At 73.2% G+C, this 57,671-nt stretch carries 47 protein-coding genes and 3 pseudogenes; 18 read left to right on the top strand and 32 right to left on the bottom strand.

What is annotated here, in order from left to right; genetic code table 11:
• Window positions 1-101: 101 nt before the first annotated feature.
• From MN205_RS21530 to MN205_RS04630, 3 genes and pseudogenes are all read left to right on the top strand, one after another.
• Window positions 102-496 (top strand): annotated as a pseudogene (locus tag MN205_RS21530) (MFS transporter); the annotation flags it as partial.
• Window positions 497-503: 7 nt separating this feature from the next.
• A complete protein-coding gene (locus tag MN205_RS04635) occupies window positions 504-707 on the top strand; it encodes a transposase (protein WP_242124755.1) in 204 nt (67 codons plus the stop codon).
• Between the two features lie 114 nt (window positions 708-821).
• Window positions 822-1,223: a hypothetical protein gene (locus MN205_RS04630; protein WP_242124753.1), complete on the top strand. Its 402-nt coding sequence runs from the start codon at window positions 822-824 to the stop codon at window positions 1,221-1,223.
• Here MN205_RS04630 and MN205_RS04625 read toward each other — a convergent pair.
• From MN205_RS04625 to MN205_RS04600, 7 genes and pseudogenes are all read right to left on the bottom strand, one after another.
• Window positions 1,176-2,084 (bottom strand): alpha/beta hydrolase, encoded by a 909-nt coding sequence (locus tag MN205_RS04625; protein ID WP_242124751.1) that lies wholly within the window; start codon window positions 2,082-2,084, stop codon window positions 1,176-1,178. The genes MN205_RS04630 and MN205_RS04625 overlap by 48 nt on opposite strands.
• A gap of 178 nt (window positions 2,085-2,262) precedes the next feature.
• A pseudogene (locus MN205_RS22265) lies at window positions 2,263-2,331 on the bottom strand (PT domain-containing protein); the annotation flags it as partial.
• Between the two features lie 677 nt (window positions 2,332-3,008).
• On the bottom strand, window positions 3,009-3,308 hold the full coding sequence (locus MN205_RS04620) for a hypothetical protein (protein WP_242124749.1): 300 nt from the start codon (window positions 3,306-3,308) through the stop codon (window positions 3,009-3,011).
• A gap of 135 nt (window positions 3,309-3,443) precedes the next feature.
• Window positions 3,444-3,872 carry a hypothetical protein gene (locus MN205_RS04615; protein WP_242124747.1) on the bottom strand — a complete coding sequence of 143 codons (429 nt, stop codon included), beginning with the start codon at window positions 3,870-3,872 and terminating at the stop codon, window positions 3,444-3,446.
• A 53-nt stretch (window positions 3,873-3,925) separates the two neighbouring features.
• Window positions 3,926-5,941: an alpha-amylase family protein gene (locus MN205_RS04610; protein ID WP_242124745.1), complete on the bottom strand. Its 2,016-nt coding sequence runs from the start codon at window positions 5,939-5,941 to the stop codon at window positions 3,926-3,928.
• Window positions 5,938-6,837, bottom strand: a pseudogene (locus tag MN205_RS22260) (NAD(P)-dependent oxidoreductase); the annotation flags it as partial. The gene MN205_RS04610 and the pseudogene MN205_RS22260, both read right to left, overlap by 4 nt.
• Window positions 6,838-6,947: 110 nt before the next feature.
• The gene (locus tag MN205_RS04600; RefSeq protein ID WP_242124741.1) at window positions 6,948-7,691 is read right to left on the bottom strand and encodes a GntR family transcriptional regulator; all 744 of its coding nucleotides are present in this window, start codon (window positions 7,689-7,691) and stop codon (window positions 6,948-6,950) included.
• Window positions 7,692-7,846: 155 nt separating this feature from the next.
• On the opposite strand from MN205_RS04600, the gene MN205_RS04595 reads away from it, so the two are divergent.
• The 7 genes from MN205_RS04595 to MN205_RS04565 all read left to right on the top strand — a co-directional run bounded on the left by MN205_RS04595 (window position 7,847) and on the right by MN205_RS04565 (window position 16,007).
• The gene (locus tag MN205_RS04595) at window positions 7,847-9,145 is read left to right on the top strand and encodes an ABC transporter substrate-binding protein (protein ID WP_242124739.1); all 1,299 of its coding nucleotides are present in this window, start codon (window positions 7,847-7,849) and stop codon (window positions 9,143-9,145) included.
• Complete coding sequence (locus tag MN205_RS04590) at window positions 9,142-10,107, top strand: carbohydrate ABC transporter permease (RefSeq protein ID WP_242124738.1); 966 nt, start codon at window positions 9,142-9,144, stop codon at window positions 10,105-10,107. Before MN205_RS04595 ends, MN205_RS04590 begins: the two co-directional genes overlap by 4 nt.
• Before the next feature lie 10 nt (window positions 10,108-10,117).
• Window positions 10,118-11,005 carry a carbohydrate ABC transporter permease gene (locus MN205_RS04585; RefSeq protein WP_242124736.1) on the top strand — a complete coding sequence of 296 codons (888 nt, stop codon included), beginning with the start codon at window positions 10,118-10,120 and terminating at the stop codon, window positions 11,003-11,005.
• An 8-nt stretch (window positions 11,006-11,013) separates the two neighbouring features.
• On the top strand, window positions 11,014-13,167 hold the full coding sequence (locus MN205_RS04580) for a beta-galactosidase trimerization domain-containing protein (RefSeq protein WP_242124734.1): 2,154 nt from the start codon (window positions 11,014-11,016) through the stop codon (window positions 13,165-13,167).
• Between the two features lie 20 nt (window positions 13,168-13,187).
• Window positions 13,188-13,949 carry a TIM barrel protein gene (locus tag MN205_RS04575; RefSeq protein WP_255817997.1) on the top strand — a complete coding sequence of 254 codons (762 nt, stop codon included), beginning with the start codon at window positions 13,188-13,190 and terminating at the stop codon, window positions 13,947-13,949.
• Complete coding sequence (locus MN205_RS04570) at window positions 13,946-14,884, top strand: NAD(P)-dependent oxidoreductase (protein ID WP_242124729.1); 939 nt, start codon at window positions 13,946-13,948, stop codon at window positions 14,882-14,884. Before MN205_RS04575 ends, MN205_RS04570 begins: the two co-directional genes overlap by 4 nt.
• 556 nt (window positions 14,885-15,440) lie before the next feature.
• Window positions 15,441-16,007 carry a GrpB family protein gene (locus MN205_RS04565; protein ID WP_242124727.1) on the top strand — a complete coding sequence of 189 codons (567 nt, stop codon included), beginning with the start codon at window positions 15,441-15,443 and terminating at the stop codon, window positions 16,005-16,007.
• 168 nt (window positions 16,008-16,175) lie between these two features.
• On the opposite strand, the gene MN205_RS04560 is transcribed toward MN205_RS04565, so the two are convergent.
• From MN205_RS04560 to MN205_RS04530, 7 genes are all read right to left on the bottom strand, one after another.
• A complete protein-coding gene (locus MN205_RS04560; protein ID WP_242124725.1) occupies window positions 16,176-17,120 on the bottom strand; it encodes a nucleoside hydrolase in 945 nt (314 codons plus the stop codon).
• Window positions 17,117-19,282 carry a beta-galactosidase gene (locus MN205_RS21515; protein WP_242124723.1) on the bottom strand — a complete coding sequence of 722 codons (2,166 nt, stop codon included), beginning with the start codon at window positions 19,280-19,282 and terminating at the stop codon, window positions 17,117-17,119. The genes MN205_RS04560 and MN205_RS21515 overlap by 4 nt, the downstream gene beginning before the upstream one ends.
• The gene (locus tag MN205_RS04550; protein WP_242124720.1) at window positions 19,279-20,832 is read right to left on the bottom strand and encodes a glycoside hydrolase family 43 protein; all 1,554 of its coding nucleotides are present in this window, start codon (window positions 20,830-20,832) and stop codon (window positions 19,279-19,281) included. Before MN205_RS04550 ends, MN205_RS21515 begins: the two co-directional genes overlap by 4 nt.
• An 80-nt stretch (window positions 20,833-20,912) precedes the next feature.
• On the bottom strand, window positions 20,913-21,812 hold the full coding sequence (locus tag MN205_RS04545) for an ATP-binding cassette domain-containing protein (RefSeq protein ID WP_242124718.1): 900 nt from the start codon (window positions 21,810-21,812) through the stop codon (window positions 20,913-20,915).
• Window positions 21,809-23,689, bottom strand: coding sequence for a dipeptide/oligopeptide/nickel ABC transporter permease/ATP-binding protein (locus tag MN205_RS04540; protein ID WP_242124716.1), 1,881 nt, complete (start codon window positions 23,687-23,689; stop codon window positions 21,809-21,811). Before MN205_RS04540 ends, MN205_RS04545 begins: the two co-directional genes overlap by 4 nt.
• A complete protein-coding gene (locus MN205_RS04535) occupies window positions 23,689-24,627 on the bottom strand; it encodes an ABC transporter permease (RefSeq protein WP_242124714.1) in 939 nt (312 codons plus the stop codon). The genes MN205_RS04540 and MN205_RS04535 overlap by 1 nt, the downstream gene beginning before the upstream one ends.
• Window positions 24,628-24,655: 28 nt before the next feature.
• The gene (locus MN205_RS04530) at window positions 24,656-26,194 is read right to left on the bottom strand and encodes an ABC transporter substrate-binding protein (RefSeq protein WP_242124712.1); all 1,539 of its coding nucleotides are present in this window, start codon (window positions 26,192-26,194) and stop codon (window positions 24,656-24,658) included.
• A 228-nt stretch (window positions 26,195-26,422) separates the two neighbouring features.
• Between MN205_RS04530 and MN205_RS04525 the strand changes: the two genes are divergently transcribed.
• Both MN205_RS04525 and MN205_RS04520 read left to right on the top strand, forming a co-directional pair.
• A complete protein-coding gene (locus tag MN205_RS04525) occupies window positions 26,423-27,454 on the top strand; it encodes a LacI family DNA-binding transcriptional regulator (protein ID WP_242124710.1) in 1,032 nt (343 codons plus the stop codon).
• A 489-nt stretch (window positions 27,455-27,943) separates the two neighbouring features.
• The gene (locus tag MN205_RS04520; RefSeq protein WP_242124708.1) at window positions 27,944-29,065 is read left to right on the top strand and encodes an SDR family oxidoreductase; all 1,122 of its coding nucleotides are present in this window, start codon (window positions 27,944-27,946) and stop codon (window positions 29,063-29,065) included.
• A gap of 67 nt (window positions 29,066-29,132) precedes the next feature.
• Here the strand turns inward: MN205_RS04520 and MN205_RS04515 are convergent, their stop codons facing one another.
• The 4 genes from MN205_RS04515 to MN205_RS04500 form a co-directional block, all read right to left on the bottom strand.
• Window positions 29,133-29,354 (bottom strand): hypothetical protein, encoded by a 222-nt coding sequence (locus tag MN205_RS04515; RefSeq protein WP_242124706.1) that lies wholly within the window; start codon window positions 29,352-29,354, stop codon window positions 29,133-29,135.
• A 613-nt stretch (window positions 29,355-29,967) separates the two neighbouring features.
• Window positions 29,968-30,894 carry a carbohydrate ABC transporter permease gene (locus MN205_RS04510; RefSeq protein ID WP_242124704.1) on the bottom strand — a complete coding sequence of 309 codons (927 nt, stop codon included), beginning with the start codon at window positions 30,892-30,894 and terminating at the stop codon, window positions 29,968-29,970.
• Entirely contained in the window at window positions 30,894-31,880 is a 987-nt protein-coding gene (locus MN205_RS04505; RefSeq protein ID WP_242124702.1) for a carbohydrate ABC transporter permease, read from the bottom strand. Before MN205_RS04505 ends, MN205_RS04510 begins: the two co-directional genes overlap by 1 nt.
• Window positions 31,881-32,038: 158 nt before the next feature.
• Window positions 32,039-33,430: an ABC transporter substrate-binding protein gene (locus MN205_RS04500; RefSeq protein ID WP_242124700.1), complete on the bottom strand. Its 1,392-nt coding sequence runs from the start codon at window positions 33,428-33,430 to the stop codon at window positions 32,039-32,041.
• A 266-nt stretch (window positions 33,431-33,696) separates the two neighbouring features.
• Here MN205_RS04500 and MN205_RS04495 point away from each other — a divergent pair, with 266 nt between their 5' ends.
• Window positions 33,697-35,595, top strand: a complete 1,899-nt coding sequence (locus tag MN205_RS04495; RefSeq protein WP_242124698.1) for a glycoside hydrolase family 43 protein — start codon at window positions 33,697-33,699, stop codon at window positions 35,593-35,595.
• Window positions 35,596-35,640: 45 nt separating this feature from the next.
• Here the strand turns inward: MN205_RS04495 and MN205_RS04490 are convergent, their stop codons facing one another.
• From MN205_RS04490 to MN205_RS04450, 9 genes are all read right to left on the bottom strand, one after another.
• Window positions 35,641-36,693, bottom strand: coding sequence for a LacI family DNA-binding transcriptional regulator (locus MN205_RS04490; RefSeq protein WP_242124696.1), 1,053 nt, complete (start codon window positions 36,691-36,693; stop codon window positions 35,641-35,643).
• A 604-nt stretch (window positions 36,694-37,297) separates the two neighbouring features.
• Window positions 37,298-37,558: an alpha/beta fold hydrolase gene (locus MN205_RS04485; RefSeq protein ID WP_242124694.1), complete on the bottom strand. Its 261-nt coding sequence runs from the start codon at window positions 37,556-37,558 to the stop codon at window positions 37,298-37,300.
• Window positions 37,559-37,622: 64 nt separating this feature from the next.
• A complete protein-coding gene (locus MN205_RS04480) occupies window positions 37,623-39,038 on the bottom strand; it encodes a hypothetical protein (protein WP_242124692.1) in 1,416 nt (471 codons plus the stop codon).
• An 87-nt stretch (window positions 39,039-39,125) separates the two neighbouring features.
• On the bottom strand, window positions 39,126-39,776 hold the full coding sequence (locus MN205_RS04475) for a peptidase E (protein ID WP_242124690.1): 651 nt from the start codon (window positions 39,774-39,776) through the stop codon (window positions 39,126-39,128).
• Between the two features lie 310 nt (window positions 39,777-40,086).
• Window positions 40,087-40,614, bottom strand: a complete 528-nt coding sequence (locus MN205_RS04470) for a D-alanyl-D-alanine carboxypeptidase family protein (protein ID WP_242124688.1) — start codon at window positions 40,612-40,614, stop codon at window positions 40,087-40,089.
• A 274-nt stretch (window positions 40,615-40,888) separates the two neighbouring features.
• Window positions 40,889-42,448 carry a hypothetical protein gene (locus MN205_RS04465; protein ID WP_242124686.1) on the bottom strand — a complete coding sequence of 520 codons (1,560 nt, stop codon included), beginning with the start codon at window positions 42,446-42,448 and terminating at the stop codon, window positions 40,889-40,891.
• Window positions 42,448-43,314 (bottom strand): polyphosphate kinase 2, encoded by an 867-nt coding sequence (gene ppk2 / locus MN205_RS04460; RefSeq protein ID WP_255817986.1) that lies wholly within the window; start codon window positions 43,312-43,314, stop codon window positions 42,448-42,450. The genes MN205_RS04465 and ppk2 overlap by 1 nt, the downstream gene beginning before the upstream one ends.
• A 179-nt stretch (window positions 43,315-43,493) precedes the next feature.
• On the bottom strand, window positions 43,494-44,312 hold the full coding sequence (locus MN205_RS04455) for a nitroreductase family protein (protein ID WP_242124682.1): 819 nt from the start codon (window positions 44,310-44,312) through the stop codon (window positions 43,494-43,496).
• A 3-nt stretch (window positions 44,313-44,315) separates the two neighbouring features.
• Window positions 44,316-44,639, bottom strand: coding sequence for a hypothetical protein (locus tag MN205_RS04450; protein ID WP_242124680.1), 324 nt, complete (start codon window positions 44,637-44,639; stop codon window positions 44,316-44,318).
• A gap of 141 nt (window positions 44,640-44,780) precedes the next feature.
• On the opposite strand from MN205_RS04450, the gene MN205_RS04445 reads away from it, so the two are divergent.
• Window positions 44,781-45,821: a tyrosine-type recombinase/integrase gene (locus MN205_RS04445; RefSeq protein WP_242124678.1), complete on the top strand. Its 1,041-nt coding sequence runs from the start codon at window positions 44,781-44,783 to the stop codon at window positions 45,819-45,821.
• Between the two features lie 67 nt (window positions 45,822-45,888).
• Here the strand turns inward: MN205_RS04445 and MN205_RS04440 are convergent, their stop codons facing one another.
• Together MN205_RS04440 and MN205_RS21510 are read right to left on the bottom strand one after the other, a co-directional pair.
• Window positions 45,889-46,941 (bottom strand): TerC family protein, encoded by a 1,053-nt coding sequence (locus MN205_RS04440; protein WP_374115842.1) that lies wholly within the window; start codon window positions 46,939-46,941, stop codon window positions 45,889-45,891.
• 248 nt (window positions 46,942-47,189) lie between these two features.
• Window positions 47,190-48,416, bottom strand: a complete 1,227-nt coding sequence (locus MN205_RS21510; RefSeq protein ID WP_242124674.1) for a CdaR family transcriptional regulator — start codon at window positions 48,414-48,416, stop codon at window positions 47,190-47,192.
• Window positions 48,417-48,683: 267 nt separating this feature from the next.
• Here MN205_RS21510 and MN205_RS04430 point away from each other — a divergent pair, with 267 nt between their 5' ends.
• The 4 genes from MN205_RS04430 to MN205_RS04415 all read left to right on the top strand — a co-directional run bounded on the left by MN205_RS04430 (window position 48,684) and on the right by MN205_RS04415 (window position 52,865).
• Window positions 48,684-50,036, top strand: a complete 1,353-nt coding sequence (locus tag MN205_RS04430; protein WP_242124672.1) for a M15 family metallopeptidase — start codon at window positions 48,684-48,686, stop codon at window positions 50,034-50,036.
• On the top strand, window positions 50,036-50,890 hold the full coding sequence (locus tag MN205_RS04425) for a glycerophosphodiester phosphodiesterase family protein (RefSeq protein ID WP_374115834.1): 855 nt from the start codon (window positions 50,036-50,038) through the stop codon (window positions 50,888-50,890). Before MN205_RS04430 ends, MN205_RS04425 begins: the two co-directional genes overlap by 1 nt.
• Before the next feature lie 41 nt (window positions 50,891-50,931).
• Window positions 50,932-52,323, top strand: a complete 1,392-nt coding sequence (locus MN205_RS04420) for an MFS transporter (protein WP_242124668.1) — start codon at window positions 50,932-50,934, stop codon at window positions 52,321-52,323.
• A 194-nt stretch (window positions 52,324-52,517) separates the two neighbouring features.
• Window positions 52,518-52,865 (top strand): RNA polymerase-binding protein RbpA, encoded by a 348-nt coding sequence (locus MN205_RS04415; protein ID WP_242124666.1) that lies wholly within the window; start codon window positions 52,518-52,520, stop codon window positions 52,863-52,865.
• Between the two features lie 81 nt (window positions 52,866-52,946).
• On the opposite strand, the gene MN205_RS04410 is transcribed toward MN205_RS04415, so the two are convergent.
• The 3 genes from MN205_RS04410 to MN205_RS04400 form a co-directional block, all read right to left on the bottom strand.
• A complete protein-coding gene (locus MN205_RS04410; protein WP_308220234.1) occupies window positions 52,947-53,642 on the bottom strand; it encodes an FxsA family protein in 696 nt (231 codons plus the stop codon).
• The gene (gene lnt / locus MN205_RS04405; RefSeq protein ID WP_242124663.1) at window positions 53,639-55,333 is read right to left on the bottom strand and encodes an apolipoprotein N-acyltransferase; all 1,695 of its coding nucleotides are present in this window, start codon (window positions 55,331-55,333) and stop codon (window positions 53,639-53,641) included. Before lnt ends, MN205_RS04410 begins: the two co-directional genes overlap by 4 nt.
• A 499-nt stretch (window positions 55,334-55,832) precedes the next feature.
• Window positions 55,833-57,428, bottom strand: coding sequence for an amidohydrolase (locus tag MN205_RS04400; RefSeq protein WP_374115841.1), 1,596 nt, complete (start codon window positions 57,426-57,428; stop codon window positions 55,833-55,835).
• Window positions 57,429-57,671 lie beyond the last annotated feature (243 nt).

Genomic DNA, 57,671 nt, shown 5'->3' with positions numbered 1-57,671 from the left:
TCTGCAACTTCAACAAGCGCGACTCCACTGTCGTGAGGGGGAGTTTCAGTCAGGGAAGTGGTTCCTGTCGCAGGTGCAGGTGCAGGTGCTGCTGGGGGGGCGACTTCGTCGGCCGCAAACGCGCCTTCCTCATCGCCCTGATCGGATTCGCCCTCGTCTCGGCGATCGGCGGCGCGGCCACCACCGACGTCATGCTCTTCTGCGCCCGCGCGCTGCAGGGGTCTTCGCCGCAGTCCTGGCCCCGGCCGCCCTGTCGCTGATCACCACCACCTTCACCGACCCGCGCGAGATGGCCCGCGCGTTCGGCGTCTACGACGCGGTCCAAGGGGCCGGTGGCGCCATCGGGCTCGTCCTCGGCGGGCTGCTGACCGAGTACGTCAGTTGGCGCTGGTGCTTGCTCATCAACGTGCCCATCGCCGTCGCGACCCTGCTGGTTGCCCTCCCCACCCTGCGTGAGAGCCGCGCCGAAGGCGCCCGTCGCTACGACGTGGCGGGCGGAGGTGATGGACTACTTCGACACCGGCGGGATCAGCAACGGCGGCACCGAGGCCATCGTCCTCATCATCGAGAAGGCACGCCGCCTGGCGCACGGGTTCCGAAACTTCGGTAACTACCGCATCCACATCCTGCTCGCCGCCGATGGCACCCGGCCCTGGCGACGGCGACGGTGCCGGCGCCGGCGCCGGCGCCGGCGCCGGTCAGGGTGAGCTACCCACCCGCAGATCCGAAGACCCGCCATGCCTGTGCCGGTGCCGGACAGGGCCAGTGAAGATCACCCGCGAGGGCGTCGGCTGGCGTGCACCGCGACCATGCTCGGTGTCGTGGATCTCCTGCTGCTGCTCACCCTGGCCTCCCTGCCGGCAGGGGGCGTCGTCGTCCTCGTCGCCTTCGTGTCAGCGGTGTCGACAGCACCTCGCCACCGGACAGCGACCCTCCTCGCCTCGGCTGGTGCCGGACTGGCAGCCGTCTGGGTCGTGGTGACCTACCGAGGTGGGATCCGCGCGGACGAGACCGGAACCAGCTACAACATGTTCTCCGACGCCGGGTGGCTGCTCGCAGCCGCCGTCCTCAGCGTCGTGTCCCTGGTCCTCAACGCCCGGCGCCACCGCCGCACCGCACGCACGCTGTCGAGCACCTGCGCCACCCGAACGGAGAAGCAGGACGTGCTCGAGGCGTCACCCGGTGCGGGCCGCACCGTCCACCGGTTCAGCCGTCACCAGTGATCGTGACCACCGTGCGATGACCTCGACGCCGGTGGTGAAGTCGCGCTCCTGCGGGCGACCCAGGAAGCCGTGCACGGCCTCGGGCAGCACCTGGTGCTCCAGGGGCACCCCGGCTGCCGCCAGGTCGGCGGCGAACAGGCTGCTGGAGGCCCGCATGCCGTCGCGGTCGGCGTCCAGCAGCAGCGTCGGCGGGAAGTGGGCCGGCCGGTGCCCGCCGGGGAAGGCCGACGGGTCGCGCAGCAGCGCGCGGGAGCCGGTGTGGTTGAGGTTCATCGCCAGCATCGGCCACCGGGTGTGGGTGAAGCGGCGACGGCCCCGCAACGTGGCCCGCAGCGCACGTGGTCGCGGGGGCAGGCGGGCGTGGAAGAACCCGTAGGCCAGGACGACGCCGTCGATGCGCGGCTCTTCGTCCTGCGTCGCGCTGGTCGCTGTGCTCGCAGCCACCGCGGTGCCGGCAGCCAGGCAGGCACCAGCGCTGGCGCCGCCCAGCAGCACCGGGCCGGCGCAGGTGGCCCGCACGTGGGCGAGCACCGCGGCCACGTCGTGGACTTGCGCGGGGAAGCGCTCCCGCAGCACTCCACTCGCTGAGCGGTCCGGGCACGGCCACCGCCTCGACAGCAGCGGAGCCAACGGGTAGTCCACGGTCACCACCCGCACACCGGTTCCCGCGAGGGCCCGGGCGAGGGCGTCGGACTCGGGCTTGTCGAGGCTCCCGGCGAAGTAGGCGCCCCCGTGCAGCCACACCAGCGTCGGTGTGAGCGTGCTGGAGGCGGCCCCCGGTGGTTCGTAGCAGCGCACGGGGACCGGCCCCCGCGGACCCGTCACGTCGGCGTCGACGACACGGGAAGCGAGCGGAGGCACCCAGGAACGCTACCGGCGCGGTCACCACGTCGAGGCGGTGGTCGAACCGCACGCTCACTGCGCAGACCGGGACACCGCCCCGAGCAGCGCCACGGCAGCACCGCCCCGAGCAGCGCCACGGCAGCACCGCCCCGCCAGTGGAGGAGGGGGCCACGGCGCGACGACGAGCGGTGGGACGAGCGGTGGGACGAGCGGTGGGACGAGCGGTGGGACGAGCGGTGGGACGAGCGGTGGGACGAGCGGTGGGACGAGCGGTGGGACGAGGTGCTCACTCGCCGACGGTGTCACCCCTGCGGCATCTGGTCCTACGAATCATCGGAGAAGCTGACAGAGACCGCGCGCACGGTGGTCGGGCCGGACGATCCTCCTCAGGGACGCACCCACGAGGAGGAGGCGCTGCACTGGACCCACCTGGCGGGCATCGCCCGGGCGCAGGGGTGCCCATCGAGGCGGGCGAGATCGCGGCGCTGCCGCACGACGTGGACGTCAGCCCCGAGATCCGAGCACGGCTGACCCGCTGAGCCGTGTGGGCGAAGACCTGGCGCTCAGGCGCGTGCTCGCCGTCGAAGGACAGGTACGCCGCATCGACGCCCTCGCTGGCGTCCCAGGTGCCGTTCACCCCGAAACCCCGCCCGCCCGCCGCCCCACCTGCTCGGCGGCTCCACGCCGCTGCGGTGCCGCCGCCAGTCCACCTGGCGCGGTGGCGTACTCCCCCAGCTCACTCCCGGGGCGTGTTCACTGCCGGTCGCGGTCGAAGAGCTCGCGGTACCGGTGCAGCACCGCCGCCCAGAAGAGCAGCGCCGATGGGAAGGCGACGGCCGGGGTGGCGACGACCTCCAGGAGTGAGCTGTTCACGATCTCGCCCGCCTGCACCCGGAGCACCACCACGGTGGTGCCGATCGCGTACCCGACGGCCCTGGCGCGTCAGCGCTGGCCAGTGGCGAAACGCTGGTTGTGCCGCACCAGCAGCACGGTGGGCGCCACCAGCACCGCGACGCCGAGCAGGAGGGCGTACCCCCAGGCGAGACCGCTGCGCGCTGCCGCAGAGGCGGCGCACTGGAAGCAGAAGGGCCAGGCGAACGTGCAGCACCACCACGCCCGCCCCCGCGGGGGCTGACGCCCGATCCACAGCGGGATGCGCTGCTCACCGGCCCGCCTGATCAGGGCGACGGCGCCGCAGGAGGCGAAGAACGCCGCCGCCAGCGACCACACCGCCACGGCCACGTCCCCACCCCCAGCACACCCATCACGACCCCACCCGGGCTGCACGACGCCGCCTCGCGGAGGCAGCGCGTCAAGACAGCGCACCACGACAGCGCCCGCCGCTGCCGCGGTGCCGGTAGACGGGTGAACGCCGCCTCAACAGCCCCCGCCCCCGTCGCCGCCACCACCACAGCCACCATCGCCGAAGCCGCCGCTGAAGCCGTCGGAGCTACCGCTGACGCCTGCAGCGCCGGCGAAGGGCAGGGTCTCACCGCCGGCTCGGCGCCTGGCCTGCCGCAGGCGCAGCTCGCGGCGCTCCTCCCGCACGGATGCCAGGACCACCACGGCGACCGCACCGATGATGGCGATCACGATCAGCACCTCGTTCACCACGACCACCCCTGCCTGCTCCTGTGCCGGCGGCACCTGCTGCAACAGCTGCTGATCGCAGCCTGACAGAGCCTCACGGGCCGCGGAAGGTCTACGCCCCTGTTGCTCGCAGCGGGGGTGAGGGCTCGGCAGCAGGTGCTCGTGGAGGAGCAGGCGGGGCACCCGCCCGAGGCGCCGCGCGAGCATGCCGCTCACCCTCCCCGAGGGTTGACCTCCTGCGCCGAACCTCGCGGCCACCCCTCGCCGGTTCAGGCTCCGGTGAGCACCTCGAACAGGTTCACGTCGGGCAGGCGGACCTGGGCACCCCCGCCCGGTGCCGGCTCGGCGATGAGCTCGGTACCGGCGACCAGGGCCTGCACGCGTCGGCCCACGTGCCATCCCGCGTACGCGATGGTGCGGTCCGTGACCGGTAGCGGCGCGTGGAAGGACTGGTGGGTGGCACCCGTCAGGTTGCGCAGGTGGACGACGCTGCCGGCCCGTGAGGACCCGACGACGACCTCGACCTGCTCGGGGAGGTCCGTGGTGACCTCGACGTCTGCGCCCAGCAGACGCAAGGCCTCGTCGGCCACGAGGTCCCGCAGCGTCGACAGGCCGCTCGTGCGGTACGCCCGCCCCGGTGTCATCGGCAACGTCGTCACCGCGTCCGAGCGGATGGTGGCGGGCATGTCGAGGTCCAGGTGCCCGTAGCACTTCTCGGGCGGGCCGTACGGAGCGCGGGAGAGCACACGGTGGGTCGTCGAGGCGTGTGCGGCCGCTTCGAGGACGTGGAACGCCCCCAGGACCGGAACGGGTGCACCGCCGTCGGGCACGACGACGGACGACCAGGTCGCCTCAGCGCCGGCCAGCACCGCCGTGCGGCGAACGACACCGGCTGCGGTCAGCTGCGAGGTGTCCGCTGCGAAGGCTGTCGACCCCGTCAGGAGCAGGCGGCCCCCGGAGCTCGTGAAGTGCTCCAACACGCCCACCGCGTCCGTCGAGAGCGCTCCGAGGTCACCCAGGACGAGCAGCGCGTACCGCTGCAGGGACGAGCCGAGATCGCCGAGGTGCTGGGCGGGGAGCACGTCGAAGGGGATGTGCCGCTGCAGGAGCGAGTCGTACAGACCGCGGAACTCCTCGACGGGATCGGTGCCGTCCTCGGGCACCGCCAACGGGTCGGGCCGCACGATGGCCGTGCGCGCCGAGGGCACCAGTCGGTCGTAGACGTGGGCGTGGTCGCGGTGGAAGCGCACGATCCGCGAGGCCGCGGGCACGCTGGCGTAGTCCAGCCGCCCTGGACAGCCCATGACGTACGTGGACGGGTTCGCGCCGCGTGCGATGGCCTGCAGCTGGTACTGGGCCAGGACGTGTGGTTCTTCGGCGACCAGCCGGTAGGGCATGTCGTAGAAGGCGACCGAGTTCACCAGGACCGGCACGTGCGGTCGGTAGGCCTTCGCGGCGGAGACGCTCTCGGAGGTCTGGTGGTGCCACATGGGTCTGCCGACGGCGTTGTTGGCCTCGTGGAAGACGATGTCGGCGGTGTTGCCCATGACCAGCGGCGCTTCCGGTCGGTGAGCTGCGATGACGGCACGGGCCCGGGCCAGCAGGTCGTCGATGACGGCGGCGGACCAGCGGCGCCACGCCGGGTACGACGCCGATTCCCGGTCAACGGGCAAGGACAGGTCCGGGTGGGCGAGGGTGAAACCGCGCCGGCAGGCCATGCACTGGCACACCCCCCGGTACTGCTTGGCGTAGTCGACCTCACCGAAGCTCATCCAGTTGATGAAGAACCCGTCGACCGGCGCGTGCGCGAGCACCTCCTCGAGGACCTCGGTGAGGTGCTGTTGGTAGTAGGCGCCGCTCGGGCAGACGCTCGTCAACCCGTGGACCTCCTGGCGTCGCCCGTCCGGGCCCACGTAGAGCCAGTCCGGGTGCGCCTCGGCGATCGGCCGGGCGACCTTGGAGAAGTCCATCCGGGCCATGACGCGCACACCACGGGCGTGCGCTGCGGTGACGGCATCGCCCAGCAGGTCACCGGAGGGGCGGGCAGCGAGCACGGGGTTGGGCGTCTGGAACGGCAGGCGCGTCGGGTAGTTCGAGATGATGCCGCCGACGTTGAGCAGCCACGCGTTCGCACCGAAGTCGACGATGTGCTCGAGCACGGCGTCGACGTCGAGGTCGACGTCGATCTCACGCAGGTTCGTCTGGTACATCCGGAACGGCGAACGCCACCACAGCTCGTCCTCGGCGACCACCGAGGACGAGGTGGTCTCCTCGACGGTGGTCACCGGGCCCTCCCCGGGTCGCCGTTGAGCTCGGCCGCGAGCTGGGCGAGCGCCGAGTGGTCCAGGTCCGCGCCGCCGCGGGCCTTGAGGGCGGCGAGCATCGAGCTGACGACCGCGGTGGCGGGGAGCGCGAGGCCGGCCTGCCGGGCGGCGGTGGTGATGATCCCCATGTCCTTGTCGTGCAGGGCGACGCGGAAGCCGGCTGGGTGCTCGCGGGTCAGCAGTGCCTGGCGTTTGCGGTTCAGCGCGGTGCTGCCGGCCAGTCCGGCGCCGATCACGTCGAGCGCGGCGGGCAGGTCGTCGTCGGCGAGGTGCGCGCGCAGGAAGACCATCGCCTCGGCCAGGACCTGCAGGTTGCCGGCGACGACGAGCTGGTTGGCGGCCTTGACGACCTGGCCGGCGCCCGGCCCGCCGACGTGGACCACGGTGGTGGCGACTGCGTCGAGGACGGGGCGGACGTCGTCGAGCACGTCGGTGTCGCCTCCCACCATGACGGCCAGGGTTCCTTCGACGGCGCCCGCCTCGCCGCCGCTGACCGGGGCGTCGAGACAGCGGATGCCGGCCGCCTGGGCGGCCTCGTGCACCGCTCGGGCCTCGTCCGGGCTGATCGTCGACTGCTCCAGCAGGATCGAGCCGGTCGCCATGGCCTGCAGGGCTCCGTCCTCGCCGGTGACGACGTCGAGGACGTCAGGGCCGGCGGGCAGCATCGTCACGACCACCTCGGCGTCCTTGCACGCGGCCGCCACACTGGCGGTGACCTCAGCACCGGTGCTGCGGGCCCGCTCGCGGGAGGCGTCCGAGCGGGCGTAGCAGCGGACCTCGTGCCCCTTCGCGACGAGGTTGTCGATCATCGGCCTGCCCATGATCCCTGCTCCGATGAAGCCTACGCGCATGTCCTTGCTCCTTCGTGCTCGCTCGGGAGTGCTCGGGTGGTGCGTGTGGGCTCACTGCGGTGGACCGCGGCGCGCCCGTGCGTGCGGTGCTGGTGCTGGGCTCAGGCGTGCCGCGGTCAGTTCGCGGCGCCCGGGTCTGCTTGCTGCTGTGCCTCCTGCTGCGCGTCCTGTTGCGCTGCCGCGCGGGCGAGCCTGGCCTGCACGCGGGATTGCGCGTGGGCCAGGTGCGTCTCGAGCGCCGCGACGGCGCCTGCGGCGTCCCCGGCGAGCACCGCGGCCAGGATCGCGTCGTGCTCGTCACCCACTGCGCTGCGCCCGGGGACGAGGTGCGCACGCGACTGTCCCATCGTGAGGTGGACCTCCCCCATGATCAAGCCGTGCATGCGGGAGAGTCGCTCACTGCCGGCACCGTTGACGAGGGCGGCGTGGAAGGCCATGTCCGCCTCCGCCTGCCTGCGGAAGTCGTGGGCATCGACCGCTGAGACGACCTGCGCCTGTGCCGCCGTGGCCGTCGCCGGCAGGTCCCGGCGCTCGGCCAGGCGCCGCACTGCGGCGCCTTCCACCGCGAGTCGGGCGAAGTACAGGTCGCTGACCTCCGCCGCTCCCAGTTCGGTCACCACGGCCGTGCGGTGGGCCGTCCTTCGCAGCAACCCCGCTGTCGTGAGGCGCTCCAGGCACGCCTTGGCGGTGGTGCGCGCCACGCCGTACTCACCGGTCAGGCGGGCTTCGGTGAGCTTCTCCCCGCCGACGAGCTCACCGTTGACGATGCGGTGCCGCACCGCGTCGTAGAGCGCGTCCACCACCGAGGACGGCGCCAGCACGAACCGCGGTGCTTGGGAGCCCACAGGCGCAACAGTCATGGCGCGATGCTAGCGCAGCAAATTGTCTAACAATCAGTCTTGACCGACAAGATGCGGCGTCCTACGGTCGAGTCACTCAAGCCCCCTCCGCTCGAGCACCCGGCACCACATGGACACCCGGCACCACATCGACGGCGATGTACAGGGAGACCCCGATGGACCGACGGACCTTCACCCGCTTGATCGGCGCCGGCGCCGTGACCGCGGCCGCCGCCCCCCTGGCCGCCTGCGGCCGCAGCGCGAGCGGCTCCACCGAGGGCGCGGTGCGCTACGCCTGGTGGGGCGACGCCGTGCGCAAGCAGAACTACGAAGCCGCACTGGCGATCTTCTCCGAGGAGAACCCCGACGTCACCGTGCGTCCCGAGTTCGCGGACTACGGCGCGTTCCAGGAACGCATCACCGTGCAGATGGCCGGCCGCAACGTCCCGGAGCTCTTCTGGATCCCCTCACCCCAGGTGCTCACGTACCAGGCGGCGAACCTGTACCGCCCGCTCGACGACCTCGACGGCTTCGACCTGTCCGACTACCCCGACGACCTGCTCGAGACCTTCAAGCTCAACGGTGAGCTCAACACGATGCCGCGCTCGATCTTCACGCCCTGCGTGCGCTGGAACCAGACCTTCCTCGAGGAGGCCGGCGCCGAGCTCCCGGCCTACGACGAGGCCAACTGGACCTGGGACTCCCTGGCGGAGTTCCTCATCGACTACTCGGCCGACAACCCGCAAGGCCGCAAGGGCGCTGCGTACTGCGCCAACAGCGACATGGTCTTCGAGTCCTGGCTGCGCCAGCACGGCAGCGACCTGTGGACCGAGGACGGCACGCTGGGCGCGGACCCGGCCGCCCTCGAGGGCTGGTTCGAGTGGTGGGAGCGACTGCGTACCGCCGGCGCCGCCCTGGAGCTCTCGGAACAGGAAGGCGCCGACCCGGAGTGGCCGGTCGTCGGCGAGAAGGTCCTCATGACCCTGCAGAACTCCAACCACATCGTCGACGAGGCCCAGCAGTTCCCCGACTACGACTTCCAGCAGCGCATGACCCCCGCGAACCCCGACGCCACACCCGGCTTCCGGTTCGGCTACCTCAGCCGCATCGCGATGTACCGGGAAACCCCCGACGGCAGTCTGGAGGGCGCCGCCAAGCTGCTCGACTTCAACCTCAACGACGCGCGCATGGTCGCCCAGACAGGGCTCACCGTGGGTGCTCCCGCCAACCCCCGCGTCCTCGAGGAGATCCGCCCCGACGCCACGGCGGACGAGCTGAAGCTGCTCGACCTGGTCGATGAGGAGATGCAGCACGAGCAGCGCCCCCGCTACGAGGCCCCGCCCGGATCCGGCACGTGGCGCGATGTCATGGCCCGCACCATCGAAGCGCTGGCGCTGGGCAACGTCGACATCCCCACGGCGGCGACGCAGTTCACCGCCGAGGTGACCCGCGAGATCGAAGCGGCGCGACGGTGAGCGCCCCCACCGCACCACCGAGCCCTGCTCTGTCGGGCAGCTCGCCCCCCGAGCCGGCCAACCGCACCACCCGCCGCACCCCGAAGTGGCGGCGCCAGGGACGCGCGGCGCACGTCTTCCTCATCCCGTGGTTGCTCGGCCTCGTGCTCATCACGGCCGTCCCGCTGCTCGCCTCGCTCTACCTGGCCTTCACCGACTACAACCTGCTGGACCCCCCGACCTGGACCGGCCTGGAGAACTTCCGCCGCATGGGCGAGGACCCCCGCTTCTGGGCCTCCGCCTGGGTCACCCTGAAGTACGTCCTCGTCTCGGTCCCGCTGCAGCTGGCCTTCGCCCTGGGACTGGCCATCGTGCTGGACCGGGGCATCAAGGGACTCGCTCTGTACCGCAGCGTCTACTACCTCCCCTCGCTGCTCGGCGCCTCCGTCGCGATCGCCATCCTGTGGCGCCAGCTCTTCGGTCACGACGGCCTGATCAACTCCGGGCTGGCACTGCTGGGCATCGAGGGCGAGAGCTGGCTGCAGAACCCCTCCACAGCCTTGTCGACGCTCGTCGTGCTCAACGTCTGGACGTTCGGCTCACCGATGATCATCTTCCTGGCCGGATTGCGCCAGATCCCCGAAGAGCTCTACGAAGCCGCGCGCGTCGACGGCGCCGGCCGGTGGAGGCAGTTCCTGTCGATCACCGTGCCGATGCTGACGCCGATCATCTTCTTCAACCTCGTCCTGCAGACGATCGGCGCCTTCCAGAGCTTCACCCAGGCCCACATCATCTCCGGTGGCCGCGGCGGGCCGCTCGACTCGACACTGTTCTACACGCTGTACCTGTACCAGCAAGGATTCGTCAGCTTCAACATGGGCTACGCATCGGCGATGGCGTGGGCACTGCTCGTCGTGATCGGCATCGTGACGGCCATCCACTTCCTGCTGTCGAAGTACTGGGTCTTCTACGGCGACAACTGAGGAGGGACACGTGGCCACGACAACGACGACGGCACCGACCACCGAGACGACGAGCATCCGCGCACCCCGCGCGTCCCGCCCCGGGAACCTGCGCAAGCACATCGCCCTGATCGCCTTCGCCGTCCTGATGGTCTACCCACTGGTGTGGATGGTCGTCAGCTCCTTCAAGCCCGGCAACCTGGTGCTCTCCCAGCCCGGACTGATCCCCAGCGAGGTGACGCTCGAGAACTACCGCAACGGCTGGGGCGCTCTCGGCGAGCCGTTCTCGCTCTTCTTCGCCAACTCCCTGTTCCTCACCGTCGGCTCCATCGTCGGCAACCTCTTCTCCTGCTCGCTGGCCGCCTACGCGCTGGCCCGGCTGGACTTCCGCGGCCGACGCATCTACTTCGGGATCACCCTCGCATCGGTGATGCTGCCCATGCACGTCCTCGTCGTCCCGCAGTACATCTTCTTCTCGCAGCTGGACCTGCTCAACACGTACTTCCCGCTGCTCATCCCCAAGTTCCTGGCAACGGATGCGTTCTTCATCTTCTTGATGGTCCAGTTCATCCGCACCATCCCCCGCGAGCTCGACCAAGCCGCCGCCATCGACGGCGCCGGCCCCTTCCGCACCTTCTGGTTCGTGATCCTGCCGCTCATGAAGCCGGCCCTGGTGACCACGACGATCTTCACCTTCATCTGGACCTGGAACGACTTCTTCACACCGCTCATCTACCTGACGTCCGTCGAGGTCTACACCGTCCCCGTCGCGCTGAACACCATGGTCAACGCGGAGACGCAAAGCGGGGTCGGCGCGCTGTTCGCGATGTCCCTGCTCTCCCTGGCTCCCATCCTCGTGTTCTTCGCCGTCGCACAGAAGTACCTCATCCGGGGCATCGCGACCACCGGCCTGAAGTGAGGACGCACATGACCACTCTCGATCCGGCACCCGAGCGCAGCACGGCAGCACCCGCCGACCGCGACTGGCCCTCGTGGGCCAACCGCTGGACGCAGCTGACCTTCACCGAGGACGACCCCCTGCACTTCGACCCCGACTTCTGGCTCGACGTCATGCGCCGCAGCCACTCGAACGCGACGTGCCTGTCCGCAGGCGGCTACATGGCCTTCTACCCCACGCGCATCCCCTTCCACTACCGCAGCAAGCACCTCGGCGACGGGGACCTGTTCGGCACGCTGGTGCACGGGGCGAAGAAGATGGGCATGGCCGTCATGGCCCGCATCGACCCGCACGCCATCCACGCCGACGCGCTCGCGGCGCACCCCGAATGGGCGGCCCTTGACGAGGACGGCGCACCGGTCGAGCACTGGGCCTTTCCCGGAACCTACGTCACCTGCCCCTTCGGCACCTACAACAGCGAGTTCCTCACCGACGTGGCCCGTGAGATCACCCGCGAGTACGAGATCGACGCCGTCTTCGCCAACCGCTGGCAAGGCCACGGCATCTCCTACTCGCGAGCCGCCGCCCGCGCCTTCCGCGACGACACCGGCATGGACCTGCCCCGCGGCGCGTTCGACCCCGACGACCCCGCATGGCGTGCGTGGCCCGCGTGGCGACGCCAACGACTCAGCACCCTCGTGGGACTGTGGGACGACGCCGTGCGCGCGGTCAAGCCGCACGTGCGGTTCATCCCCAACCTCGGCTCTGTCGCCGCCCACGACCTCGACCGCCGACTGGTGGAGAAGCACTACCCGCTGCTCTTCATCGACAAGCAGGGCCGCTCGGGCACCGAAGCGCCGTGGGCAGCGGGCCGCAACGGCAAGCGCAGCCGCAGCGTCTTCCGGGACCGCCCGGTCGGGCTGATCACGAGCATCGGCCCCGAGCACCCCGCCCACCGCTGGAAGGACTCGGTCACCAGCGGGCCCGAGTTCGCCACCTGGATCGTCGACGGCTTCGCCCAAGGAGCCTTCCCCTGGTTCACCAAGTTCAAAGCAGAGGTCCTCGACACCCGCTGGGTCGAGCCCCTCATCGACGCCTTCACGCTGCACGCGCGCCTCGAACCGCTCCTGTCGCGGCTCGAGATCACCGCCGAGGTCGCCCTGCTGGACGCCACCCGGGCATCGCCGCTGCCCACGCACGGCAAGGAGCAAGAGGACGGGCAGGGCGCCTACCAGGCGCTCGTCGAGGCCGGCATCCCCTTCGAGTTCGTCTGTGACGGTCTCATCACCGCCGAGCAGCTGGACCGCTTCCACGTCCTGGTCGCCCCGAACGTGCAACGACTCAGCGAGCAGGAGTGCCGCACCATCACCGAGTGGGTGGCACGCGGAGGCGCCCTGGTCGCCGCTTGCGAGACGTCACTGCTCACCGAGGACGGCGCTCGCAGAGACGACCTGGGCCTGGCCGACCTGCTGGGCGTGCACCTCACCGGGCAGGTGCGCGATCGGGTGCGCAACAACTACGCCGCACTCGTCGGCCAGCACCCCCTGCACGCCGGCTTCGCCGGTGCCCAGCGCATCATCGGCGGCACCCAGGTCGTCCCCGTCCGGGCCGAGGAGGGCACCACCGTGCCGTTCCGCTTCGTCCCCGACTACCCCGACCTGCCCATGGAGGAGGTCTACGCCCGCGAGGCGCCGCGCGACCCCGCGGTCGTCCTGCGCGAGCACGAAGGCGGTGGCCGCAGCGCGTACGTGGCCTTCAACCTCGGCTCGGTCTTCTGGGAGGCTCTGCAACCCGACCACGGCCGGCTGCTCGCGGACACCGTCCGGTGGGCACTGGGCGAGCACACCGGTGTGCACGTGGACACACCCGGCATCGTCGACGTCTCCGTCTACCGGACGCCGCGCGGCGGCACGCCCAGCGAGGTCGCGGTGTGCCTGGTGAACCTCACCAACCCCATGACCATGCGAGGCGCCATTCGACGGACCCTGCCGAGCGGGCCGGTGTCGGTGTCCGTCCCCGTCCCGGCCGGCGCAGACGTCACCTCCGCGCTCCTCGCCCTGGACGGCAGCGAAGTCGCCGTCAACGTGACCGGCGGCACCGCGGAGGTCATCGTGCCCTCCATCGACCTGCTCGAGGTCCTCCACCTGACCTTCGCGCCCTCCAGCACCCGGGAGGAGTCGTGAAGTTCAGCGCCAACCTGTCCATGCTCTACCAGGACCTCCCCCTCATCGAACGCATCGCCGCCGCGTCAGCTGACGGGTTCTCCGGCGTCGAGTTCCTGGGAGCCTACGATCAAGACGTCCACGAGGTGCGAGCGGCAACTGTTTCCGCCGGGCTGCAGCAGGTGCTGTTCAACGTCCCGTCCGGGAACTGGGCCGCCGGGGAACGGGGGATCGCCTGCCTGCCGGACAGGGTCGAGGAGTTCCGCGAAGGGGTCGCGGACGCGGTCGAGCACGCCCGGATCCTGCAGTGTCCGCTGGTGAACGTCCTGGCGGGCAAGGTACCGGACGACCTCGACGTGGACAGAGCACTGGACACCCTGGTGGGCAACGTGGATTTCGCCGCACGAGCACTGTCCCCCCTCGGCGTCACCGTACTGGTGGAAGCGGTCAACACCCGTGACGTGCCAGGATTCGCCCTGCCGACGACCGCGGACGCTGCGGCGTTGCTCGCGCGCGTGGCAGCACCCAACACGGGGCTCCAGTTCGACGTGTACCACGCCCAGGTGATGCACGGGGACCTGCTCACCACCTTCAACCGGTACCGGACAGGCATCCGCCACGTGCAGGTCGCCGACAACCCGGGCCGTCACGAGCCCGGCACCGGTGAGGTGAACTACACCTTCCTGCTGCCGGCGCTGAAAGCCGCCGGGTACGACGGGTTCTTCGGTGCCGAGTACGTGCCGACCGGCGCGGGCACCTCGTGGCTGCGGCAGTACACCGCCGTCCCGGAGCCCGCGCATTGAGCGCCCCGCTCGTCCTGGTCACCGGAGCCGTCACCCACGAGGAACGGGCGCAGCTCATCGACGCAGCACCAGGCGTCCGGCTCGAGTTCACCGAGCGTGCCGGAACAGACCCGGACCTGCTGGCGGTGGCCGAAGGACTCGTCGGCTCCCCAGACGCGGTCGAGCTCGCGAGAGCTCCCCGGTTGCGTTGGGTGCACAGCTGGGCCGCAGGCGTCGACGGCATCGCGGCCGACGGAGTGCTCCCGGAGCCGATCGCCTCCGGACGCGTTCTGCTCACGGCAGCCAAGGGCAGCGGTGCAGCACCCCTGGCCGAACACGTGCTGCTGCTGCTGCTCATGCTCACGCGCGACGTTCCCCGGTGGCAGCGGGCACAAGGAGAACGCCACTGGGACCGCTACCAGCACGGCGAGCTGCTCGGAGCCCGGCTGGGCATCATCGGGGCTGGCCGAGCCGGCCACGAACTGACCACCCGGGCCGCGGCGTTCGGGATGGACGTCCTCCAGGTCCGGCGCGGACACGACCGCGCCGAGCTCGAGGCCCTGCTCACCACCAGCGACGCGATCGCCGTCACGGCCCCTGCGACCAGTGAGACCATCGGCATGCTCGGCGACGCCGAGTTCGCGCTGTGCGAGCGGCACCCGTACTACGTGTGCGTCTCACGCGGCGGCATCGCCGACGACCGCGCCCTGCTGCGGGCCCTGCGGTCGGGACAGCTGGCCGGCGCCGGCCTCGACGCCCACAGCACCGAGCCGCTGCCCCAGGACTCCCCCTTCTGGCACGAACCACACGTGGTCGTCACACCGCACAACGCAGCGACGACACGCGCGACCCGTCGACGAGGACTGGACGTGCTCACCCACAACCTCGCGGTGTTCGCGGCCGGCGGCATCACCGGCCGCTTCGACGGCGTCGTCGACCCCAGCGCCGGCTACTGACACGGGCATCAGCCGGCGACCGGGCGCCCGATCACCGGGTATCGCGCCGGCGACCCGCCCGGCGCCGCCGCGGACGGACGTGCACCGACACCGAGCACGACGACGCGGCGACACGCCTGGCCCTCGTGACCACGTGGCTGTCCTCACCGCCACCGGCGTCATCCGGCACCCCTGGAGCACACCGCACGTCGCGCCCGCCGACCGGGACCGCCACGGAAGCACCACCCCGACCCTCGCGCCCGCGACCGGTGGGCCCACACCTCGCAGGCACAGACCCACCCCCCGGGGGCACACTCCGGGCACGACCTGCTACCTGTGGGACAGCGTCGTCCACCGCTCCCTGCTCACCGGGGACTTCGTCCGGACCGAGGACGCGGAGTGCAAGGAGGTGGTGCTGGATCCCCGTTCGCGGCGCTGACCGCCTGAGCCCGCACCGGGGACCGCGTGTCGCCGCCCGCGTGCACACGGGAGCGGCTGGGCCAGCCGTGATGATGGTCGAGTGAGTCCTCGTCGCGCGACCCCCAGCCCTCTGTGCGCGCACCGCGAGGATGCCCGTGTGAGCAGGAGCCGCGAACCGCGCCGACCGGACGTCACGACGGTGGAGCTCGTGGGGGGTGTCGAGGCGCTCGGGCTCGAGCTGTACAGCCACGACGAGCGGTGGGCGGAGACCTACCTCGCTCACCGGGCGCGGATCCGGGACGCCCTCGCAACGGTGGGCGTCGGGATCGAGCACATCGGTTCCACGTCCGTCCCCGGGCTGGCCGCCAAACCGATCATCGACATCGTGGTCACGGTGGACGACATCACCGCTGAAGAGGACTACCTCGATCCTCTGCTGACGGCGGGGTACGAGCTGCGGGTCCGCGAGCCGGGGCACCGCCTGGTGCGCACACCGGCACGCGACGTCCACGTGCACCTGTACGGACGCGGCGACCCCGCCGTGGACGACTACCTCCTCCTGCGCGACCACCTGCGCTCCGACGCGGACGACCGCGCCCTCTACGAGAGCACCAAGAGAGCCCTGCTCCGCGAGCGGTGGCACGACACGAACGACTACTCCGACGCCAAGACCGACGTCATCCTCGCGATCAAGGCACGAGCGAGAGAAGCCCGGGGACGGTGAGCACGCGGGTCGTTGCCGCGACAGGATCCTCAGGGGTGAGTCCGACACGACCTTCCGGGCGGGCGCGTGGACGGGGTCGTTGCGCGCGGTGCCCCAGGTGCAGCACCAGACCGCCGTGGCGCTCGCCCACGCTCGCCCGAGCGCCCGTTCGTGACGCGGCCCATCGACTCAGCCTGCGCCGCGGCGGGCGAGCTTGGCGTACAGGTCCTCCAGCACCAGGCGGGTATCGAGGTGCTCGTACACGCGAACGGGCGCCCCGGTCGCCGGCCCGGCCACGTACTCCCCGTCGTCGTCCACGGCGGGACGGGCCAGGACGCGGTAGCGGCTGCTCGCCGGGTCAGCCTCGAACGTGGTCTGCAGCGCGGTCAGCAGCACGAGCGGGCTGTCGCCGAGGACGTACGTCTCCCCCGACGCGAGGCCGTGCGCGGCGGTGAGGTCGTGAACCCCGTCGAGCTGCCCGTACAGGTGCGCACCGAGCTCACCGTGAGGCAGCAGCCGTTGCTCGAGCTCGGCCATCCCCGCGAGGACCTGGCGGTACGCGTCGCGCGGGACCTGCCACAACGGCAGGTCCGAGCCGAACACGACCTGCGCTGCGGCGACGTCGATCCGCAGGTTGTACTCCGACGGCCCGGCCTGCGGCGGGGCGGGGACACCCGGGTGCTCGGGACCGCCGATCCACACGACGGTGAGCCGTTCGGCGATGCGCGGCTCCAGCATCCAGGCGCTGGCCACCTCGGTGAGCCCGGCACCGCAGGCGAGGAACAGCGGCAGATCGGTGTCCTCGCGCATGGCCTCCGCGACGATCGCCTCGGCGGCCGCGGAGCGCACGGGCGTCGACCGGTCCGGCAGGGCGGTCTCGCTGCCGGTGACGACGGGGACGTCGTCACGTCCGCACAACGCCAGGACGTGACGGGCGGCGACCGCCCCGTGGCGCGCGGAGCGCCCCGACGGGTCGAACGGGTCGCCCTCACGCAGGTGGGTGGAGAGCACCCCGACGAGGTCGACGGACGGGGACAGCGCGTGGTGGGCGAGCTGGAGCAGGCCGTCGGGGTCGCCGGCGTAGTCGTTGTCGCTCAGGACGCGCACGCGCGGTGGGTTGTCGCGCCAGGTCACGCGGGACCTCCCTGACCGGTCGTCGTGGTCGGTGTCGTGTTGGGAGTGGTGGGAGTGGTGGGGACGCGGAGCACCCGCACGTCCCACGGCCCGAGGTCCAGGGTCGAACCGGCGGGCAGTTCGGTCCCGTCGAGCACGTCGGTGCAGTCCTCGGGGACGGTGAACCGCGTGCTCCCCCACGCCCAGTGGTGGACGAACCGCAGGGCACCGGTGTCGGTGTCGGCGGTGACGACGGTGGTGGTCTCGGTCCGCGCGTGGCGCCACGGGTCGTCGGGCACGGACGTCCGGGCGACGAACCGGCCGACGGCCCGGCCGAGGTCACGGTCGGGGACGGTGCCCACCCAGGTGGCGCGACCCTCGCCGTGGGTGTTGGTCGTCACGGCGGCGAACCGGCCGAAGTGCGGGTGGTCGTACCCGGCGAGCACCTCCGCCCCCTCGGGCAGCAGCCCGTCGATCCAGCCGGTACCGGCGCCGGGCAGTCCCGTCACCGGGACGGCGGTGCGGGTGTTGCTGTGCTCGAGCTGGCGGGCGCCGACCGCCTCACGCAGCACACCGGGGGCGACGAGCTGGCGCACGACGGCGTCGGTGTCCGCGACCCCGCACCGCGGGGACAGCACGAGGTGCCCTCCGGCGACGACGTAGCGCCGCAGCAGGTCCAGCAGCTCGTCGGAGGCGACGTGGAGGCCGGGGACGACGAGGACGGGCCAGCGGCGCAGCAGCTCCTCGGGGTCGTGGGGCAGGTGCCCGGTGGGGACGACGTCGACGGACAGGCCGGCGTCGAACAGCCCGCGGTAGAACGCGGCGAGGATGCGGTCGTAGGACGCCGTGTCGCCCAGCCAGGTCCCCGGGGCGTGCAGCGGCCCGAAGAACTGCATGGCCCACTTCGACTCCGCGGACAGCAGCAGGCCCACGTCGCTGCGCGGGGTCAGGCCGTGCAGGTCGGCGGTGACGCCGGCGAGTTCGTGGGCGGTGGCGGCGATCTCGTCGTAGGCGCGGCCGGGTTGCAGGCTGTGCCCGAGGACACCGCCCCAGTCGGTCTCCGCCCCGTAGGGCAGGGAGTGCCAGTGCCAGTACTCGACCATGCGGGCGCCGCGGGCGACGAGCGTCCAGATGACCTGCCGCCACTGCCCGTCGTAGCTGGGGTGGTTCTCCGCCGGGCCGCCGATGGAGGTGGCGTTCGTCTCGGTGACGAGGAACGGCGCCTGGGCGGTGCCGCGGGACAGGTCGGCCTGCAGGTGCAGGTAGGCGGTTCCCGCCCACGGGACCCAGAACGGGGTCGTGGTCCCCGCGGGGTCGTCGCTGCCGGGCAGCTCCAGGTCGTCCTGCGTCCCGTAGTAGACGTTCGTGCCGACGACGTCGAGCGGCCGGCCGACCTCCCCGACGTCGAGGCCGTCCTGGTTCAGCGCGACGCAGGTGGTGACGAACTGGTGCTCGGGGACGAGGGATCGGACGATGCCCGCCTGCCAGGCGATGTGCTCGTGGGTGAGCTGGGCCTGGAACCGCCGCCAGGCGAGCTGGTAGGACGGCGTGGTGTTCCCCTCGGGGACCCACAGGTCGGCCCAGTCGCTGAGCCGGTGCGACCAGTAGGTGAGGCCCCACCGCTCGTTGAGCTCCTCGACGGTCCCGTACTCGCTCTTGAGGTGCTCGACGAACCGCTGGAACACCCCGTGGTTGTGCAGCAGGTGGATGCCGGGTTCGTTGTCGACCTGCCAGCCGATGACGGCGGGGTGGTCGGCGTAGCGGGTGACGACGGCCCGCACGAGACGTTCGGCGAGGTGGCGGAACGTGGGGTGGGAGTGGTCGACGTCCTGCCGGCGGCCGTAGGGCATCGTCACCCCGGTGGCGACGTCGAGCGCAGTCTCCGGGTAGGTGCGCCGCAGCCACGGCGGCACCGCGTACGTCGGGGTTCCCACGACGGCGGAGATCCCGCGTTCGTGGGCGGCGTCGAGGACCGGTTCGAGCCAGTCGAGGTCGAACTCCCCTTCGCGCGGTTCCCACGTCGACCACACGGACTCCCCGACGCGGACGACGCTGAACCCGGCCGCGGCCATGAGGTCCATGTCGGTCTTCAGTCGTCCGGCGTCGCGCTGCTCGGCGCGGTGGTACTCGTGGTAGTACGCGGCGCCGACGAGGACCTCGCGCTGGTAGCGGGTCTCGTTCACCGGTCGCGGTCCTGTCCCTGGTAGCTGATGCGGTCGACGGCGACCGTGCCGGTGGTGGCGTAGACGCCGACGACGCGGCCGGTGAAGGAGCCGGCCGTCTCGGCGGTCATCCCGCGGCCGTCGACCTCGGCGACGTCGACGCGACCTGTGGGGGTGTCGACGCTGAGCCGCACGAGGTCGCAGGTGATGGCACGCAGGCTGAAACCCTCGGCCGGCGGCACGGTCTCCAGGCGCAGCGTCACCGGTCCCGCGGGGGCGGGGACCTGCCACGTCTGGGCGACGCGGGCGAGGACGGCACGAGCGCGGACGACGTCCCCGTCGATCTCGAGGTCGACGTGGTTGTCCTCGTCGATGCGGACGCTGAGCCCGCCGACCCCGGCGGAGGCGTCGACGACGGCGGTGACCTCGGTGACCTCGTGCTGCTGGCGGCGGCCGACGAACACGGGGCGGGGGTCGTCCATCGTGGACCCGTCACCGTGGAGGACGAGCCAGCCGGGTCGCGCGGTGAGCGTGGAGAACTCCGTCGCGGGCCGGCGCACGGAGACCCACGGGAGGTCGAGCCCGGTGCCGTCGAAGTCGTCGACGACGCGGACGGGCGGGCGCTGCGGCCCGAGTTCGACGGGTTCGACGACGGGCCAGCCGTCCTCCCACCGCAGGCGGGTGGCGAACGTCTCCCGGCCCATCGGGGAGAACGAGCGGACCATCCCGCGGGGGCGGACCCCGAGGAGGACCATCGCCCAGCCGCCGTCGGGGGTCTGGAACAGGTCGGCGTGACCGGTGTTCTGCACGGGGCGGTCGGTTCCGCGTGCGGTGAGCAGCGGGTTGGCGGGGCAGTCCTCGAACGGCCCCTCCGGCGTGGGGCCGCGGGCGATGCTCACGGCGTGGCCGCGTTCGGTGCCGCCTTCGGCGACGAGCAGGTACCAGGTGCCGTCGACCTCGTACAGGTGCGGTGCCTCGGGGAAGATCCCCCCGGTCCCCGACCACAGCGAGCGGGGTTCCTCCAGGGCGCGCCCGGTGGCGACGTCGAAGCGGACCTGCTGGATGCCGAGGTGGCGCACACCGCCTTCGGCGGCCTCGCCCAGCAGCAGTCCCGAGTACGTGAGGTAGCAGGTGCCGTCGGCGTCCCAGGCGAGGTCGGGGTCGATGCCGTCGATCCCCTCGACGACCGTGCCGTCCGACCACTCACCGGCGGGGTCGTCGGCGGTGAACAGGAGGTTCCCGCGACCCATGGCGTCGGTGACGACGACGTGGAACCGGCCGTCGTGGTGGCGGATCGTCGGCGCCCACGCCCCGCCCGCGGTCGGGACGTCGCGGACGTCGAGCTGCTCGGCGCGCGTGACGACGTGCCCGACCGGTGTCCAGGTGACCAGGTCGTCGCTGCGGAACAGCGGGATGCCGGGGAGGAACTCGAACGTGGAGCACGCCAGGTAGTAGGTGCCGTCGACCCGGCAGACGCTGGGGTCGGGGTGGAACCCGGGGACGACGGGGTTGGTGAGCACCCCGGGCTGGGCGGGGCCGCCCTCGATGGGTGCGGGAGCCGTGAGGGTCATGCGGGGCCTCGTTCTCGTGGTGACGACGGGGGCTGCAGCGGGGAAGCGGCGGGGGTGACGACGGGGGTTGCGGGGCCGGGTCAGCGCGTCGCGATGGACGCGCCGGTCCCCGCCCCGGCCTGCTCGTCCTGGTCGCGCTGGGCGGCGAGGAGACGCTGCCGGTCGGCGCGCCGCTGGGTCTGCCGGGCCGGGTCGGCCACCGGCGCGGCGAGCAGCAGCCGTTGCGTGTACGGGTGTTCGGGGTCCGACGTCACGGTCGCCCCGTCGCCGGTCTCCACGAGCCGGCCGCCGCGCATCACGGCCACGCGGTGGCTGATGTGCCGGACGACGGACAGGTCGTGGGTGACGAACAGGTACGCGACGCCGGTGCGTTCCTGGATCTCGATGAACAGGTCGAGCACGCGCGCCTGGTTGGACAGGTCGAGGGCGCTGACGGGTTCGTCGCAGACGATGAGTCGGGGGTCGCGCGAGAGCGCCCGGGCGATGGCGACGCGCTGGCGCTGCCCGCCGGAGAACTCCCGGGGCAGGCGCTGCCCGGCATCGGAGGGCAGGCGCACCTCGTCGAGGAGGTCGCCCACCCGGCGGCGTGCGTCGGTGCGGGAGGTCCCGGCGACGAGGAGGGGTTCGGTGAGGATGTCCTCGACCGTCAGCGCCGGGTTCAGCGACGTGTAGGGGTCCTGGAAGACGACCTGGACGTCGTCGGACAGCTTGCGCCGCGCCGCCTTCGGCAGGCCGGAGATGACACGCCCGTCGAAGCGGACCTGCCCGGCGGTGACGGGGGCGAGACCGAGCACGGCCCGCCCGAGGGTGGTCTTGCCCGACCCCGACTCCCCGACGAGCCCGACGGTCTCGCCGGCGGCGATGTCGAGGCTGATGCCGTGCAGGGCGCGGAAGGGCTTCTTGCGGAACCCCTTGGACGGGTACTCGACGACGACGTCGTCGATCTCGAGCAGGGGTGCCACCTGCGGGTCGGTGCTCACGCCTGCACCTCCTGAGCGGTGGCGGGGGCCTGTGCGCGGGTGCGCAGCGGCGGGCGGGGGGCGGCGTCCTCGAGCGTGGAGTCGAGGAGCATCCGCGTGTACTCGTGGCTGGGTTCGGCGAACAGCACGTGGACGGGTGCGGCCTCGACGATCCGGCCGGTCTGCATGACCGCCACCTGGTCGCAGAGGTCGGCGACGACACCGAAGTCGTGCGTCACGAGCAGGACGGCCATGTCGCGCTCCTCCTGCAGCGAGCGGATGAGGTCGAGGACCTCGGCCTGCACGGTGACGTCGAGGGCCGTGGTGGGTTCGTCGGCGATGAGCAGGTCCGGTTCGCAGGAGACGGCCCCGGCGATGAGCACGCGCTGGGCCATCCCGCCGGAGACCTCGTGGGGGTAGGCGTCGAACACCCGCTGCGGGTCGGGGATGCCGACGCGGGCGAGGAGGGCCAGCGCCTTCTCCTTCGCCGCGGCCTTCGACAGCCCCAGGTGGCGGCGGACCGGCTCGACGAGCTGGTAGCCGATGGTGAAGGACGGGTCGAGGTTGCTCATCGGTTCCTGCGGGATGTACCCGATGCGCCTTCCGCGCAGTTCGTTGCGCTGGCCGGCGCTCATCGCGGTGAGGTCCTGCCCGCCGAACGTCATGGTGGCGGCCTCGACCGAAGCCTCGGGCGGCAGGAGACCGAGCACGCTGAACGCGGTCTGGCTCTTGCCGGACCCGGACTCCCCGACGAGGCCGAGGACCTCACCGCGGCGGACGGCCAGGTCCACCCCGTCGACGACGGTGGAGTTCGACCCGTCCTGACGGGGGTAGCGCACCCGCAGGTCGCGCACCACGAGGACCTCGTCGCCGGCGAGCTGGCCCAGCGGCACCGACGGCGGTCGGGGGTCGGCGGCGGAGTCACGGGCGTCGGTGGCCGCGGCGGCGGCCGCGGTCGCCTTGCTGCGACGGGGCTTCTCGGCGTTCTCCACGGCGTCGCGCAGGGCGTTGCCGAGCAGCGCGAACGCGATGACGGCGAGGGCGAGGGCTGCTCCCGGCCACAGCAGCAGCAGGGCGGAGAGGTAGATGTTCTGGAACGCGTCGGACAGCATCGAACCCCAGCTGGGTTGCGAGGCCGAACCGAGGCCGAGGAACTCCAGGCCGGACTGGATGATGATCCCGACGCCGAGCATCTGCGCGGCCTGGATGATCGACGGCGCAGCGACGACGGGCAGGATGTGCCGGCGGATGATGCGGGCGTCGGAGAGGCCGGAGACGCGGGCGGCGTCGACGTACAGCTCCTCGCGCACGGCGGTCACGGAGGCGCGGATGAGGCGGTAGACGCCGGGTGAGAGCAGGAACCCGAAGACGGCCATCGCCAGGTAGGTGGACTGGCCGACGACGGAAAGCACGACGAGCAGGACGATGATCGCGGGCACGGCCATGAGGAGGTTCGCGACCCACGACGACAGCGCGTCGAACCAGCCGCGGAAGTACCCGGCGACGAGCCCGGCGGGGACACCGACCAGCAGCGCCACACCGGTGGCGATGGCAGCACCCACCAGGCTGGTGCGGGTGCCGTGCAGCAGGCGGGCCAGGACGTCGCGGCCGACGCCGTCGGTGCCGAGCGGGTGGTCCCCGCCGGGTGCGGCGAGGGCGTCGGCCACCGAGGAACGGGCCGGGTCCTGGCTGGTGAGCCACGGTGCGAGCACGGCGACGAGCACGAGCAGGCCGATGACGACGAGGCAGGCGACGGCGGTGGGGTTCTTCAGGACCCGTCGCAGCAGGCCGGCGCGCACCGGGGTCCCGGGCTCGACGGTCGCGGGTTCGTCGACCGCGGGTCCGGTCGCCGGTCCGCTCGTGGCTCCGGTGTTGCCGTCGGGGGTGGGAACTGTCATCACACACGCACCTTCGGGTTGAGCCAGCCGTGGGCGAGGTCCATGAGGACGTTGACCGCGGCGATGAGGACGACGGTCACGACGACGATGCCGAGGACGACCGGCTGGTCCCCCTGCGCCGCCGTGGACAGGGCTGCGGTGCCGATGCCGGACAGGCCGAAGACCTTCTCCACGACGACGGCACCGCCGATCAGGCCGATGAACTGCAGCGACAGCACGGTGAGCGCGGGAGGTGCGGCGTTGCGCAGGGCGTGCCGGAACAGGATGCTGCGGTCTGCGAGGCCGCGGGCGCGCAGGGTGCGGACGTAGTCGCGGCGCAGGACGTCGAGCATGGAACCGCGGACCTGTTGCGCGGTGGCGGCGATGGCGCCCACGGCGAGCGCGAGTGCCGGCAGGGTGATGGTGCGCAGCCACCCGGCGGGGTCCTCGGTGAGCGAGGTGTACCCGGTGGCGGGCAGCAGCCCCCAGCGGACGGCGACGAAGAGGGCGAGGACCAGCGCCACGAGGAAGCTGGGGACGGCGAACCCGAGGACGGACACGACCTGCAGGACCCTGTCGAGCCACCCGCCGCGCACGGCGGCGGCGACGCCGAGGAGCACCGAGACGACCGCCGACAGGAGCAGACCCGCCAGGACGATGGACATCGTGACCGGCAGCGCGTCGGCGAGCGTGGCCGACACCGGTTGCCCGGTGAACCACGACGTGCCGAGGTCACCGCGCAGCAGCCCTGCGACCCAGTCGAGGTACTGGGTCAGCAGCGGCCGGTCGAGGCCGAGTTCGGCGGCCTTCTGCGCCTCCTGCTGGGCGGTCGCGTTCTGGCCGACGATGCTGCGGGCGGGGTTGCCGCCGGTGAGTTGCAGCAGTCCGAACGTCACGCTGGCGATGACGAACACCAGCACGACCGCGGACAGGACGCGCCGCGTCAGGAATCCGAGCACGAGTTCCTCCTGGTCGGGTCTGCCGGCGTCAGCTGGCGGGGGTGAAGTCGTAGAGCCAGGGCGCCGGTGCGAAGGAGCGCATCTGGACGTCGACCCGGTCGTTGGACACGAAGTAGCCCTTGACGACGGACCAGGGCGCGTTCCACGCCTGGGCGACGACGTAGGCGTTGACCTGCTGGAAGAGGTCGGCCTGCTCCTGCTCGTCGAGGGTGTTGCGCGCCTGGGTGACGAGTTCGGTCAGCGCGGGGTCCTCGACGCGGAACAGGTTCCACAGCGACTCGGGCAGGAACTGGATGAGGATGGTGTCCCAGGAGCGGAACGAGGCGAGGGTGAAGTAGCTCATGGCCCAGCGTGCGGCGAGCAGTTCGTTGATGAGCTGGTCCGGCGGGACGGTCTCGTAGGCCGGGCGGACGCCGATCGCCTCCAGGGCCTCGGTGAGGGCGGCCTGGGCGGTGGGGAAGAACGCCGAGAAGTCGGGCATGGCGACGTCGAACCCGTCGGCGTAGCCGGCTTCGGCGAGCAGTTCCTTCGCGCGGGCGACGTCGTAGGGGTAGACGTCGTCGAGGGTGGCGTCGTAGGCGGTGGACTCGGGGTTGAACACCTGCGTGGTGGGGTCGCCCAGACCGCCCTTGGCGGTCTCGATGATGGTGGCCCGGTCCATCGCGTGGTTGAGCGCCTGGCGGACGCGGACGTCGGCGAGGGCGGGCACGACGGTGCCGGCGCGGTCCCAGATGTAGAGGCCGTCGACGTCACCGGTGACGTACTCGGTGACGGTGAGGTCGTCAGCGCCTTCGAGCGGGGCGGCGTTGCGGTGGTCGGTGAGCTGGCCGCCGTCGATCTGCCCGGAACGCAGGGCGTTCACCAGCGCGGTCGGGTCGGACATGTACCGCAGGACGACCGTGTCGAAGCCGAAGGCCTCGGCGTTCCAGTAGTCGGGGTTGCGGGTGAACGTGTACTGCGACCCGGCGGTGGTGCCGCTGCTGGACAGCACGTAGGGGCCGGACCCGACGGGGGTGGTGGCGAGCTCGGGGGTGCCGATGGCCTGCGGGCTGACCATCATCCCGGAGACGTTGGCGAGGTTGGTGAGCAGCGACGGGTCGGGCGCGGACAGCGTGATCGCGACCGTCTGCGGGTCGACGACGTCGACGGAGGAGATGGAGGCGATGTTGGTGGAGGCCTCGTTCGACCCCGTGCGGGTGTGCTCGAGGTTGGCCTTGACGGCTTCGGCGTCGAAGACGGTGCCGTCGGTGAAGGTGACCCCTTCGCGCAGGGTCAGGGTGAGGACGGTGCCGGTCTCGTCGTAGGACCAGTCGGTCGCGAGGTTCTCGGTGAGTTCCGCGTCTGCGGTCAGGCGCAGCAGCGGGTCGTAGACGGGCTGGTAGTAGATCGCGTTGTTGCCCAGCCCGGCCTCGGTGAGGTCCCAGGGCTGCGGTGCGGCGACGGTGGCCAGCGTGAGGGTGCCGCTGGTGCCGCTCCCGGAGCCTTCGCCGTCCCCGCCTGCGCAGGCGGCGAGCCCGGTGACGGCGGCGGTGGTGCCGGTGGCTGCGATGAAGGTGCGCCTCTTCATGGTCTCTCCAGTGAGATCGAGGCCGACGCTCCCGTGCGCCGGTGCAGGTGGTCCTGGCTGTCCACGGCCGTCCGTCGACCGCTCCACTGACACGCATCACTTGCACGTGTCAGTAGCAGTTGTCGGCGACGATAGGCTGGGTCGTCCCCGATGCGCAAGCAGGGGGCGGCCGGGGGGAGGACCCGGTCGAGGGTTCCCGGCGGTGTGGCCGGGCGGAGAGAGGACGACATGACAGGCACTGCCCGCAGGGTCACCAGCGCGGACGTGGCGCGGGAGGCGGGCGTGTCCAGGGCCACGGTCAGCTACGTCCTCAACGACACCCCGCACCAGAAGATCCCGCAGCAGACCCGTGAGCGGGTGCTCGAGGCGGCGCAGCGGTTGGCGTACTCCCCCTCCCCCGCCGCCCGCTCGCTGCGCAACGGCCGCAGCGATCTCGTCCTCGGGGTCCTGAAGGTCGGCCCGATCGGATCGGTCGTCGGTGCACTGCTCAACGCGATGTCGACCCGGTTCGGCACCGACGGGCTCACCTTCGCGGTGCACCTGCACAGCCCGGGGCTGCGTCCGGTCTCCGACGTGTGGAAGGCCGTGACGCCGGCCGCGGTGGTCGTCCTCAGCGGCCTGGACGCCGCGGAGCAGGCCGACCTGCAGCGTTCGGGGACCCCGGTGCTCGTCTCGCTCAGCCCCGCCTTCACACCGCACCCGCTGCTCGACGGTTCGGGCACCCGGGTGGTCTGCGTCGAGTACGCCTCCCGGGCCGCGGCAGCCCTCCAGGTGGAGCACCTGGTGGCGACGGGCCACCGGCGCATCGCCGTCGTCACCCTCACCGACCCGCAGGTCCGCCAGCTCGCCGAGGGACGGCTGGACGCCGCCCTGGAAGCCGCGCACGAGGCCGGTCTACCGGCGCCGCACGTCGTCGAGGTGGCCGACGACTCCCCCCAGGCCGTCGCGGCCGCGGTGCGCACCTGGCAGGCCGAAGGCGTCACGGGCGTCGTCACCTACAACGACGAGGTCGCGATGGCGGTCCTGTCGGCCGCCCGCGACGCGGGTCTGCGCGTGCCCGAGGACCTCGCCGTCATCGGCCTCGACGACCTCCCCGCCGCGCGCTCGGCCCAGCCCCCGCTGACGACGGTCGGACTGGACGCCGAGGCCCTCGCCGACTTCGTCGGCCGCAGCGTCGCCGCCGTCCTGGCCGGCGACCCCGACGTCCCGGAGGAACCGACGACCGGCTTCGCCCACCTCGTCCGCCGCGCCAGCGCCTGACCGTCCCGCCGCAGCCGCCGTACCTCCTGCCCCCTCGCTGCGGATGTCGCAGGAACAGCCCCCGCACGGTCCTCGAAGGTGAACCGGACGTGCTGGGCCGTGTCATCGCCGCGATCCCACGTCAGCGACCGGAGCAACTCCTGGGGCAGATCGGTGATCGCCACCGCCAAGGCGGTCCTTCACGTGCTGACCACTGAGGTCGGTGCCGCGGGAGTCGGGCGGTAGCTCGCCGGGAGCGGTGTGGTGACGGTTGTCGATGTGCAGCCAGCCGGGCAGACCGCTCGCCGCGTCGCCTTCAACAACTCCACACTGCCCTCGGAGGTCCTCCCCGCATCACGGACGTCGCGGACCCCGGCGTGTCACCGAACCCCGTGCTCAGTGCGACTCGATGTCGGGCCCGACACCAGATCCGTCGTCGGGCCCGTCGTCGTGGTCGAGCGGCGGACACGTTGAACACCACAACGGCCCACCCGGCTTACCGTGGTGGCCATGTCCGCTGCAGCGACTCCCCTGCCCGATCGCGCACCGACCCCGGTACGCACCCCCCCGCCGGGCGCGCACGCCCTGGTCGTGGGAGCCACCGGCATCACCGGCTCGACGCTGGTGCACCAGCTCGTCGACGCCGGCTGGCGCACCAGCGGGCTCTCCCGCCGCCCACCCACCACCGCCGGCGCCGCCCACGTGGCCGCCGACCTGCTCGACGCGGACGACCTGCGCGAACAGCTGGCCGACCTGCACCCCACCCACCTCTTCATCAACGCCTGGGTCCGTCAGGAGAGCGAAGCGCGCAACATCGAGGTCAACGCCGGCATCGTGCGCGACCTCCTGGCGATCCTCGGTGAGCAAGGCTCGCTGCAGCACGTGGCACTGGTGACCGGACTGAAGCACTACCTGGGCCCCTTCGAGGCCTACGGGCAGGGCGAGCTGCCCGACACCCCCTTCCTGGAGGACGCCGAGCGCCTGCCGGTGCCGAACTTCTACTACGCCCAGGAGGACGAGCTGTTCGCCGCGGCCGCCCGTCACGGTTTCACCTGGTCGGTGCACCGCGCTCACACGGTCATCGGGCACGCGGTGGGCAACGCGATGAACATCGTCTCGACCCTGGGCGCCTACGCCGCCATCGTGCGCGAGAGCGGGCGCCCGTTCACCTTCCCCGGCTCGCTCGCCCAGTGGAACGGCGTGGTCGATCTCACCGACGCCGCGCAGCTCGCCGACCACCAGGCCTGGGCGGCCACCACCCCGGCGGCGGCGGACACCGCCTTCAACATCGTCAACGGCGACGTCGTCCGCTGGCGCCGGTTGTGGCCGACGCTGGCCGAGCACCTGGGAGTGCAGGCTCAGGGTCCCGGCGAGCAGCCGCAACCCCTGGAGCAGCAGATGGCCGGTGCGCAGGAGGTGTGGGGGCGTCTGGTCACCGAGCACCAGCTCCTCGAGCCGGACCTGTCCCGCATCGCTTCCTGGTGGCACACCGACAGCGACCTGGGTCGGCCGATCGAGGTGCTGGCCGACATGACCCGCAGCCGCCTGGCCGGCTTCACCGGCTACGTCAGCACCGAACGCTCCCTGCTGCGACTACTGGACCGCTACCGCGCTGAGCGCTACCTGCCCTGAACTCGACCTACAACCTGAATCGTCACGGATCTGCTGCCGTCTTCGCGCTGGCCGTAGCCCTACTACATCACGATTTCACCAACGCGTTGCCGTAGGCATGACCGACGGAGCCGGTCGAGGCGGCGAAGCTCTCGACGGCGAAATGCTCGGTGTTTCGCAGAGGTGCTGCTGAGACGGCCGGCAGAAGAGCGCCGTCGAAGTCACCGGGGCGCCCTCGCTTCGCCGAGAGGTCGGGCACCTGCCTCGGCGCGAGAGCGCCAAAGGCCTCAGCAGTGAGAACGCCACCCACGTGATCAGCGTGTCGCAGGCGGCGGTGTCGAGAGCGTGGTGAGATGCCGGCGTTCATGGCCACCCCGGTTCAGGGCCGCTGCTCGTCCTTCATCGAGCGCAAGGAGATCGTGTTGCTTCGGGCGCAGCAGTCGAGAGTCCGGGAGATCGCGCGTCGCCTGCAGCTCAGCCCGTTCACGATCCCGCGGAAGCTCCATCGCAACGCTGCCACCCGGGGCAGCGAGCCCGACCGCCGTGCCTCGGTCGCGCGCTGGAAGGCGCAGTCGCTGGCGTGGTGTCCCGAACGAAGCGGCTGTCGGATCAGCTGGTCAGTGCAACACCTCGGCCAGCACCTCCGACGGTGTCCTGTGGCGTCGCCCAGCTCGATGCGAACCTCGATGCCCTCATGCGCCCAGCCCTCGGACCCGTCGAGCCAGCCGCGATCGGCCAGTACGCGGCAGTCCTCCGCGCCGTGTTGCCGTGTGACCGCACGGCCGGGGCCGCTAGGCACGCAGTCGGCGAGCGTGCGTCCCTGGAGCGCGCGGTGGCCCGGTGCTCGCGACGACGCTCGCGGGCCGACGCCGGCTGGTGGCGCTCGCGGCGCACGAGATCGGCACGGGCAGCCAGTTCGGCGTTCAGCCCTTCAAGCCGCCGGCGAGCAGGTCGGTGCGCCAGTACCGCTGCAGGAAGAGGATCAGGGCGATGAGCGGGATGACCGACAGGGCTGAACCGGTGAGGATGAGCGGGTACAGGTCGCTGTCGCCGGCGCCCTTGGCCAGGAAGGAGTACAGCCCCAGGGTCATGGGGTACTTGTCCTGGTCGGAGAGCATGATGAAGGGCAGCAGGAAGTTGTTCCAGATGCCGACGAACTGCAGCAGGAAGACGGTGACCAGGCCCTGGGTCATCATCGGCAGTGCGATGGCCACGAACGTGCGCGCCTCCCCCGCACCGTCCAGGCGGGCGGCTTCGAGGGTGTCGTCGGGCACGGCGGCAGCGGCGAAGACGCGGGCGAGGAAGATGCCGAACGGATTGATGATCACCGGTAGCAGCACCGACCAGTAGCTGCCGGCCAGTCCGGCACGAGCCAGCAGGAGGTACTGCGGCACGGCGACGACGATGCCGGGCACGAGCACACCGGCCAGCACGATGGAGAAGAGGACCTCGCGGCCGCGGAAGGTGAACTTGGCCAGCCCGTAGCCGGCCATCGCCGAGACCAGGGTGGACAGCAGCGCCCCGAGACCGGCGTAGAAGAGGCTGTTCAGGCCCCACTGCCAGAACCGCCCCCCGTCGTAGGAGCTCAGGGTGGCGATGTTCTCCAGCAGGCTGGCACCCGGGGCGAAGGAGAAGGTCGTGAACAGCTCGCCGGGGGACTTCGAGGCCGCCACGACGACCCACACCACGGGGATGATGCAGTAGACCGCCCCCAGCAGCAGGACGGTGCTGGCCAGCCCGGAGCGGCCACCGCGAGCCTTGCCGCGCTGGTGGCGACGGCGCCCTGCGTCGAGGCCTCGTGCCGTGTCCGAGGCGGTCGAGCGTGCCGTGGTGTGCGTGCTGGACGCCATCACCGATCCCCTCCGAAAGTGGTGCGCTGGAAGAAGCGCAGGATGAGCGAGGACAGCACCAGGGTGCCCACCGCCAGGATCACCGAGGCCGCCGCGGCGCCACCGAGGTTGTCGTTGTCGAAGGCCTCTTGGTAGATCTTCATCAGGGGCACCCACGTGGAGGAGATGGTGTTCGTCAGCGGTCGCAGGGTCGCCGGCTCGCTGTAGAGCTGGAAGGTGCCGATGATCGAGAACAAGCCCGTGAGCACCAGGGCGGGAGCGACCAGCGGGATCTTGATGCGCAGGGCGATCTGCCGTTCGTCGGCGCCGTCGATGCGGGCGGCCTCGTAGATCTCGGTGGGGATCGCGCGCAGCGAGGTGTAGATGATGATCATGTTGAAGCCGACGCCGGACCACAGGGCGATGTTGGCCATCGAGAAGTACAGGAACGGGGTGCTGAAGAAGTCCAGCGGTCCGGCTCCCAGGCGAGTGGCGAGGTAGTTCATCGGGCTGGTGCTGGGGAGGTACATGAACCCCCACAGCAAGCTGGCGATGACGCCGGGGACGGCGTAGGGCATGAAGATCGCGGTGCGTGAGAAGCTGCGTGCCCGCACTGCCGGGGTGTCCAGCAGCAGTGCGAAAAGCAGCGCGAAGCCCAGGACGGTGGGGACCGAGATCATCCCGTACAGCAGGACCCGCCCCAGGCCGGCGGCGAACTCCGGATCGGTCAGCGCAGCGGTGTAGTTCTCCAGGCCGACGAACGCCTCCTCGCGCCGCCCGAAGGCCCCACCGCCCTGCACCCGGTAGCCGCGCAGGCTGAGGTGGACGGCGTAGCCGATCGGCAGCAGCAGGAACAGGGTGAAGAACACCGCGGCGGGGGCCACGAACGCCCACGGCGCCAGCCCGCGCCGCAGCCGCCACGCACCGCCCACCGAGCCACCCCGGGAACCACCGCGTGACGACCGGGTCGCGGCCGGCCGGCCCGGTCGCTGGTCGACGACGCTCATGAGCACTTCCTCCCCTGCCGCTCCGGACGCCCGGAGCGGGTCGATCGACGGCCACCACCTCTCGGGCGGCCTGGGCACGTACTGCTTCTCGCTGATCGGGTCCCGGCGGGACCCCGTTCAAGGGACCTCCACTCGCAGCGCGCCGCCCGGTTCCTCGCTCAGGAGGAAACGGTGAAGCCGGACTTCTCCAGGTCGGCGGTGATGGCCTGCTCGGCGGCGGCGTAGACGTCGCGGAAGGAGCTCTTGTTCAGCGCCGCCTCGTTCAGCGCGTCACCGAAGGCGGTCTGTGCGACGTTGACGTTGGGTCCCCAGGTGACGTCGATGGTGGTGTCGTCGATGACCTGGTCGGCGATGCGGTAGAAGTCGGTCTGCTGGGGCATCAGGCGCGGTGGCTCGCTGTTCAGGGTGGCCTCGCGCCCGCCGTTGCCGCCGGGGTAGATGTCCAGGGTCAGCAGCAGCTTCGAGCCTTCCTCGCTGGTGGCCAACCAGGTCGCGAACGCCGTGGCCGCCGCGGCGTTCTTCGACTTCTCCGGCACCAGGTAGGTCGAGCCGCCCAGGAACGGCACCGCGGCATCGCCGGGCGTCCACTGCGGCAGCGGTGCCGCTTCCCACTTCCCGGCCGTGTCGGGGGCCACGGAGTAGATGACGCTGGGCGCCCAGGCCGCAGCGGCCCAGCTGAGGATCTTGCCGGCGTTGACCTGAGCGTTCCACTCCGGGGTCAGCAGCGGCTCGACGCGCACCAGGTCCCGGCGCACCAGGTCCTCCCAGAAGTCGGCCGTGGCCAGCGACTCCTCGCTGGTCAGGTCCACCGTCCAGGCCTCCCCGTCGTTGGACCACCACTGCGCCCCCGCCTGCGCGGCGTGCGCGGCGAAGAACTCGAACTGGGTGGGGGCGAAGCTGGCGATGTACACCGACGGGTCCGCGGCGTGGACCTGTTCCGCGGCGGCGGCGTACTCGGCCCACGTGGTGGGCACCGCCACGCCGTACTGGTCGAAGAGGTCCCGGCGGTAGGTGAACATCATCGGGCCGATGTCCTGCGGCACGCCGTAGACGCGCTCGTCGAGGGTGCACAGCGACCAGACGTTCGGCTCGGCGCCGGACCTCGCGTCGGCCACGTCGTCGGTGAGGTCCTTCACGACGCCGGCGACGACGAGGGAGGGCAGTGCCCGGTACTCCACCTGCACCACGTCCGGTGCGGAGTCGGCACGGTCGGCAGCCAGCAGCTTGGAGGACGTCTCCGCGGTACCGCCCACCTCCGACAGCTTCACCGTCACGTCCGGGTTCAGCTCGTGGTAGCGGTCCAGGATCGCCTGCGCCGCCGGGTCGGCGCTCTTGAGCGTGTACGTCCAGAACGCCAGCTCCACCGGCCCGTCGCCGGCCGCCGAGGAAGACTCCCCCGAGGAGCCGCAGGCGCTCAGCGCCAGCGCACCACCGGCACCCAGGGAGGCCGCGGTCAGGAACGAGCGCCGCGAGGTGGTCCCGCGAACCTTCCCGGAGGCGGTCCGAGTGGTGCCCGTGGGCGCTTGCGACGACGAGGGCTCGAGGTCCATCACATCTCCTTCGACGTGCCGGCGGCCGCTGCGCCGCCGGGTCCGCCACGCTTCCTGCGCGACGGACAGCACGGTAATGTTCACGTGAACATGGGTCAAGGTGCACGCCTCTGCGCGCTCCGATCGCCCGTGCCCCGTGCCCCGTGCCCCGGTCCCCACGTCCTCAGCGAGGCGGCGTCATGCCCACCCCGATCACACCCGCACCGATCACACCCGGGCTCGTCCCGACCACGTCCTCCGGGTCGGTGGCTCCCCAGGTGCCGCCGGTGACGAACCCGGTGCTGGCCGGCTGCCACCCCGACCCCTCGGTGTGCCGGGTGGGCGAGGACTACTACCTGGTCTGCTCCTCCTTCTCCTACTTTCCCGCCCTGCCGATCTTCCACTCCAGCGACCTGCTCGAGTGGACACCGATCGCCCACGTCGTCACCGACGCACGAGCGCTCGCCGGGGTGGGGGTGGAGCTGTCCAAGAGCGAGTGCTCCGACGGCTTCTGGGCACCGACGATCCGCCACCACGAGGGCGTCTTCTACGTCGTCGTGGCCACCGCACGCGAGCGCCGGGGCGAGACGACGCTGTTGTTCACGGCCACAGATGCACGGGGGCCGTGGTCGGCGCCGGTGCGGCTGGACGCCGACGGCATCGATCCTTCGCTCTTCTTCGACGACGACGGCACGTGCTGGTTCCACGCCGCGCGAGATGCCACGGTGCCCGGTGCGGGTCCCGGGGAGCTGTACGTGCGCCGGCTGGACCTGGAGACCCTGCAGCTGGTGGGTCCGGAGACGATTATGTGGCACGGTGCGCAGGCCGGCGCGTGGGTGGAGGCGCCGCACCTGTACAAGCGGGAGGGGCGTTACGTGCTGTTGGCCGCTGAGGGCGGCACGGGAGCTCTGCACAGCGTCACCGCGGCTACGGCGTCGCACCCCGCCGGTCCGTGGCGCACCGATCCGCGCAGTCCGCTGCTGACGCACCGGCACCTGGGCGCGCAGCACCCGGTGCAGAACGTCGGCCACGCGGACCTGGTCGACACCCCCGAGGGCGAGACGTGGGCGGTGGTGCTGGGCATCCGCCCGATCGACGGGGTGCACACCCTGGGGCGGGAGGTGTTCCTCGTGCCCGTGCAGTGGTCATCCGACGGCCCCGTGCTGGCTCCGGGCGCCGGTCAGGTCCTCGTGCCGGGTGCTGGGCTCTCGGCCCGCGGTGGTGAGCTGATCGCCACGGCGTCGGCGTCGGCACCGGTGGGTGCGGGGCGGGACGGTGTGGTGGATCGGGCGGTGTCGGGTGGCACGGCCGTGGACGGCGGGGCGTGGGGTCGCACGGCGTGGGAGGAGCCGGTGCTGACCGGTTCCGCCTTCGCTGCGCTGCGCGGTCCCGTGCCCGGGGTGCGAGCGCTGACGCCGGACGGGGCGGGGGCGGTGCTGGCGGCCACGGGTACGGCGCTGGACTCGCCCACCGGTACGCCCGCATTCCTGGGGTACAAGCAGCGCGACGTGCGCTTCCGCGCTGAGATGCGGTTCACCTTCGCACCAGCCGCAGCCGGTGACGTCGGCGGCCTGGCGGTCTTCAACACCCCGGAGGCGTTCGTCTGCGCCGTCGTGGGGGTCGATCGATCCGGCACCGTCTACGCCGAGCTCACTGGAGCGGCGCTGAGCGGGCTCCTCGACAGCGGCGAGTGCGCCTCGCCGCCGCGTCAGCTGCTGCCGGTGGGTGCGCACGGGCGCTGGATCGTCCTGGCTGTCACCGGTGACGTGCACGCCTACAGCTTCAGCGTGGCGCTGGAACCCGTACCCGGTTCAGTGCAGCAGGGAGCGTTGCGCTGGCACCCGATCGGGCGGGTGGCCCGCCGGGCACTGAGCACCGAGGCCGCCGGGGGGTTCGTCGGGGTGCACCTGGGCCCGTACGTGTCCGGCAGTGTTCCCCCAGCGGGCATCGCCTCCTGGCCGCGAAGCGCCGATCCGGTCGAGGGCGCTGGCGCCGTGCTGCGGGTGCGCTCCTTCCGCTACCGCAGCGGGGCGGGCGAGCAGGCGCGGGCTGTGCCCGGCGTCATCCCACCACCGGGACTGGCACCGGCATCTGCACCTGCCCCAGACCGAGAAGCGGCATCGGGCGCTGCTGCGGCAGTTCGTGGAGGCGCTGGCGAGCCTGCCGGGGCTGGTGCAGCGCCGTAGCGCTATGGCGTCGAGGAGCCTGGCCGTGAGTCTGGTTCCGTGATCTCACGCGTGGTGGGTCTCACGCAGACGCACCGCCCGATCCGGCTGAGGCAGCGGGGGGTGGGCGGTGCTGCTGCGTTCGATCAGCTGCGGCGTCAGGCGCCGGTGCTCGGGCGTGCCGCCGCCCAGCATGGCCATCAGCACCTCCACCACGCTCGCCCCCAGGGAGGTGAAGTCCTGGCGCACCGTCGTCAGCGGCGGCACCAGGTGCGTGACGGCCGGGGCGTCGTCGAAGCCGACCAGGGAGACGTCGTCCGGCACGCGCACACCCGCCTCGTGCAGCGCTGCCAGCACCCCGATGGCCATGTGGTCGTTACCAGCGAAGATCGCCGACGGCATCCTCGCCCGGGTCAGCAGGCGCCGGGTCAGCTCGTAGCCGCTGTCAGCGGTGAAGTCACCCTCCAGCGGCGTCGTGCGACGCACCCCGGCGCGGGCCAGTTCCTCCTGCCAGCCACGCACCCGCGCTCGCGCGTCGTACACCCGAGCCGGTCCGCTCAGGTGCGCGATGCGCCGGTGCCCCAACTGCAGCAGGTGGGTGGTGAGCATCCGGGCACCGGCGACCTGGTCGATCTCCACCGACCCCAGCCGCTCGTTGTCCACCTCACCGGACATGACCACCGCCACCGGCACCCGGGCTTGCACGCGGTGCAGGGCGTCGGCTGCGAGGGGCCGATCGGCGATCAGGGCGATGCCCTCCACCGACTGGTCGATCAAGCGGTTGAAGGTCTCGGCCAGCTCCTCAGGGGTGCCGCCGTGCCAGGCGGCCAGGTTCACCCAGTAGCCGGCTGAGCGGGCGGCGCTCTCCACCCCGCGCAGCACCTTCGACAGCTCGTGCAGCTCCTCGCCCGCCAGGACCACGCCGATCGTGCCGCTCAGGTCCCCGTGCAGGGCCCGGGCGATGCTGTTGCGCCGGTAACCGGTCTGCTCCACAGCCGCCAGGACGCGTGCACGGGTCTCCTCCTTCACCGACGGGTGGCCGTTGAGCACCCGGGAAACCGTCATGTGCGAGACACCCGCGATCCGTGCCACGTCGACCAGCCCCGGAGACCTGCCCATCAGCCGCTGCTCCCTCGATCGTCGACCGGCAGCGACAGCCTAGGACAGCGTCCCTGCGTCCTTCGTGAGTGCACGGGTTCGTGGTCTCGGCTGTGCCAGCCGCTGCGGACTTCGAGCGATGAGGTGCTGCACGGCTGCTGTGTGAGGTTGCTGTGCGAGGTGAGTTCGACGCGATCGAGGTCGGCTCGAGGAACCGTGGTTCTGTGGAACCGGGCCAGCAGCTCATGCGCACAACACGTGCGCTCGAAGGCCTTCGTCGGAGCACGATGTCGCAGCGGTGAGCGAGGGCTCCCGCTCGATGTCCGTCAACCCGTCGCTGCCACGCAGCGACCTCAGCTCGCCGTCGGCACCGGATCCCGTTCCATGCGGGGGGCGAGCGGGCGGGCGAGCTCGAGCCCTTCCGTGCCGGGCAAGCACCTCCCACGGAGCCACGCCACCTCCTGGCGCGCCACGCGGAAGGCGTGCGCCGAGCACACCGCAACTCCTTCGAGACCAGGACGTGCCCCCCGCCCCATGCCGCGGGAGCCGTGGAGTTGCGGGCCCTGGCCGGTGCGGAGGTGACCTCCCGCGCGGCCGGCTCACCGGCGCGATGCGGCGGCGGGGATCAGGAGCCTCGGACGTGGCGCACCCAGCGCGCGACGTGCTCGGCCACGAACTCCGGGTCCGTCAAGGGGAGCACGTGCCCCTCACCGCGCAGCGTGACCAGTTCCGCGTCGGGCAGGACACCCATCAGCTGCTGGACCTCCTCGTCGTGGACCTCCGGGTCGCGCCCACCGTGCAGGACGAGCGCGGGGACGCCCAGCCGGGCGGCGACCCTCTGCCCGTCGTTGCTGGCGCTGGCCAGCCTGGCGCGGGCCAGCGCCACCGGCCGGTGCCGGTGCCGGTGCCGGTGCCGGTGCCGGTGGCGATCGAAGCGCTCGCGCCGGGGGTCAGACGTCCAGGACACCGTCGCGGGCGCGCTCGGCCGGTGGCAGCTCACCGGCTTCGAGGTCCTCCATCAGGGCCACGGCGGCGTCCTCGGCGTCCAGCGCGATCGCCCCGACCTCGTCGAACAGGGCCAGGCGCCGCCGCACCCGCAACCCCGGGTACCGGGTGGTGTCGAACGTGCACTCCAGGTGCGTGTGCGGCCACTCACCCACCAGCCGCACCCACGGGTGGCTCAACCCCAGCGCCAGCGGCTGCGAACCCCGCGGCCCCCGCCAGTACGTGTCCAGCCGGCTCCAGGAGTGCAGGACCTGGCGCGCGTAGGAGTCCGCCTCCGGCGGTCGCGGCAGCAACGGCCAGCAGCCGTCACCGACGTCGAGCTGGTGCGGGGACAGCCACACCCGCACCCGCCCACCCCCCGAACCGCTGCACGGGTCCAGCGCCAGCACGTGCCACCCGGCGCCCGCTGCGGTCACGGCCCGGGAGGAAGCCACCACCGCCAGCGCGTCACCGGCCGGTGCCGCGGCCCGAACCCACCGGGCACCCAGCTCGACCGTGCACACCGGCTCGGCCGCCACGGCGCTCGCGGAGCGCACGCCGAAGGCGGCGGCGACGGTGGAACCGGCCACCGCCCCGCCACGCCCAGCGCCCCCACCGCTCTCGTCGTCGCGCCGGCCCAGGCGCCACAGGTACCCCGCGGCGGCCACGCCCCGCTGCCCGTGCGGGTCGTACCGGTGACCGTGCCAGCGGCCGTCGACGACCCGGTGCTCCTCCGGCACCTCCGGCTCCTCCTCCTGCCCGGCGCCGGCCCGCACCTGCTCGGGCAGGTCCCCGGTGACCGGCAACGGCACCCACCGGCTGGACCAGCGCACCTGCCGCCCCCCGGAGCCCCCGGTGTCGTCCTGCCGCAGCGGGAGGGGCGCGACGTCCAGCCGCACCCACGCCACCTGCCCGCTGGTGCGCACGTCGCGCACGGGCGCACCGGTGTGCACGGTCTGCACCCGCCCGTCGGCGTCGACGCGCACCAGCGAACCGGAACCACCCTCCTCGACCGCACGCGCGACGGGCACCACCTCCGACCCGTACCGGCCCAAGGTGCACCACGCGCTCGTGCCCGCGGCCGCGACCAGGCACCGGTCCCCCACCCACGCGACCACCTCCACACCGCCCACGCCCACCCGGGCCAGCGGCCCACCGCGGTGGTTCTGCACCCACAGCGCCTCGGCATCAGCGCGCACCACCGCAGGCACCGCGCACGGGCTGATCGGCACCGGTGGCCGCGGCGGCAACCGCGCCCACGAGACCACCCGCCGCACCTGCCCGTCACCGGGGTCCAGCACCGCAGCCACGGGCTGCACCTCGTCGAGCACCCACAACCCCGACGGCAACGCGAACAGCCGGTCCGGTCGCAACGCGCGCACCCGACGATCATCCCCGCCGCCACCCACCACGCACCCCGATCGGCGCTCGCGGCCGTCGCTCCCGGAGCGGCGAACCACAGCGGCGGGCTACCCGGCGCCCCCGGGCAGGACCACGTAGCGCCCCTCACCGACGACGCGCACGGCGCCGTCCTCCACCAGCACGGCCCGCCCGTCCGCCAAGGCGTACGTCGTGTGCGTCAAACCCGCCACGGCCTCGCGCACGACGTCCTCACGGGCGGAGGGGAACCACGGCGAGTCCAGGTGCGGCTGCACCAGGAAGTCCACCAACCCCAGGCCGGCGCTGTCCTCGGGCCGCTCCTGCACGGACCGGCTCAGGCGCAGGTGCGGGCCGGTCACCATGCTGCCCGCGCTGACGCCCACGTACACCCGCTCCCGCAGCAGCTCCCCCAGCACCCCGGCCAGGCCGCTGCCGCGCACCTGGCGCAGCAGGTGGGTGGTGTCCCCGCCCGTCACCGCCAGCACGTCCGCCTCCTCCAGCCGAGCCCTCCACACCTGCGGCTCCAGGGCCGAGACGTCCACGACGTCCACCTGCGCGAACCCCGCGCGCTGGAAGTTCACGAAGTCCGCGATCAACCACCCCTTGTCGCCGGGGACCACGTTGGCCGCCGTCGGCACCACGGCCAGCGCCAGCGACGGCAGCGGACGGCGCGCCAGGGCGGCCACGGCCGCGCACGACCCCTCGTTCACCAGACCCGCGGAGGTCAGCAAGAGCCTCATGCCCCGAAAGGTAGGGGCCGCGCAGCGCGCACCGGGGTACGACGCGCACGCTCCGGCGCTCGCGGACGCCGGTGGCCGAAGCACCGTGCCGTCGTGGACGGCGGCCGCCGCTGGCCCACCACATCCACCACGTGCACCACGTGCACCACGTGCACCACCACGCACGGCGTCACCGGCATGACCCGCGGGCACTGCACCGCCACCGCGCAGCGGGCGCTCCCCGACCTGCCGGGTGTCACCGCCCACCCGACGCCGGGCGGGCGCTCGCCGCGCCCCACGCGCCCGACGCCCTCACGGCCTCACGGCCTCATCACGCGGTGAACGTCCAGTGCCACGACTCGCGCGGCACGTTCTCGCTGAAGCCGTACTCGTCCGCGTGCGCCCGCATCCACGCCAGCGCCGAGCCGCTCAGGTCCAGGTCCAGGCTCAGACCCCAGCCGTGCTCGCTCGTGCCCGGCTTGGCCGCCAGCCCACCCTGCGAGTACAGGCCCTTGCGGCGCGCCAGGTCGACCTGCTGGTCGTAGGAGCGGTACGAGTCCGTCACCCCGAACGTCACGCCGTCACGCGCCGCCGCCGCCCGCATCCGCTCGAACGCCTGCGCCGCCGGCGCCCACATCCGGTGCGAGCCCTGCCCGATGCTGCTCAGCGCGCTCGCCGGCACCTTGCCGTTGCCGTGCTTGACCAGCTCCAGCGGCACCCCGGCCGCGTTGCGCAGCCCCGCCGTCGACGGCGACCCGACCCCGGCCGAGCCCACCGACCCCGGCGAACCCGCAGCGGCCGGCACCCCGGCGACCAGCCCCCCGCTGCTCCCGGCCCGGGTGGCGATGCTCTGCGACAACGCCGAAGCGAACGCCGACCCCGACGACCCGCCCCGCGAACCGGCCGACCCAGCACCGGCCCCACCCCCGGCCGCCGCACCGGCGACACCCGCACCCCTGACAGCCTCCGGCTGCAAGGACCCGATGAGCGCCTCGATCTCCGCGATGCGCGACGCGACCCCGCTGATGCCCTCCACCGCCGACCGCCCCCCTCCGGCTCCGCGACGGGCACCTCCCGTCCTCACCCGAACGGCTCGACCACCACCACCGCCGACTTGAGCCCGACGCCCGCGCTCACCCCCGCGCCGGCCGCAGCACCAGCTCCCCCGGAGCCCGCCACGTCCCCGCCGTCGTGGACCACGACGGCAGCCCCGCCGGAGCCGACCCCGGGTCCGTCCAGCGCAGCGCGAACGGCACCGGCCGCGGCGCACCCACCTCCCGCCGGGCGTAGTTCAGCTCCAGCAACGGCCCCAGCACCGGCCCAGCCTCCGCGATCCGCCGCTCCACCAGCGGCTGCAGCACCGCCGGGTCCGAGAACGCGTCCACCACCTCGCACCGGCAGCTGTACGCCAGCGTCCCGATCTCCCCCGCCGCCGACACCCGCTCGTCCCCCACCAGCACCCCGAGGTCCGCACCGATCCGCCGGTACTCCGCCGGCGTCGCGTAGTTGCCGAACACCGGCGGGTACGCCCACGGCAACGGCCACGCCACCGCCGGCACGCACACCCCCAGCGCCACCACCGCCGCGACCCCCGCACCCACCAGGGCACCGCGCACCCGCGGCCGGCGCGCACGCCGACCCAGCAGCACCCCCGCACCCAGCACCGCCACCACCGACGACGCCACCAACGGCGGCACGTAGTACCACTGGTACGGGGGCACCCCCAGCCCGCTGTACACCGCGAAGTACCCCACACCCCCCAGCCCCAGCCCCACCAGCGCACCCGCCCCCGCGCGCACCCGGCGCCGCAGCACCCCCACCACCAGCAGCCCCAGCACCACCAGACCCACCAGCGCCGGCGCCACCGCCACCACCACGCTCACCGGCGTGACCGGCGCGTAGTGCGTCCACAACCCCCGCAGGTACGTGCGCCCCTCCCCGAACGACTCCTGCAACGTCTTGATCACGAAGGTGTCCGGGATCGCCGACCCCAGCCACCACCAGCTCACCGCGAACCACGGCACCGCCACCACCACGCACGCCAGCACCGCCACCGGCAGCCGCCGCCGCACCCCCGCGCACGCCAGCGCGAGCACCACCACGAACACCACCACGTCCAACCGCGCCAGCAACCCCGCACCCGCCGCCACGCCGAACAGCACCGACCGCCCCGCCACCCCCGCAGCCAGCAACCCGGTGACGCAGGTGAACACCAGCACCACCTCCAGCCCCAGCGCCGAGACCAGGAACGGGTTCAGCAGCACCACCACCAGCGCCAGCACCGGCCACCCCGCCGACAACCCCAGCCGCACCGCCACCCGCTGCAGCCACCAGCCCGCCAGCGCCCCCAGCACCGCGGTCAGCACCCCCAGCGCCAGCACCGGACCACCGCCCACCGGCCGCACCAGGACCGTGAAGACCGCCAGCAGCAGCACGTTCAGCGGCGACGTCGCAGCGTTCGACGTCATCTGCGGCGTCAGACCCCAGTGCCCCGAATCCGCCAGGTTCCGCGCGTACGCCAGCGTGATGTACGTGTCGTCGATCAACCCGTCCGACGCCGCCCAGCTCACCACCGCACCCAGCAGCGCACCGAACCCCGCCGCCACCCACGCCCCGGACCGCGACCGCGGCGCCACCGCACCGGCGCGCACCGCACCGGCGCTCGCGGTCCCGTGCCCGGCCGTGGCCGGCATCAGTCCTCCACCGGCACCGGGCGGCGGTCCGCCTCCAGGATCGAGCGCGCACCCACCACCAGCGCCGGGTCGGGTCGGCCCACCACAGCGGCGTCCTTGCCGTCGTAGTCGAAGCGGCTGAGCACCACCCGCATCGCCTCCAGCCGTGCGCGCTTCTTGTCGTTCGTGCGGACCACCGTCCAGGGCGCGAACGGGGTGTCGGTCCGCTCGAACATCGCTTCCTTCGCCGCCGTGTAGTCGTCCCACTTGCCCAGGCTCGCCACGTCCATCGGGCTGAGCTTCCACTGCCGCACCGGGTCGATCTGCCGGATGGCGAACCGCGTCCGCTGCTCCGCGCGCGTCACCGAGAACCAGAACTTCACCAGGTGGATGCCGTCGTCCACGAGCATCTGCTCGAACAGCGGCACCTGGTGCATGAACCGCTCGTACTCCTCGTCCGAGGCGAAGCCCATCACCCGCTCCACCCCCGCCCGCGTGTACCAGGACCGGTCGAACAGCACGATCTCCCCCGCCGCCGGCAGGTGCGGCACGTAGCGCTGGAAGTACCACTGGGTGGACTCGCGGTCCGACGGCTTCTCCAGCGCCACCACCCGCGCCCCCCGCGGGTTCAGGTGCTCCGTGAACCGCTTGATCGTGCCGCCCTTGCCGGCCGCGTCGCGGCCCTCGCACAGGACCACCAGCCGTTCACCGGTGGCCTTCACCCACTTCTGCAGCTTCAGCAGCTCGATCTGCAACGCCCGCTTCGCCGGGTCGTACTCGGCCCGCGACAGCCGCTCCGGGTACGGGTAGTCCTCCCGCCACGTCTCCACCGGACGCCCGTCGGCGCGAACCAGCACCGGTTCGTCCTCGTCGTCCAGCACTCGCATCCCCGCCGAGGCCAGCAGGTCGACCACGAGGCACTCCTCTCCAGGCACTCCCGTCACGGACGCGGCGACGCTACGGCGGTCCTGCCACCTCGGCACGCCCAACCGGCTGACCTCCCGCACCGGGGCACCACGGCCGGGCCTCGCCGAGGCCCCTGCGGACGGGGCTCAGCCGCCCGCGCTCACGACCGCCGCCCGGCGGCCTCCGGAGCGGTGTCCCACCCCGTCTGCGGGGTGTCGCACCGCTCCCGGAAGACGTACTGCGAGACGAGCTTGCGCTGGCTGCTCGACCAGTCGATCGCCGGCCGGCGCTGCTCCGGCGGCACGTACCCGATGCGGTACACCGCCATCAGCTCCAGGTCCGCCGGCACGCCCAGCAGCGCGGTGACGCGCTCCCACGCCCCCGGCACCTCCATCGGGAAGGAGACGAACTGGATGCCCAGCCCCAGCTCCGTCGTGGTCAGCCACACGTTCTCCATCGCCGCTCCCATGCTGAACAGCGAGTAGAACGACGACAGCTCCCCCGGCCGGTACTCGGAGCGGTCCAGCATCACCCCCATCAGCAGCGGTGAGCCCGCCACGAGCTTGCGGTTCTCCTCCCCCAGCGTCTGCGGCACCCGCAGCGCGTTGATCACCCGCTGGCCGCGCCGGGTGAACACCTGCGACGTGAACGGCCGCAGCGGCGCGGGCATCCGGTCGAACAGCATCCCGGAGCGCTCCTGCTCCATCTCCTCGGCGCTGAAGCGGAACCATCGCTTGTAGCGCTCGAAGAAGGTGCCGCTGCCCATCGCCTCCGTCATGCTCTCGCCGCTGATGCGGGCGATCGCGTCGATGGTCTCCCGGGCCTCCACCAGCACGAACCGCCACGGCTGGCTGTTCAGCTGCGACGGTGCCCGCCCGGCCACCTCCACGAGGAGGCGCTGGTGCTCGGCGGAGACCGGGTCCGGCAGGAACGGGCCGTTCGTCGTGCGTCGCCGGCGGATCGCCTCGAGCAGCTCCACGGCTCAGCCCTCCACCGGCGTCGCCAGCGCTGCCACGTAGGCGGGCGCCGCCGCCAGAGCCAGCAGCACGTGCCCCCGCGTCCTCGCCGGCAGCGCCGGGATGGCTGCCAGCGGCAGCGCCACCGGCAGCAGGCGCCGCAGTGCCCGGTCCCGGCGCCAGGCCAGCTGTGCCCCCGCCGCGGCCGTCAGCACTCCCGTCGCGACGTACACCGCGTGGTGCACCCACCGGGACCCCGAGGTGTCGAGCCGGCGGGTGGCGACGGCCGTGCCGAGGGCGCAGTTGACCGCGTAGCTCGCGGTGGCCGCGGTGAGGAGGGGTCTGGACACGCCGGGCATTCCACCACGACGATCAGCGACGGCCACTTCACGCCTTCACGTCTCTGTGTAGTGGTTCGGGAATTAGTTTTTCATTATTTTACCCGCGAGAACCAGATTTTCTCTTGAGGTGGAACGAAGTAGAGTGCAACCATGATCACTCCTGGTGACGACCGCGACGGGGCGGTGACGGACGCCTCGGACTGGGACCCGCCCACGGCTCCGCTGCCCGAAGCCACCGACCCCGTCTCCCTCGAGGCGTGGTTCGTGGGGCTGCCCGCAGCCCACCGGGACGGTCGCGCCCCCGCCACCTGGCGCGCCTACGCCGGGGACCTCTCCCACTTCGCGGGCTGGTGCCTCGCCGAGCACCGCCCGGCGCTGCCCTCCGACGGCCCCACCGTCGCCGCGTACCTGGAGGCCCACGCGGAGCTGCTGACCCTGGCCACGCTGCGCCGGCGCCTGGCCGCCATCAGCGTCGCGCACAGCCTGATCGGGATCGCCCGGCCCACCGCCGCCGACGAGGTGCACGCGGCGTGGACACGCCTGCGCCGCCGGTACGGCCCCACCCAGCAGGTCCGGCGCGTGGACGCGGTGCTCACCCGCACCCTCGGGGACCTCGTCGCCCCCCTGCAGACCGGATCCGTGATGGACGCGCGCGACCGGGCCCTGCTGGTCATGGGGTTCGCCGGGGCGCTGCGCCGCTCCGAGCTCGCCGCCCTCGACGTCGAGGACGTGACCCGCACCCCCGAGGGGCTGCGGGTCGTGGTGCGGGGTCGCCCCGACGCCGCCGACAGCACGCGCAGCGGCGCCCGGCAGGTGGACCTGCCCCACGGCAGCCACCGCGAGACCTGCCCGGTGCGTTCCTGGGAGGCGTGGCTGGAGCTGTCGGGCGTGCGCACGGGGGCGGCGTTCCGGTCCATGACCAAGGGCGGCCGCTCGCTCAAGCCCCGGCGCATGACCGGTGAGGCGGTCGCCGAGGTCGTCAAGCGGCGAGCCGCGGCCGTGGGCATCGACCCGACCACGGTGGCCGGGCACAGCCTGCGCGCCGGGTTCGTGACCTCGGCGGTGCGCTACGGGGTGCCCGAGCGCTCCATCATGCGCCAGAGCGGGCACCGCTCCCCCGCCTCCCTCGTGGCCTACTCCGAGGGAGCGGTCGTGCCGCAGGAGAACCCCGCCTCCCGCGTCGGCCTGTAGCCGCGAACGCCCGCGCGGGAGGCGGACGCGCCGGGGGNNNNGCCGGCCCCCGGGTGTCGCGGGAGGGTCAGGGTCGCCGGTCGCCGCTGGCGGCGCGGGATCCCGTGGCGTCGTGACCGGTGCCGTCCGCGCTGCCGCGGGCAGCGCCGTCGACGCTGCCGTCGACGCGGTCGCCGGTGGTGGCGCTGAGCTCGTCCTGCTCGCGGTCGCGCGCGGGGTCGTGCTCCTCGGCCTCCACGTGGGGGGCGGGCTTGCGCAGGCTGAGGACGATGGCGAGGGTCAGCGAGACGATGATGACGGCGAGGCTGAGCCAGGTGGGCACGTGCGGGATGGCCGGGCTGATGATCTCGTGGCCCGCCTGGAAGAACAGCTTCACGCCGATGAAGGCGAGGATGAAGGCCAGCGCCTTGCTGAGCAGGTGGAAGCGCTCCAGGAGGCCGGAGAGCAGGAAGTACAGCGCTCGCAGGCCCAGGATGGCGAAGGCGTTGGACGAGTAGACGATGAACGGGTCGCTGGTGACGGCCAGGACGGCGGGGACGCTGTCGACGGCGAAGAGGAGGTCGGCGGCCTCGATGGCCGCGACGACGGCGAGCAGCGGGGTGCCGAAGCGCTTGCCGGCTTCCTTGATGAAGAACTTCTGGCCGTGGTACTCGTCCTTCAGGGGGATGATCTTCTTCAGGAGGCGGACGCCGAAGTTCTGGCTGGGGTCCATCTCCTCGTCGTCGTCCTTGAGCATCTTCCACGCCGACCAGAGCAGGACGGCGCCGAAGACGAACAGGACGGCGGTGAAGCGCTCGACGATGGCGACACCGAGACCGAGGAAGATGCCGCGGAAGACGAGGGCGCCGAAGACGCCGAAGAACAGCACGCGGTGCTGGTACTCGCGCGGCACCTTGAAGTAGCCGAAGATGAGCGCGAAGACGAAGAGGTTGTCGACGGACAGGCTCTTCTCGAGCAACCAGGCCGTCGTGTAGGCGGTGCCGGCGTCGACGCCGTAGACGGCGAAGATGATGCCGCCGAAGATCAGGGCGATGGCGACCCAGACGGCGCTCCAGATGCCTGCTTCCCGGAACCCGATGACGTGGGCGCCGCGGTGGCCCAGCAGGTCGACGAGGAGCATCACCACGACGACCGTGGCGAACGCCCCCCACGCCCACAGGGGCACGTCGAGGTTGAGCTCCACCAACTGCCTCCTAGTTCGGTGCGTGTCGTTCGGTGCGTGTTCGCAGGTGCCGCGGCCGCGCCGGGGTGGGCGTGGCGGGCTCCCCCTCCATGGTGCGGGCCGCCGGCTGATCCGGCCCGGTCGGGAGACGGACGACCTCCCACCCCCTTCCTTGCCGGGACTCGGCAAGGAAGGGGGTGGGAGGGTCACGTCTCGGTGTCGTCCGGCCAGCCGAGGGCGCGGGCGGCGAGGACGGCGGCCTGCAGGGCGAAGCGGCCGGCGGCGTCGGTGGGGTCGGCGCCGGTGAGGTCGCGCAGCCGCGTCAGGCGGTAGGTGACGGCCCGGACGGACAGGTGCAGGCGGCGGGCGGTCTCCGTGGCGTTGCCGCCGGCGGCGAGGTACGCCTCGACGGTGTGCAGGTACGGCTCCGCCCCGCCGCGCACCTCGCGCAGGGGTTCGAGCAGGGTGCGCACCAGGTCGCGGGCGGCTGCCCGGTCGCGCAGGAGGACCTCGTGGACGACGAGGTCGGCCGTGTCGGCGACAGGGTCGCGCCAGTGCAGGCGGCGGGCGAGGTCGAGAGCGCGACGGGCCTGGTCGTAGGACTGCACGACGGCCCCGCCACCGGTGCCGGGGCGGCCGACGCCGGCGCGCCAGCCGGTGCGGGCGGGCGGGCCGAGGACGCCGCGCAGCTGCTCGAGGACCTCTCGGACGGCCTCGCGGTCGGGGGCGGCGGAGACGACGACGATGGCGCCGTCCTTGGTGGCGACGAGGGCGTCGGCATCGGCGGTGCTGCCCTGCAGGCGCCGTTCGAGGGTGGCCAGGAGGGCGGAGCCCTCGGTGTAGGCGGCGTCGGCGCGCACGACCGTCACGGTGTGCGGCGCGGCGAGGTCCAGGCCGTAGCGCTGGGCGCGGGCGACGAGGCCGGCGGCGTCGGAGGTGCCGGTGAGCAGGTCGTCGACGAACTCGCGGCGGGCGGACTCCTCGCGGCGCACGAGCTGGCGACGGGCGAGCTGGTAGCCCTCGGTGAGGGCGGCGACGGCGTCGTCGGAGGCGCGCAGGAGGACCTCCCCGGCGTCGACGACGGCGCCCGGGTCGGTGCCGGTGGCGGCACCGGCCACGGGCGGCAGGTGCCGCCACAGGCGCCAGGCGGCGGACAGGTAGAGGTCCAGCAGCGCGCGCAGGGCGACGCCGGCCCCGGCGGCCTGCTCGCCGACCGCGCGGTAGCGGGCGGTGCGGTGGGCGGGCAGCCGGCGGCGGTCCAGGACGGCGGTCCAGACGGCGTCGAGGAAGTCGCCGAGGAGGGCGGGGTCGACACCGCCCGCGTCGTCCGCGGCGGCGGCGGCGACAGCGGGCAGGGTACCGGGAGGCGGGGTGGACGCAGCGGGTTCACCCGCGGGACCGGTGGGGCCGGGTGTCGTTCGGCCGGGCTGCACGGTGCGACTCTGCCAGCTGCGGGCCGCGGGTGCGGGGGTGGCCTCCGGCAGGCTCCGTCGGTGCCTGTGGGTGTGAAAGTTGTCACAGCGGGTGTCCACAGCTTCGTGTCGGTGGTCGAGCTGCCGACACCGCGGGGGGTAGTCTCCCGGCCGGACGGGCCTGCACGGGTCCTCCACACCGGTGTCGTTCCGGCGCCGGGCCAGCCAGGTGCCTGCCGCCGACCGAGTCCGCTCGCTGACCAGACCCGCGCCCCCGACCCCCTGGACGTGCTGATCGTGCTGATGCCCTCCCGCGACGTCGTCGCCCCCTCCTCCCCCGCGAGCGCCTGCGCCGCCGGCCCGGTCCGTCCCGGTGGGCGCAGCCGGCGCGCCCGCCGTCCCGTGGCGCTGCTGGCGTTCGCGGCGCTGGGCGCGGGCTGCCTGGGTGTGGGGGTGCCGCAGGGTGCGGCGGTGGCCTCTCCGGTGGGTGCCGTGCAGGCCCCCTCGGCGGAGGAGCTGACGGCCGCGCGCGAGGCGGCGGAGCGGTCGCGGGCGGCGGCCGACTCGGCGCAGGAGCAGCTGGCGGCGGCGCAGGCCGCGCTGGACGCGCTGGCCGCGCAGGCGGGTGCGGCGCTGGAGCGGTACCAGACGGCGATGGAGGCCCAGGCCGCCGCGGTGGCCGAGGAGGCCGCGCAGCGCCAGCGGCTGGCGGAGGCGGAGGCCACGCTGGCGGAGGGCAAGAAGGACCTGGGGCAGTGGGCCTCGCAGGCGTACCGCGAGGGCGGGTCGCTGCGGGAGTACTCGAGCCTGGTGACCGCGCTGCAGCAGACCCCGACGGACGAGACGGCCAGTGCGCTGGCGTCCGTCAAGCGCATCGGTGACGGGCGCAGCAGCGCGGTGGACGCCTACGAGGAGGCGCAGCGGGTGCAGGCCGACGCCACCGCGCGCGCCGAGGCGGCGGCCGCCGAGGCGCGCACGCAGGCGGAGCTGGCGGTGGCCGCCAAGCAGGAGGCCGACGCGCTCGTGGCGCGCCAGCGCGATGAGGTGGCTGGGCTGGCGACGCTGCAGCAGACGGCGGCGGGCACGGCGCTGACCGACGAGCAGCGCGCGGCGAACCTGGAGAAGGCGAAGCTGGAGGCGGAGGCGCGCGCGGCCGCGGCCGCCGCCACCGCGGGTGCGTCGGGCACGTCGGTGTCCGGCGAGCTGGTCGGGCCGGTCGGCGAGTGCGCGGGTGCGTCCACGGCGGGGTACGCCAACGGGTTGATCCCGCGCAGCGCGCTGTGCCCGATCTGGGCCGCACCCGGTCACGTGCTGCGCGCGGACGCGGCCGAGGCGTTCAACCGGCTCAGCCAGGCGTACTCGGAGGCGTTCGGAACCCCGTTGTCGGTGACGGACTCCTACCGGACGCTGGCGGGGCAGATCGACGTGGCGCGGCGCAAGCCGGGTCTGGCGGCGCGTCCGGGCACCAGCCGGCACGGGCTGGGCATCGCGGTGGACCTGGGCGGCGGGGTGCAGAACGCCTCCTCGGCACAGCACCAGTGGATGGACCGCAACGCGGCGCTGTACGGGTGGATCAACCCGGGGTGGGCGCAGAACCGCGGCGGCCAGTTCGAGCCGTGGCACTGGGAGTACGTCGGCTGATGTCGTCGCCGGCGCCGGGAGCGCCGGTGCTCTCGGCGCGGGCGGGTGCGGTGCCGAGGCCACCGGCGCGGCACCCGTTCTGCGAGCACCCCGGCCCGCTGGCGGTGGCGCACCGCGGGTTCGCCCCCGACGGCGGGGAGAACACGCCGGCGGCGTTCGCGGCCGCGGTGCGGCTGGGTTTCCGGTACCTGGAGACGGACGTGCGTGCCACGGCGGACGGGCGGCTGGTGGCGTTCCACGACGAGCGGCTGGACCGCGTCAGCGACGTGTCCGGGCGGCTGGCGCAGCTGCCGTGGTCCGTGGTGCGCCGCGCGCGCGTGGACGGCGGCGAGGAGGTGCCGCTGCTGGAGGACGTGCTCGGCTCCTTCCCGGCGGCGCGCTTCAACGTGGACGTGAAGACGCCGGTGGCGCTGGCGGGGCTCGGCGAGGTGCTGCGACGCACCGGTGCCCACGGGCGGGTGCTGCTGACGTCGTTCAGCGAGCGGCGGCGGCGGGCGGCGCTGGCGGTGGCCGGGCGGGACGCGGGCGGGGCGGCACCGGCGACCTCCGCGAGCCTGCCGCTGACGGCGGCGGCGCTGGCCGGTGTGCGCGCGCACCGCGCCGCGCTGGTGCGGACGGCCCTCGGCGGGGTGGACGCGGTGCAGGTGCCGGTACGCCACCGCGGGGTGGCGGTCGTCTCCGAGGCGTTCGTGGACGCGGTGCACCGCGCGGGTGCGCAGGTGCACGTGTGGACGGTGGACGAGGCGGTGCAGATGCACGCGCTGCTGGACCTGGGGGTGGACGGGCTGATCACCGACCGGGCGGACGTGCTGCGCGAGGTGCTGCTGGCGCGCGGGCAGTGGGTGCCGGCGTGAGCTCGCCCGCTCCTCCCCCGCCGACGCCGTCCCCTGCGGCCGTGTCGGCACCGGGTCCGCTGCAGCGGGCGCGGCGCAGCTGGTACGTGTACGACTGGGCGAACTCGGCGTACGTGACGACGACGCAGACGGTGCTGTTCGCGCCGTACTTGACGGTGCTGGCGCGCCGGGCGGCGTGCGGGCCGGTCACCGAGGGTTGCACGCGCACCCTGTCGGTGCTGGGTGTGCAGGTGGCCCCGGGTTCGCTGGCGCTGTACACGACGACGGTGGCCACGCTGCTGTCGGCGCTGCTGCTGCCGTTCGCCGGGGCGCTGGCGGACCGGGTGCGCCGCCGCAACCGGCTGCTGGGCGCGTTCGCGTGGCCCGGTGCCGCGGCAGGCACCGCGATGGTGGCGCTGGGCGGGGACCGGTGGGAGCTGGGGGTGCTGCTGGCGGTGGTGGCGACGCTGTCGCTGACGGCCTCCAGCGTGGTCAACGACGCCTTGCTGTGCGACGTGGCGGAGCCCGCGGAGCGTGACGCGGTCTCCTCGCGCGGGTGGGCGGCCGGGTACCTGGCGGGTTTCCTGCTGCTGGGGCTGAACCTGGCGGTGGTCTCCTCCCCGGGCGCGCTGGGACTGGACGACGAGGGCGCGGTGCGCGTGTCGCTGGCGTCGGCGGGCCTGTGGTGGGGGGTGTTCACGCTCGTGCCCGTGCTGGGCCTGCGGAACCTGCCGCCGCGGGCGGTGCCGTCGGACGGCGGCGCTCGCACCGGGGGTGGGCGGACCGGGGCGGTGGTGGCGCCGCTGCGGCAGTTGGTGCGCACGCTGCGCGGCCTGCGCGGCTACCCGCAGGCGCTGCGCTTCCTGCTGGCGTACTGGGTGTTCAACGACGGCATCCAGACGGTGGTGGCGGCCGCGAGCGTGTACGGGCAGGAGGAGCTCGGCTTCGGCTCGGCGCAGCTGATCACGACCGTGCTGATCGTGCAGGGCGTGGCGTTCGGCGGTGCCCTGGCCTTCGGCTGGGCGGCGCGGCGGGTGGGTGCGCAGCGCGCCGTGCTGGGCGGGCTGGGGCTGTGGGTGCTGGTGGTGCTGGCGGCGTTCGCGGTGCCGCGCGGGGCGTTCGGGGCGTGGCTGGCGCTGGCGGTGCTCATCGGGCTGGTCCTCGGCGGCACGCAGGCGCTGGCGCGCTCGATGTTCAGCCGCCTGGTGCCCGTGGGCGCCGAGGCGGAGTACTTCGCCCTCTACCAGGCCGGTGAGCGCGGCACGAGCTGGCTGGGCACCCTGGTGTTCGGGCTGGTCGCGCAGCTGACGGGCTCCTACCGGCCGGCGCTGGTGGCGCTGCTGGTGTTCTTCGTGGTGGGTGCGTGGCTGCTGGCGCGCGTGGACGTGGCGGCCGGGGCCCGGCAGGCCGGCCAGGTCGAGCAGGTCGAGCAGGTCGCGGCGGAGCCGAGCTGAGGGGCGCGGCGCAGCACTACGTGCGGCCACAACTACATGACTCTGAGCTACTTCATCACTCCGCTGCGCACACGACCTCCACACGTTCGCCGACCTCGCGCAGGAACAGGCGCCCTCCGCGCGGCGTTCTACCCGGCGAGTCCCCTTCCCCCCGGGTCCGCGGGAGGGCAGGGAACCGTACGTGGGGAGGTCACATGAGCGAGCGCAACCTGCGGGGGTCCCGTCTCGGGGCCGCCAGTCTCGAGAGCGAGTCCGGCGTCGAACTGGCCGAGCGCCAGCAGATCAGCTACCACTGCCCCAACGGCCACACCACCGTGGTGCCCATGTCGCTGGAAGCCGACGTGCCCGCGCTGTGGGAGTGCCGTTGCGGGGCGGAGGCGCTGCGCACCGACACCGAAGCCCCCGAGAAGAAGAACGGCAAGCCCGCGCGCACGCACTGGGACATGCTCCTGGAGCGGCGCACCATCGCCGAGCTGGAGGTCCTGCTGGACGAGCGCCTGGAGCTGCTGCGCAGCCGGGAGCTCATCAAGCGCAGCGCCTGAGCAGCGCACCGGCGAGACGGGGCCGGCCCACCGCGACGGTGGGCCGGCCCCGGCGCGTTCCGGGGGGCTGTGCGGGCCGACTCACCCGCGGTGGCCGCGCCGCTCCCACGAGCCGGGCACGTCGCGGTCGTCGTCGACGAGCTCGCCCTCGACGACCTCGCCGTCCACCGAGTCCTCGTCCACCGAGTCCTCGTCCACCACCTCGCCCCGCACCACGGGCCCGCGCGCCCCGGGCCGTCCGGTGCCCGGGTGCGCGCCCGGGACGGCGTCCGGGTCCAGCCCCGCCCGGCGCAGCGCACGGCGCACCCGTGAGCGCACCAGGCGCACGGCGAGCCGGCGCAGCAGCGCCCGGGTCGGCGGCAGCAGGCACACCAGCGCGAGGACGTCGCTGAGCACCCCCGGCAGCACCAGCAGCGCTCCCCCGGCTCCCACGAGCACGGCGTCACCCACCCGGCCCGCGTCCGGCGCACCCGCCGGGACACCGGGGAACACCCCGGGGAAGGGCTGCGCGCCGGTGCGCAGCGCCCCCAGCGCGCGCCGGCCCGCGCGGCGCAGCACCAGCGCACCCGCGAGGGTCTCCACGAGCAGCAGCGCCAGCACACCGGCACCGGTGATCACGTGCGACAGCTGCGCCAGCAGCCACACCTCCACCGCCAGCAGCGCCAGCACACCCACCAGCACCGCCGGGACCCAGCGGCGCGCCCGCCGCCCGGCCGTGGCCGTGCGTGCACCGGGGCGGGGGCCGGGCTGAGGGCCGGGCCCCACGGGCAGGCTCACAGCGTCACCGGGGTGCCGGTGCGCCGGGCGGCGGACGCGCCGGTGCCCGCGCGGCCGCCGCGACCGCGCACCGGGCGCGGACCCCGGCGCGCCGTCAGCGCCAGCAGCAGCCCCGCGGCGCTCAGCCCCAGCTCCGGTGCGGCGCCCACGCGGGTGGCCAGCGTCTGCGTCGAGCGCAGCGCCACGTCCCCCTGCAGGACGGCGGTGGTGAACAGCGACGTCTCCTGGTGCGCGACGCCGTCGGGGGTGATCAGCGCGCTGACGCCCACGGTGGAGATCTGCACCACCGCGCGCCCGGACTCCACCGCCCGCAGCCGCGACATCGCCAACTGCTGCACCGCCTCGTCGGAGTAGCCGAAGGTGGCGTTGTTCGTCTGCACCACCAGGAACCGCGCCCCCGCGCGCACGGCGTCGCGCACCGTGTCGTCGAAGGCGACCTCGAAGCAGATGACGTCCCCCACGGGCACCGTGCGCCCGTCGGCCAGCGGAACGCGCAGCACGCCCACGGAGTCGCCGTGCACGAAGTCGCGGGTGACCAGGTCCACCTTGTCGGTGAACGTCCGGAAGAACGCGCGGTGCGGCACGTACTCGGCGAACGGGGCCGGGCGCTGCTTGACGTAGTGGCGGCCGGGGTCGTCCAGGGCGCCGTCGAGACCGTCCTCGGGCGTGGCGAGCAGGCCGGTGTTCGACACGAAGCGCCCCGGGCCGTCGACGACCGCACCCACCAGCACCGGGGCGTCCACGGCCTGCACGGCACCCTCGATGACGCGCTCGGCGTCGGCGTTGCCGTAGGGGTCGATGTCGCTGGAGTTCTCCGGCCACAGCACCAGCTCCGGCTGGGGCGCGTCACCGGCGGCGACCTGCTCGGCCAGGGCCCGCGTGGCGCGGGCGTGGTTGTCCAGCACGGCGCGGCGCTCGGCGTTGAAGTCCAGACCCGCGGCCGGGGTGTTGCCCTGCACGGCGGCGACCCGGACGGTGCCGTCCTCGGCGGCGGTGGGCCGCGGCACCAGCGCACCGGCGGCGGTGACGGCGGCGGCGGCCAGCACCGCCGCGGCCGCCGGCAGCACCCGCGGGGTCCCGCGCACCGCCCCGGGCGGGGCCGGCAGGCGCAGCAGGGCGCGCACGCCCGCGGCCAGCAGCGCACCGGCCAGCGCGACGGCGAAGGTGACCAGGGCGGTGCCGCCCAGGGCGGCCAGCGCCACGGTGGGCGCGTCCGCCTGGGAGAACGCCAGCCGGCCCCACGGGAACCCCTCGAACGGCCCCCGCGCCCGCAGCGCCTCCACACCCGTCCACCCGCAGGCCACGGCCAGCGGCCCCAGGTGCGCCCGCGCGCGCTGCAGGCGCGGCAGCAGCGCCCCCAGGAGGGCGTAGAACGCCGCGCACGCCGTGGCCAGGGCCGTCCACGGCAGCAACCCGACGTAGGTGCCGCTCCACGCCAGGTGCGGCACCAGGAACGCCCACCCGAACAGCAGCCCCGCCAGAGCGCCGCGGCGTGCCCGCACCCCACCGGTGGCCAGCGTCAGCAGCGCCACGCCCACCGGTGCGCTCCACCACCAGCCGGCGGTGCTCAGCGCCCCGGGGAAGGAGGCCCACACGGCCAGGCCGCCGCTCACCGCCAGCAGCGCCGACCCCAGCGGTGCGGGGCTCGGCGGGAGGGTGCTCACCGGGGTGGGGCGGGGGATGCGGGGCACCGCTCGAGGGTACGCGTCCACGCGCACCGCCGGGCCGCACGAGGCAGCCCGGACGGCGTGGTCAGCGCGGACGTGGCCGGGTGGGCGAACAGGCCGGGCCCGCCGCGCCCCTCGTGCCGTCGTGCACCCCGTCGGCTACGAGGTGCACGCCGTTGTCTAAGGGCGTGCGGACCCGACCCCGCCCACTCCGGCCGGTCGGCCGGCACCCGCCGTCGCAGGTGGTGCGGCTGCGGCGGCGGGTGATCGGCCGGACCGGCCGGCTTCCCCGTCGTGGGCTGCCTGGACGAAGCTACTCGGACACGCTGCGCTGTCAACCTGGCCCTGACCTGCGGTGACGCCCGTCGCCGCAGGTCAGGGCACCGCCGTCCGCCGCCGATCCGCGCCCGGACGCGGCGTGTCGGACGCTCGGCGCGGGTGTGTCCAGCGCGTGACCTCCGCGTGGCGACGACCCGACGGGGCCCCGGTGGGAGGTTCCTCGACCGCCCGGTCAGCCGTCCGCTCAGCCGTCCAGGGCGTCGTGCACCAGCACGCCGTCGACGGCCGTGCGCAGGCAGCGGGGGGTGGGTGCGCCCGGGGAGAGGTCCGGCAGGCCGGGGGTGCCCGAACGGGCGTCGGTGCTCCAGCCGGACAGGCGCCGGTCCGGGGCCTGCACGACCAGGTCCCCGGCCGACCACAGCGCGTAGGTCGCCGGTGCACCCGGCCGCAGCACCCCCGGGTGGGCGCGCCCGGCCAGGCGGTGCCCACCGCGCGTGTGGGCCAGGAACGCCGCCCGCACGGACACCGCGTGCTCCTCGCGGTGCGGGAACGCGGCGGCGCGCACCGCGCCCCACGGGTCGAACGGCGTCACGGGGCTGTCGGAGCCCAGCGCCAGCGGCACCCCGGCCGCGGCCATCGCCGCGAAGGGGTGCAGCGCCGCGGCGCGCGCCGGACCCAGCCGGCGTTCGTACAGACCACCCGGCCCGCCCCAGACGGCGTCGAACGCGGGCTGGGCCGAGACCCCCACCCCCAGGGCCGCCAGCGCGGCGACCACGTCGGCGCCGGCGGCCACGGCGTGCTCCACGCGGTGCCCGCGCGCCGCGACCGCGGCCGCACCCTGCTCGTCGGCGACCGCCCGCAAGGCACCGGCCAGCAGGTCCAGGGCGGCGTCGCCGATGGCGTGGAAGGCGGCCTGCACCCCGGCGGCCGTGCAGGCCCGCAGGTGCGCGCGGACCGCCTCCGCGTCCAGGTGCAGGCTGCCCCGGGTGCCGGGGGCGTCGGCGTAGTCCCGGTGCAGGGCGGCGGTGCGCGAGCCCAGGGAACCGTCGACGGACAGGTCCCCGCCCAGGCCGGCCAGCACCACGCCGTCGGCGGCGAACGCGTCCAGGACCGCGCGGGCCTCCTCCGCGTCGGTGACGGCCTGCGCGTGGTAGGGCACCACCGCCGGCAGCGGCTCGCGGCCGGCGGCGCGTTCGCCGGGCGCACCGGGGCCGGCCAGCGCCACCAGGGCGGGCAGGTCCCCCGGCGGCCCGAACGCGGCCGCGGACATCTCGTGCACGGTGCCGATGCCGGTGGCGGCCGCCGCGCGCAGGGCGGTGCGGCGGGCCGCGTCGGCGGCCGCGGGGCTCAGCGCCGCCCAGCGGGCCGCCAGCGCCGCGTGGTGCTGCGCGCCGCGCACCAGCGCGTCCTCCCCGTGCCCGGTGCCGCCGGCGGGCAGGCCCGCGCGCGCGGCGAGCGCGGTGGAGACGAGGGCGCTGTGCCCGTCGGTGCGCGACAGGTGCACGGGGGCACCGGCGCCGGCCGCGTCGAGCTGGGCGCGGGTGGGCAGCGCGGGAACGGCCCACCGGGTCTCGTCCCAGCCGGCACCGGTGATGAGCTCCCCCGGCCGCGCGCGCACCGCGGCGGTGACCGCGTCCAGCACGTCCTCCGCCGACCGCGCCGCGGACAGGTCCACCCCGGTGGTGCGCAGACCGGTCTCGGTCAGGTGGACGTGGGCGTCGACGAAGGCGGGTGTGACGAGCGCGCCGTCGAGCTCGACGACTTCCTCGTCCCCCCGCGTCCAGGCGCCGGCCGCCTCGTCCGGACCCACCCACGCGATGGTGCCGCCCTCGACGAGCATGGCGGTGGCGAAGGGGTCGGCGGGGCTGTAGACGGCGCCGCCGCGGTACAGCCGCCGCGCACCGGGTCGGGGAGCGTGCACCTGCGCAGAGTAGGCAGAGCGGCCCGGGTCATCGCTCACGGGTCCACGCAATATTTGTTCATATCCTGTGGTTTCGACTTACTTTACCCGCGAGAACCACAAGTTACATTGAACTCATGGGCGGCTCCACACGTGCGTCGGGGCCCGGCCGATCCTCCGGCC

This window comes from Kineococcus sp. TRM81007 (assembly GCF_022669155.1).
Lineage (GTDB): Bacteria > Actinomycetota > Actinomycetes > Actinomycetales > Kineococcaceae > Kineococcus.
The sequence above is the reverse complement of the archived record's forward strand: the minus strand, read 5'-3'. Positions and strand labels throughout refer to the sequence as shown.

What these genes read in the sequence shown, in the direction of transcription:
- MN205_RS04635 (WP_242124755.1), top strand. Translation starts at nt 504, where the DNA reads ATGGACTACTTCGACACCGGCGGGATCAGCAACGGCGGCACCGAGGCC.
- MN205_RS04600 (WP_242124741.1), bottom strand. Translation starts at nt 7,691, where the DNA reads ATGACTGTTGCGCCTGTGGGCTCCCAAGCACCGCGGTTCGTGCTGGCG.
- MN205_RS04595 (WP_242124739.1), top strand. Translation starts at nt 7,847, where the DNA reads ATGGACCGACGGACCTTCACCCGCTTGATCGGCGCCGGCGCCGTGACC.
- MN205_RS04580 (WP_242124734.1), top strand. Translation starts at nt 11,014, where the DNA reads ATGACCACTCTCGATCCGGCACCCGAGCGCAGCACGGCAGCACCCGCC.
- MN205_RS04575 (WP_255817997.1), top strand. Translation starts at nt 13,188, where the DNA reads ATGCTCTACCAGGACCTCCCCCTCATCGAACGCATCGCCGCCGCGTCA.
- MN205_RS04550 (WP_242124720.1), bottom strand. Translation starts at nt 20,832, where the DNA reads ATGACCCTCACGGCTCCCGCACCCATCGAGGGCGGCCCCGCCCAGCCC.
- MN205_RS04540 (WP_242124716.1), bottom strand. Translation starts at nt 23,689, where the DNA reads ATGACAGTTCCCACCCCCGACGGCAACACCGGAGCCACGAGCGGACCG.
- MN205_RS04530 (WP_242124712.1), bottom strand. Translation starts at nt 26,194, where the DNA reads ATGAAGAGGCGCACCTTCATCGCAGCCACCGGCACCACCGCCGCCGTC.
- MN205_RS04525 (WP_242124710.1), top strand. Translation starts at nt 26,423, where the DNA reads ATGACAGGCACTGCCCGCAGGGTCACCAGCGCGGACGTGGCGCGGGAG.
- MN205_RS04520 (WP_242124708.1), top strand. Translation starts at nt 27,944, where the DNA reads ATGTCCGCTGCAGCGACTCCCCTGCCCGATCGCGCACCGACCCCGGTA.
- MN205_RS04510 (WP_242124704.1), bottom strand. Translation starts at nt 30,894, where the DNA reads ATGGCGTCCAGCACGCACACCACGGCACGCTCGACCGCCTCGGACACG.
- MN205_RS04505 (WP_242124702.1), bottom strand. Translation starts at nt 31,880, where the DNA reads ATGAGCGTCGTCGACCAGCGACCGGGCCGGCCGGCCGCGACCCGGTCG.
- MN205_RS04500 (WP_242124700.1), bottom strand. Translation starts at nt 33,430, where the DNA reads ATGGACCTCGAGCCCTCGTCGTCGCAAGCGCCCACGGGCACCACTCGG.
- MN205_RS04490 (WP_242124696.1), bottom strand. Translation starts at nt 36,693, where the DNA reads ATGGGCAGGTCTCCGGGGCTGGTCGACGTGGCACGGATCGCGGGTGTC.
- MN205_RS04475 (WP_242124690.1), bottom strand. Translation starts at nt 39,776, where the DNA reads ATGAGGCTCTTGCTGACCTCCGCGGGTCTGGTGAACGAGGGGTCGTGC.
- MN205_RS04465 (WP_242124686.1), bottom strand. Translation starts at nt 42,448, where the DNA reads ATGCCGGCCACGGCCGGGCACGGGACCGCGAGCGCCGGTGCGGTGCGC.
- ppk2 (WP_255817986.1), bottom strand. Translation starts at nt 43,314, where the DNA reads ATGCGAGTGCTGGACGACGAGGACGAACCGGTGCTGGTTCGCGCCGAC.
- MN205_RS04445 (WP_242124678.1), top strand. Translation starts at nt 44,781, where the DNA reads ATGATCACTCCTGGTGACGACCGCGACGGGGCGGTGACGGACGCCTCG.
- MN205_RS04440 (WP_374115842.1), bottom strand. Translation starts at nt 46,941, where the DNA reads ATGCTCCTCGTCGACCTGCTGGGCCACCGCGGCGCCCACGTCATCGGG.
- MN205_RS04425 (WP_374115834.1), top strand. Translation starts at nt 50,036, where the DNA reads ATGTCGTCGCCGGCGCCGGGAGCGCCGGTGCTCTCGGCGCGGGCGGGT.
- MN205_RS04415 (WP_242124666.1), top strand. Translation starts at nt 52,518, where the DNA reads ATGAGCGAGCGCAACCTGCGGGGGTCCCGTCTCGGGGCCGCCAGTCTC.
- MN205_RS04400 (WP_374115841.1), bottom strand. Translation starts at nt 57,428, where the DNA reads ATGCTCGTCGAGGGCGGCACCATCGCGTGGGTGGGTCCGGACGAGGCG.